Consider the following 50,827-nt stretch of genomic DNA (forward strand, 5'->3'; position numbering starts at 1 on the left):
GAGCCGCTGGTCGTTGACCACCGGCTACTCACAGAACTACGGGGTGAGCTCGCCAAGAACGTATCAGCCTGGTCGGCACGCTCCGGCATGCCCCACGGTGTGGTGCACACCGAGCTGAGGAAGGCCTGCGGCGGTCCGGCCGTGGCACAGGCCAACGAGGATCAGCTCCAGCGGCGGCTGAAGAAGTTGCAGGACTGGTTCATCGGCCGGAAATAGCCGCCCGGTGCACTACCGCGAAGGGTGAGGGACCTGGGCGCGCGGCAGCGAAGGCCAGGTCCTACTCGACCAGTTCGACGCCGGCTTCTTCGAGTTCCTCGAGGGTGGTCTCGACGCCGTCGGGGTGGACCCCGCGGGTGTAGCGGACCAGGACCGAGGTGGTGTAGCCGGCCGCTACAGCGTCCAGGGCGGTTGCCTTGACGCAGAAGTCGGTGGCGAGGCCAACCACTGCCACCTCATCGACCTCCCGCTCACGGAGCCAGTCATCGAGTGTCACCGGGTCTTCTGTCGACCCCTCAGCCAGGGCGCCGAGCTTCTGCTCGCCGGTGGGAACCTCGTCTTCGGGGGCGAGGACGCCTTCAAAGCCCGAGTACGCCGCCTCGAACTGGCCTTTCCGGAAGACTGCTTCGACATTCTCGGTATCCAGGTCCGGGTGGAACCGTGATCCCTTGCTGTCGGCGACGCAGTGGACCGGCCAGGAGTGGAGGAAGTCAGGGGTCTGTGAAAAGTGGGCTCCAGGGTCGATGTGCCAGTCCTGGGTGGCGACAATGTGATCGAACTCCCCGCCCTGCTCGTCGATGAAGTCGCTGAGCAGGGAGGCGAGGTCGGCGCCGCCGTCGACGGCTAGCGACCCACCTTCACAGAAATCGTTCTGGACGTCGACAATGATCAGGGCGCGGGTCATGGTTCCTCCTCGTATTCGGTGGGGATGGCGGGTTCTCCGCGCTGCAGTCGCATGACCGAGCCCGGCAGTTCGGTCATGGACGACCGGTGGTGTTCGACGGCGCGGCGCACCGCATCGGCCCCGGTCCAGCCGGGCAGGATGTCGCCGTCGCTGACAAATTGCTGCAGCAGCGGCCGGTCGTTTCCGTCGTCGTGAGGCGAGCGGCCAATTCCCACCACCTCGGTTGTGGCGATGCCCGCGTCGTTGAGGCGGCGGAGTGCGTATTTGCGCCCGCCGCGCGAGGCCTTGTTCAGTGCTGACTTCGCTACTGAAACGAATTCGCCGTCGTCATCGGTCCGGCTCACCAGTTTGTAGACCAGGCCCGCGGTCGGGGCGCCCGAACCGGTGACCAGTGAGGTGCCGACGCCGTAGGAATCCACGGGAGCGGAGGCGAGGGAGCCAATCGCAAACTCGTCGAGATCCGAGGTGACCACAATCCGGGTGTTGTGGTTGCCCAGGTCATCGAGCAGCTGACGGACCCAGCGGGCCTGGGCCACGAGGTCGCCCGAATCCAGCCGCACCGCACCCAGCTCCGGTCCAGCCACCTCGACGGCGGTCCGGACGCCGCGTTCGACGTCGTACGTGTCCACCAGCAGCGATGTTCCGGCGCCCAGCGTGGCGACCTGGGCGGCGAAGGCATCCCGCTCCGTGTCGTGCAGCAGGGTGAAGGAGTGGGCTGCGGTGCCGACGGTCTTCACGCCGTACCTCCGACCGGCCTCGAGGTTGGAGGTGCTGGCGAAACCCCCAATGATGGCGGCCCGCGCAGCGGCCACCGCAGCCTCCTCCTGGGTGCGGCGCGACCCCATCTCGATGCAGGGACGGCTGCCGGCCGCCCCGGTCATCCGTGACGCGGCCGAGGCAATCGCGCAGTCGTGGTTGAGGATGGAGAGCACCAGGGTTTCCAGGATGCAGGCCTCGGCGAAGGTTCCCTCAACGATCAGGATGGGGGAGTGCGGGAAGTACGCCTCGCCCTCGGCATAACCCCAGACGTTCCCGCCGAAGCGGAAGTCGGCCAGCCAGTCAAGAGTGAGGGTGTCCACCACTCCGGCCGCTGACAGGTGGTCCAGCTGTTCAGTGCCGAAGCGAAAGTTTTCGAGGCTCTCCAGCAGGCGTCCCGTTCCGGCCACCACCCCATAGCGTCGGCCCTCCGGGAGGCGCCGTGCGAAAGCTTCGAAAACCGATTTCCGGTGCGCAGCCCCGGAATGCAGGGCGGCCTGAAGCATGGTCAGCTCGTAGTGGTCCGTATACAGGGCGGTGCTGGCCCGGGTGCTGACGACCGGGGCGGAGTTGGTGGGGCTCACAGTCACGACTCTAACCCGTTTGGGCGCCGACACAACCGGAATCCTGTCACCCGACCTGCGTTCTACAATGGTGCTATGACTGTTGGCACCGCTCCGGACACCGAACGGCTCGAGGAAACGGACACCGACCAGCTGACCGCTAGTGATATCCCGTGGGTAGTGATCGTCTGGAATGATCCGGTCAATCTCATGAGTTATGTCAGCTACGTGTTCCAGACCTATTTCGGGTACAGCGAAGCCAAGGCGAACAAGCTCATGATGGAAGTCCACGAGGCGGGTAAGTCGGTGGTCGCCGGTGGCAGCCGGGAAGAGGCCGAGCGGGACACGCTGGCCATGCATTCCTACGGACTCTGGGCGACGTTCCAGAAGTCCGACGCCCCCTGAGGCGAGCTACCCAGTAACTGTGCGTTAAGGAGAATTCTTGGCCAAGGCATTCAAGGCAACCCGTCGTGGGATCATCGGCACCCTGGATCCGGGGGAGCGGCAGCTGCTGCGCAAGCTGTTCGAGGACATCATCGAACTGCTGGAGCCCGCCGAGCCAGCCAATGCCGATCCGCTCGCCGCCATGGTCGGCGTGGATAGCACCGCGGTCACCCCCTCAGACAGCGCCGTGAGAAGGTTGCTGCCGGATGCGGTCCGGAACGACGACGGCGAGGCGCTGGAATTCCGCCGGCTGACCGAACGGTCCCTCCGCGAGGACAAGATCGGCACCCTGCGCGGCAGTGCCCTGCTGCTGGAGTCCAGCCCGCTGACCCTCACCGCCGAGCAGGCCCGGCTGATGGCCCGGGCGCTCAACGACGTCCGGCTGGTCCTCGCGGACCGGCTGAAGATCGAAACCGACGAGGACGCGGCCCGCCTTCACAACATTGACGACGTCGCCGACGCCGACGACGTCGAGACCTACCTGGCGCTGGTGTACAACTTTGCGAGCTGGCTTCAGGAGTCACTGGTCCAGGCCCTGTTTGGGCTGAAAGACAAGTGAACGAGGCCTGCTGCGCCGCTGTGGTCGAAGGCTGTGACTAATTCCACTGGCGTCGGGTTCGTCTAATCCCGGTGACAGGTCTTATGGTCGGTAGGTTATGACCTCCGTCCCGGGCGATTTTTCAGCAGTGAAGCGAACCGAGGCCCCGATCGGCATTTTCGATTCGGGCGTCGGTGGGCTGACAGTTGCGCGCGCCGTGATTGACCAGCTCCCGCGCGAGTCGATTCTCTACGTCGGCGACACCGCTCACGGCCCCTACGGCCCGTTGCCCATTGCCAAGGTTCGCGCCCACGCGCTGGGCGTAATGGATGAGCTGGTGGATTCAGGCGTCAAACTCCTGGTTATTGCCTGCAACTCCGCGTCAGCGGCCGTGCTCCGTGACGCCCGCGAACGCTACACCGCCCGCTACGGCATCCCGGTGATCGAGGTGATCCAGCCAGCGGTCCGGCGGGCCGTCGCTGCAACCCGGAGCGGGAGGATCGGGGTGATCGGCACCTCAGCCACGGTGGGCTCCCGCGCCTACGAGGACACCTTCGCCGCCGCTCCGCACCTGTCCATCACCTCAGCCGCCTGTCCCGAGTTCGTCGAATTTGTCGAAGCTGGGATCACCTCGGGTCCTGAACTCCTCTCGACCGCCCAGCGGTACCTGCAGCCGCTGAAGGAGGCGGGAGTGGACACGCTGGTGTTGGGGTGCACCCATTACCCCCTGCTGACCGGGGCGATCTCCTATGTGATGGGGGATGCGGTCACACTCGTCTCAAGCGCCGAGGAAACCGCGAAGGATGTCTATCGTGCGCTGATCTCCCACGACCTGGAGCGGGTGGGGGAGGCTCAGCCCAGGCACCACTTCGTCGCCACCGGCGACGCCCAGCGGTTCGGTGAGCTGGCCCGCCGGTTCCTGGGACCCGAGGTCCTCAGCGTAGAACACGTCGACCATGTGGCCGCCCAGTATCCCACCGGAAGTATGGCCAGGATCACCCCGGAAATGATCGCCACTGCGCGCGCCGATGCGAGGGGGAACTCCTAGCCATGAAGCTGACCATCGTGGGCTGTAGCGGGTCGTTTCCTGGCCCCCAATCGCCGGCGTCGTGCTACCTGGTGACCGCGACGGTGCCCGACGGCGACAGCACCCGGACCTGGCGGATCCTCCTCGATCTCGGCAACGGCGCCCTGGGCGCGCTGCAGCGTTACATGGACCTGCGCGATATTGATGCAGTGTTCCTCAGCCATCTGCACCCCGACCACTGCATGGATCTCTGCGGTCTGCACGTTGCGGTGCACTGGGATCCCAACGGCTGGCACCGGCCGCGGATCCCGGTGTGGGGCCCCGCGGGTACCGCCGACCGGATGGCGACCGCCTACGGGCTGGACCTCGACCCCGGCATGCATGAGGACTTCGACTTCCAGATCTGGAAATCCCGCGCCGCCGTCACCCTGGGGCCCTTCACCGTCACGCCGTACCCGGTGCTGCACCCGGTCGAGGAGGCGTATGCCCTGCGCGTCGAGGTCGCGGGCGACAATCCCGGCGACCCGCCCCGGGTGTTGACCTACTCCGGCGATACGGATGCCTGCGACGGCCTGATCGAGGCCGCCGCCGGGTCCAATGTTTTCCTGTGCGAGGCGGCGTTCCACGAGGGCCGCGACGACGCGATTGAGGGCGTCCACCTTACCGGCCGGCGGGCCGGGCAGGTGGCGGCAGCGGCGTCGTCGGACCGGTTGCTGCTCACCCACATCCCGGTGTGGAATGACGCCAACAGGACCATCGAGGAGGCCAGGACCAGCTACCGTGGGGATCTCGCCGTCGTGGTTGCTGGCGTTTCCTACGAGATCTGACGCCAAAAAAGTACCGCCCCCGCACACGAGTGGTTGCCCAACAGCGCACTTGCGGCTCGGCCACTTTTCCGCCGGCCCGTAGACTTAAGCCCATGACTCCAGCAGACACTTCCTCGCCCATCGCTGCCATCCTCCGGGCGGACGGCCGCACCCCGGACCAGCTCCGACCCATCAGCATCACCCGCGGCTGGTCCAACCAGGCCGAAGGGTCGGCACTCATCGAGTTCGGCAACACCCGTGTCCTCTGCACCGCATCACTGACCCAGGGCGTACCCCGCTGGCTCAAGGGCGAGGGCAAGGGCTGGGTCACGGCTGAGTACGCCATGCTTCCCCGCGCCACCAATACCCGATCGGACCGCGAATCGGTCAAGGGCAAAATTGGGGGCCGCACCCACGAGATTTCCCGTCTGATCGGGCGGTCTTTGCGCTCCATCATTGACACGAAGGCGCTGGGGGAGACCACCATTGTGCTGGACTGTGACGTACTCCAGGCCGACGGCGGCACCCGCACTGCAGCGATCACGGGCGCCTACGTGGCGTTGGCCGAAGCAATCCGCTACGCCAAGGAAAACAAGCTCATCGCCGCGTCGGCGCAGCCCCTCATCGACACGGTCGCCGCGGTCAGCGTCGGAATCATCGACGGCGTGCCCATGCTTGACCTGCCCTACGTCGAGGACGTCCGCGCGGAAACGGACATGAACGTGGTGGTCACTGGCAGCGGCAAGTTCGTGGAGGTCCAGGGCACCGCCGAGGGTGCACCGTTTGATCGTGACGAGCTCGACGCACTCCTTGACCTGGCCCTGCTCGGCACTTCCCAGCTGACCCAGATCCAGCTCGACATCCTTGGTGAGGGTGCCGGTGTCTGAGAACACCGGGAACGGTCGACCGGCTGTGGCAGCACCCAGGCTGGTGCTCGCCACCCGTAACGCGGGCAAGCTCCGGGAACTGCGTGAACTGCTGCGGGGCCAGGTTCCTGGTCTTGACGTTGATACGCAGGTTATTGACGCTGCGACAGCCGGCGCGCCCGACGTCGTCGAAAGCGGCACCACCTTCGAAGCCAATTCCCTCCTCAAGGCGCGGGCGGTGGCGGCGGCAACCGGGCTGGTGGCAGTTGCCGACGACTCGGGTCTCGCCGTCGACGTGCTCGGCGGTGCGCCGGGGATCTTTTCGGCACGGTGGGCAGGACGCCACGGTGATGATGAGGCCAACCTGCAGCTCCTCCTGGCCCAGCTCGCCGACATACCGGGGGCACAGCGCGGCGCATCATTCGTCTGCGCCGCCACGGTAGCCCTCCCGGATGGGACCGCCCAGGTGGCTCTGGGCGAGCTCAGGGGATCCCTCCTCAACGAGCCCCGGGGAGCCGGTGGATTTGGGTACGACCCCATTCTGCAGCCGGCAGGCCGTGAGGAGAGTTGTGCCGAGCTGTCGTCGGAGGAGAAGAATTCGATCAGCCACCGCGCGAGAGCCTTCAAGGCTTTGCTGCCCCACCTGATCGAAGCGTTGCGCTGAATCCCGCCTCCGCTCCCAGCAAAGCCCAGGCTCGTAGGGCAAAATTGGTCAGGATATGACTATTTCCTCGCAAACAGCACCGACCACCCCGACCGGCGGCGGGTCGGCGCTGGACAGCATTTCCGATTGGGCCGTTTCCATGATGGAAACCATCGGCGCGCCCGGCGCCGGTCTGGCGATCGCACTGGAAAACCTCTTTCCACCACTGCCCAGCGAAGTCATCCTGCCGCTGGCGGGCTTCACGGCAAGCCGGGGTAGCTTCACCCTGTTCGAAGCCATCTTCTGGACCACCGCAGGCTCACTGGTCGGTGCGCTGATCCTGTACCTGCTGGGCGCCTGGCTGGGACGCGACCGGATGCGAGCCATCGTGTCCCGGGTCCCACTGGTCGATCTGGAGGATGTGGACCGCGTAGAGGCCTGGTTCGACCGCCACGGCTACAAGGCAGTGTTCTTCGGCCGGATGATTCCGCTGTTTCGCAGTCTGGTCTCCATCCCGGCGGGCATCGAGCGGATGTCGATCTGGATATTCATTGCCCTCACCACCGCAGGAAGCCTCATCTGGAACTGCATCTTCGTGCTGGCCGGTTTCTACCTCGGGGAAAACTGGCACGTTGTCGAAGCCTATGCGGACGTGTTCCAGAAAATCGTGATCGCCGCCGTCGTCGTATTCCTTGGCTACTTTGTGGTCAGCCGGATCCTGAAGATTCGCCGCAATCGGGCTGAGCGGGACCCGGCCTGACACACGGCCTCCTGCCGATGGTGCAGCTGTGGCGAGTGTCCCCAATCGCCCGAGCGGCAGTGGCGGGTTCGAGGCGTGCTTCACCCGCCAACTGCGCAGGAGTTCCCGACGGCGTCGTGCCCACCACAGCCGTCCCAAAAAGCCTTGGCATCGCCCGCCCCCGGTTGTATGGTTAGTTACATCAGTAACTAACCAATTGACCAGCTGACTGGTCACCGGGGGGCCAGATGATCGATGACAGTAGGCCCATCTTCCTTCAGATAGCCGAAGAGATCGAAAACGAGATTGTCGAGGGAACCCTGGCCGAAGAGGCGCAGGTCCCATCAACGAACGAGTTTGCCGCTTTCCATCGCATCAACCCGGCGACCGCCGCCAAGGGCGTCAACCGACTCGTGGACGAGGGCATTCTCTACAAGCAACGGGGAATAGGAATGTTTGTTGCCACCGGTGCCCGCGCCGCGCTCCTGCAGCGCCGGCGGGACCAATTCTTTGACCAATACGTCCGCCCGCTGGCGGTAGAGGCTCGGAAGCTGGGAATCAGCCCCTCCGAACTGGCGGAAATGGTCCGCTCCAGCGAATCAGTTTCGGGGGGAACACCATGAGCAGCGTTATCGAAACACATGATCTGATCAAGACCTACCGCAACTCCACGGCGCTCGACGGGGTGAGCCTGTCGCTGCAGCCCGGGAAAATTTACGGCCTCCTCGGACGTAACGGGGCAGGCAAAACCACCCTGATGTCCATCCTCACCGCGCAGGGTTTCCAGACCTCCGGGACAGTCGCCGTCTTCGGTGAGAGTCCCTACGAGAATGAACGGGTGCTGAGCCGCATCTGCTTCATCCGTGAATCGCAAAAGTATCCAGATGCGTTCACGCCCAAGCATGCCTTCCGGTCGGCGGCGTTGTTTTTCACCAACTGGGACCAGGCACTTGCCAACCGATTGGTCGAGGATTTCCAGTTGCCCCTCAAGCGATCGATCAAGAAGCTCTCCCGCGGGCAACTCTCGGCCGTCGGCGTCATCATCGGTCTGGCATCCCGCGCCGAACTGACGTTCTTCGATGAGCCCTACCTTGGTCTGGACGCCGTGGCGAGGCAGCTGTTCTACGACCGGCTCGTCGAGGACTACGCGTTACACCCGCGGACCGTAGTGCTCTCCTCCCACCTGATCGATGAGGTGGCGAATCTCCTGGAACACGTGATTGTGATCGACAAAGGCCGCATCATCATGAACGACGACGCCGAGAGCATCAGGGGTTCGGCGTTCACGGTGGTCGGATCCGCAACCGTGGTGAAGGCTTTCCTTGCCGGCCGGGAAATTCTTCACACCGACAACTTCGCCTCACTGGCCTCGGTGACTGCCGTCGGCGTGCTCACGCCGACGGAGAAACGCGAGGCCGCAGAGCTGGGCCTGGAGCTCGCTCCGGTCTCACTGCAGCAGCTGGTGATCCGTCGAACCTTGGCAGCGACCAGCGGCGATCTGGACGCCGTGCACAACCACTCGCTGGAGGTATCACAATGAGTCGTGTAGTCAATGTCATGCGCATGCAGCTCAGCAACAGATGGACCTTTATCGGCATTCCGGCCGTAATCCTCGTGGCGTCCTTCGGGTTGAGCTGGGTCATCTGGTCCTTCATTCCCTATGAGGGAGCAAAATATTCGGGCGGTTCCCAGGCCATCATGTGGTACTTCCTGGCGCTGGGAATCCAGTCGCTCACCCTGACCTTCCCCTTTTCGCAGGGACTGAGCATCAGTCGCAAGTCCTTCTTCCTCGGGACCCTCGGCTTGTTCTCGATCATTGCGGCAGTGACAACGGCACTCTATTACGTGCTCGGCCTGATCGAGATAGCAACTGACGGGTGGGGACTCAACGGCAGATTCTTCGCGATTGACTGGATTGCCGAAGGATCCGGCCTGCCGATGATGGTCTTCTACTTCACGGCGATGATGGTGCTGTTCCTGGTTGGCTTCTGGGCCGCGACCATCTACAAACGGTGGCAGACCACGGGACTCCTGATCACCGGGATCGGGACTGCAGTCGTGCTGGTCGGCCTCGTCTTCTACCTCACCCGCCAGGAACTCTGGGGCCAGGTGGGCCAGTTCCTCAGCAGCCAGACCCAGCTGAGCGTCGCAGGCTGGCTCGCCGTCGTCGGCCTGGCGCTGGCGGGCGGGTCCTACCTCACCCTGCGACGGGCCGTGCCCTAGCTCAGCGTGGGGCGAACAGCTCACGTTGCAGGTCGATGCCTGGCTGGTGGAGCATAGCGTCGATGCCCAGCTCCTGCGCGGCAGCGACATTGACCTGGGCATCATCAACGAAGGTGACCTCATGTGGTTCGGCGCCAAGGTCCCGCAGCACGTGTTCGAAAATTTCCCGCTGCGGCTTCACCAGCTGGAGCACCGAACTGAAGTACATCTTCGTGAAGTACCCGGTCCAGGACGCCTGCTCAAACCTGGCCACCATCGGGGCAGGCATATTCGAGAGCAGCGCCAGCCGGGCACCCTGGCTGCTGAGTTCCTCGAGGACATCGAGGGTTTCCAGGTTGAAGTGGGACCACTGGTTGGCATCCAGCGTGTCGAGCAGGTCCGTCCGGCTCTCAGTGACGTCGCGTCCGGTGACCAGCGACCAGTATTCGACGCTGGTCTTGCGGCCAGCATCGAAGTCTAACCGGTGCTGCCAGTAGGGCGAGCCGGGGTCCATCAGCTGGACGCCAGCAGCATCCTCGAGGTTCAGCCAGTCCTCGGGTGTGGGCGCATTGGAGATCACCATGCCGTAATCGAACAGGTACCACTGTGTCTTTCCCATACCTCAGGGTAGGGGACTGTGGCAGGTATCTCCCGGCGCGCGGGTGAACGTTAGGTAAAATCCGTCGGTTCAACCCGTAGCGTTGACCCGGTGGGAATTGAGTTCACAGCAATCGATTTTGAGACAGCAAACGGGTTCCGTGGCTCGCCCTGCGCGGTTGGCTTGGCCAAGGTGCGGGACGGCAGGATCGTGGACGAGGCCCACTGGCTGATGCGCCCTCCCGCGGGGCACGACCATTTCGACTGGCGCAACGTACGGATCCACGGCATTTCCCCGGAGATGGTGGCGACCCAGCCACGGTTTGGGGACCTATTCCCGGAGATCGGTGCTTTTATTGGCGACGACGTCCTGGTGGCACATAACGCGGCCTTCGATCTGGGCGTCATCAGGTCGGGACAGGAAGTTTCCAACATCGCGGGCCCGGCCTACAACTACACCTGCACCGTGGTGCTCTCCCGGCGCAGTTATTCGCTGCCCTCGTACTCGCTGCCCTTCGTCGCCGAGGCGGCCGGAGTCCCGCTGGTCAACCACCATGATGCAGTTGAGGATGCCAGGGCGTGTGCCGGCATCATGATCGACATCGCCAGGATGAACGGTGCGGACTCGCTGGCAGAACTAGCCGCGCTGCAGCGGCTCCCACTCTCGATCCAGGATGCCTACGTACCGGGAATCAACCCTGTCTCGAAGGCGACGCGCGGTGCCCTGGCCCGTGGCCCGGTTGCTACCCGGACCGGCCCCTCCGGGTGGCCCGAGGAGGGCTTGAACCCGCCCGCGAATGGCGCAGCCGATCCGGCAAACCCGCTGTACGGCCAGACGGTGGTGTTCACCGGCACGCTCGGCATGCCCCGTCCGCAGGCCAAGGAACGGGCCGCGCGGCTCGGCGCCCAACCAGCGAGCACGGTCACCCAACGCACCACAGTATTGGTGGTGGGCGACGGATTTGAGGCCTCGGATCTGCGCAATGGACGCGTCACCGGCAAAGCCCGGCGTGTTCTCGACCTCCACGAGCGAGGCCAGCGGATCGAGGTCCTCTCGGAAGCCGAGTTCCTGCAGATGACTGAGGGCCGCTGGCCCGTCGACAGTCCCTGACCGGTCTACGGTCCCTGACCTGCTTACGGTTCCAGCCGCTCTACAGGGCCAGCTGGACCCCGGTGAGCTCCTCCGACGCGTCGATCAGCCGGGAAGCGGTGTTGCGCTCGCGGGCGTGCGGATGCGCCGGCACCGACGTCGGGTGACCCCGTAACTGGAACCAGCCGCTCGGCCCGCAGTAGGAGCCGTTGTCGACGCCCGGATCACCCACCGCCCGAACCAGGGGCCACGCCCCGGTGTCCTTGCCGTGCGAGACGGGTGCCAGCACGCGGCGCTGTGCAGCGGGTGGGGTGTCGTTCAAACCGATTCCGGGTCGGTGCGGGGTGAGCATGTCCAGGGCCAGACCCGGATGGGCCACGATGCTCTGTACCGGGCTCCCCAGCAGGTGAAGCCGGGCAGCGAGTTCGAAACCGAAGGTCATGACAGCCAGCTTCGACGTCGCGTAGGAGCGCGGATTGTTGTACTTCGCTGGCATCAGGTCGGCAGTGTTCAGCCGGACCCAGCGGTGGCTGATGCTGCCCAGATGAACCACCCGGCCGCGCGCAGCGGTGAGGGCAGGCAGCAGACCCGCCGTGAGGGCAAAATGCCCCAGGTGGTTGGTGCCGAACTGCAGCTCAAAACCATCCGCCGTGTGCTGGCGTCCGGCCGCGCCCACAACTCCGGCGTTCGCCAGGAGCGCATCGAGGGGACCCCGTGAGGAGAGCACTTCCACGGCCTGCCGTACCGAGTCGAGCCGGGCCAGATCGAGCTCCTGGTAGTGGACGTCTGCGTCGGGAACCCTGCGCCGGATCGCTGCAATGGCCGCCGTGACCTTCTGCTCATTGCGCGACGCCATCACCACGGTCGCCCCGGCCGCCGCCAGCTGCTCGCAGGCAAAGTAGCCGAGCCCGGCGTTCCCTCCGGTGACCACCACGGTGCGGCCGCTCAGATCCGACAGGTGAGCGGGACTCCAGTTATCCATGAGCCAAGACTAGGCACAGCAGGGGCCAGCCCAAGAATCGACCAGAACCGCCCCAGGGAAAGGCTCAGCCGGTCGAGGTGGTTTCCACCAACAGCTGAGCCATCGCGCTGACGGTTTCGGCACCCTCCAGCAAGGACACCCACGCGGCGGGCAGCCCCTGCACCCCGTAGAGCGCGCCGAGAATGTTGCCGGCGATCGACCCCGTCGTGTCGCTGTCACCGTCGTGATTGACAGCGAGGCATAACGCAGCGCGGAAGTGGTCCTCTACTCCCGCGGTCGTCTCGGTTGCCAGCACCGCATACACGGCAATCGCCAGGGCTTCGTCAGCTGTCCACCCACCGCCGAGGGCTGCCGTCATCAGCTCAGGCGAGACACCGCCGTCGTCGGCCAGTTCGACAGCGGTCTCAAGGAGGCGGACCAGCTCGGGTACCGCCGAAGCGGCTGCCCGGGAGACGGCGGCAGCCACCGCCTCAGCGAGAGGCTTGCCATCACGGGCGATTGAGTGGATCAGGACCGCGACCACGGCAGCGCCGTGCTGGGCCGTGGGGTGGCCGTGGGTCAGTGCGGCGGCGTTCATCGCCAGCCGATCGGCAACCTCGACAGGAATATGGGGCACCAGCCCAAACGGGGCGGAACGCATCACCGTGCCGGAGCCTTTGGCGTCAAGATTCAGTGGCCGCGCCTGGGTGCCCATCTCTCCGCTGCGGAGTGCGCTGAGGCACGCCGCGCCGGGCCGGCGGCGGTGCTGAAGGACTTCCTGGGCATCGATCCAGCGGGGCGGGGGAGCAGGCGCCGACGACGACGGCGTCTCGCCCTGCGTCGCCAGCCACCGCAGGTAGGCCAGCCACAGGCAGGCGGTCTCATCAGCCGCCACTCCATCATTGGCCCATTGGATGGCATCAACGAGTCCGTCGACCGTATACAACGTGAGCTGGGTATCGTCGGAAAACCGGAACGTGTCCGGCAAAGCGTCGGGGGAGGTCACACCGTGTGGACCGTAGGCTGTCCGGATGGATTGCAGGTCGAGTTCTTCGACGGCATAGCCGAGGGCATCGCCGAGGGCACCGCCCAGCAGGCAGCCATGAACACGGTCGGAATAAGTCGGGGCAACAGGCACCTCAACAGTCTAGTGTCGGGTATGGTGCTACTGCCCCGTCCACCGGCGTCGCCCGCTCACAGCGGGCATCCAGCAACAAGTGGAACGCTGGACGGGTTTGCCTGACCGGATCGTACGGTCCCGACAATAGAGTCGACCCCCATCTCGACTCTCCCATTCAGCTTGAAGGAATACGTTCACCATGACGCAGACATCTCTGCCCAGCCACGATCTGCACGCGGACCCGGAACACTCCGGGCGCGCTGCCGGGATCAAAGACTTTCCACTGGTGGCCCGGTCCCTCGCCGAAGCAGCAGGCTCGTTCCTGCTGGTCCTCGCGGGACTGGGCGTCACCATCCTGAACACCCAGACGGGTGTTCAGCCGACTCTCGCCTTCGGTCTGGCGCTGATCGGAGCGATGGTCGCGTTCGGCTATGTGTCGGGGGGTCACTTCAACCCGGCGGTCACGCTCGGCTCGGCAATCGCAGGTAAAACCTCGTGGGCCTCGGTACTGCCCTACATTGTGGCGCAGGTGGTCGGCGGGGTTGTCGCAGCAGTGTTTATCTGGTTGCTCCTGAGCGCCAACCAGCAGTTTGCCGGTAGCGTCCAGGCCCTGTTCGCCGTCTCGGCCAACGGTTACGCAGACAATTCGCCCACCCAGTTCGCCCTGAGCAGCGCTCTCCTCGCCGAGGTTGTCGGCACCGCGATCTTTGTCGCCGTCGTGCTGGGGGCTACCTCCCGCACCGCCACTGGTGCGCTGCGCAACGCCGGTGGGCCCTTCGCCATCGGGCTGGTCTACGCCGCGCTGCTGACCTTCCTGCTCCCCATCACCAACGGGTCGTTGAACCCAGCCCGGTCAACCGCCGCCGCCATCTTCTCCGAAGGCTGGGCCATCGAGCAGCTGTGGCTGTTCTGGGTAGCACCGGTGCTCGGCGCAGCGATCGTTGGACTGATCTACCGCAGCACCGAGCTGTTTGGTGGACGCAAGAGTGAAGCCGGGGTGGCTGGGGCGGCCGACGGATCCGTCGCCGCACCTGCCGACGACGACGCAGCCCCGGCAGTCACCGGGGTCAACGCCCCATCGCAGACCACCGGGGTGACGTCGGCTGACCGCTACCCGGCCGGCCATGCACGCACCGGTGACACGGCCGAGGATGGTCAGGTTGACCGTCCCGCCGGGACCGACGAGGCACGGAGGTTCTTCGACGGATCCGACGATCGCCGCGACGAAAAGTAGGCTAAAACCGGGCCAAAGTCCGCACCGCCGGGAACCCTCCGCAGGAATGTCAGTGGGGGCCGGTAGCTTGGAATCATGAGGCTACTGCACACATCCGATTGGCACCTGGGACGGTCGTTCCACGGTGTGGGTACCCTTCAGGCGCAACGGATTTTCATCGACCACCTCGAGAAATCTGTCCGCGAGCATGAAGTCGATGTGGTGCTGATCGCCGGCGACGTCTACGACCGTGCACTGCCCGGCGTCGACGTCGTCGGCCTCTTCGACGACGCGCTGGATCGTCTCACCGGGGCGGGAGCGCAGGTGGTGGTTTCCAGTGGAAACCACGACTCCGCCACCAGACTGGGATTCGGCGGTCGCATTCTGGAACGCGGCGGAGTGCACTTACGCACCCGGCTTGAGGACATTGCGCGGCCGGTCCTTTTCCCCCTTGACGACGACGGCGCCGAGCTGGCCGTCTATGGCCTGCCCTACCTCGAGCCGCGGCTGGTCGCAGGTGGGCTCGGAGCCGAGGCCCCGACACACACCAGCGTGACCAGGGCAGCCCTGGACCGGGTCCATTCGAACCTGGCGCATCGCCGGGCGGCCGGGACCGTCCGGTCCCTGGTCATGGCGCACACCTTCGCCAGCGGCGGTATCACCTCGGCCAGCGAACGCGATCTCAGCGTGGGTGGGGTTGGTGCCGTGCCCCTCGATCTCTTTGAATCCTTCGACTACACGGCCCTGGGGCACCTTCATGGCCAGCAGCAATTGGCACCCAATGTGCGGTACTCCGGTTCGCCCCTGCCCTATTCGTTCTCGGAAGCCAACCAGGCCAAGGGCGCCTGGCTGGTGGACATCAGCGCCGACGGGCTGGGTGAGGTCAGTGCAATTAACTGGCCAGGGTACCGCGAGCTGGCGGTCCTGACTGGGGAACTTGAGGACCTGCTGGCGGACCCGCGCCATGACTGGGCCGAGAACGCCTATTGCCACATCACCCTCACCGACGCTGACCGGCCCGCCCAGGCTATGGAGCGCCTGCGGAGCCGCTTCCCCACCACCCTGGTATTGAACTTCGAACCGGCCGGTGACCGGCAACGCGCAGCGCAGACCTACAGCCAGCGCATCGCCACGGCCACTGATGATGTGGAGGTGTGCTGTGGCTTCTTTGACCACGTCCGGTCCCGTCCAGCGAACGATGGCGAACGCGCTGTCATCACCTCCGCCCTTGAGACAGTCCGTTCGGCACAGGTCGAACGATGAGGATCCACCGCCTGGAACTTCAGGCGTTCGGCCCCTTCGCTGAACGCCAGCAGGTCGACTTCGACAGGTTGGGTGCCCACGGTCTGTTCCTCCTGAACGGCCCCACGGGCGCCGGAAAATCGAGCGTACTCGACGCGATTTGCTACGCGCTCTATGGATCGGTGCCCGGCGCCCGGCAGGGTGCAAAGCGGCTCCGCAGCGACCACGCACCCGAGTCGCTGGCCCCCGAGGTGACCTGCGAGTTCAGCGTGGGCGGTCGCCGGTTGGAAGTGATCCGCAATCCGCAATGGAATCGCCCGGCCAAGCGGGGCAAGGGGACCACCTCCGAGCCGGCCCGCACCCTGCTGAGGGAGCAGGTCGACGGCGAATGGGTCCAGAAATCCGCCCGAAACGATGAAGCCGGCGACGAGATCCAGACCCTTCTCGGCATGAATCGTGAGCAGTTCACCCGGGTGGTGATGCTGCCACAGGGCGAGTTCGCCGCTTTCCTTCGCTCCGATGCGAAATCCCGCCGGGAACTGCTGCAGCGGCTCTTCTCCACCGACCGTTTCGAACAGGTGGAGCAAGTCCTCGCTGAACGAGCCAGGGCGCTCGGCGGCCGGGTCGCCGACGCCGAAGCCGGGTTGACCCACATCTTCCGTCGGGCCCTGGATGAGGTGGAGCGCCATGCCCTCATAGGGGGAGAGGCGGACCCCGCCCCCGATTCCGCCCCTGGGTCCGACGCGGCTCCGGAAACCCAGGAAGCCGGACCGGAAACCATCAGCGGCTTGCAGGTGCGTCTCGCCGGTGCGCTGGAAGGTGCAACCCAGACTTCGACCAAGGATTCGCAGGAGCTTGCTGCATTCCGACAGGCACACCAGGAGACGTCGGCCCTCCACGCGCGCCAGGGTGCACTGGCGAAGTTCAGGGCTGACGAGGCCGCGCATCTGGCCCAGCGTGAGGATGCGGAAGCGTTTCAGGCTGCAGTGGAACGGGATCGGAAGGCCCGCATCCTTGAGGGTGGCCTCCGCTCATTGGATCAGGCAGAGCGGACGCTCAGCCACGCCACCGCCGGGGCGAAGGTCGCAACGCTCCGGATCGCCGAATCCGAGGTGGCCGGATCCCTGGTGCCCGGCCTCAATCCAGACGACGTCATTTCCGTCATCACCGCCGCCGACGGCGTCGACGTGAGCCCTGACGGCGTCGATGTGAGCCCTGCCGGCGTCGACGGCGCGGGGTCCAGCCTTGACGAGACGATCGGCGTGCTCGATGCTGCCTGCACCAGTGCCACCTCAGACCTCGGGGTGCTGCGCTCGGCACTGCCGGAGGAACAGCGTCTGCAGTCGCTGGAGCACAGGCTCGCCAAGGCGGCGGCCGAGCAGGAACGGATTGAGGCAGCCCTTGCGGACTGCTCGGGTGCCCAGGAGGAGGTCCGTGCCGAGGCCGCCGATGCCCGTGCGGAGCGTAGCGAGCTTGAGCGTCAGGTCAACCAGGAATCGACGCTGGGGGAGCGGGTGGCAGAGGGCAAGCGGCTCCTGACCACGATCGCGGCCCTCGGGACCGCGCGGGACAGGGTCCTGGGCGAGGAGGAGAAGTACACGGCAGCCGAACGGCGCTTCCTTGAGCTCAAGGGTCACTGGCTGGATACCCTCCGGCAACGCCTGGAACAGGCTGCAGCCGAGTTGGCTGACCGACTCACCGACGATAGTGACTGCCCGGTCTGCGGCAGCCGGTCCCATCCCCGGCCGGCCTCGGCCGATCTGGACACCCTGGTCACCCACGACCAGGAAGAGGCTGCACACCGGAAGCAGGACGCCGCCGAGCAGGAGCTGGACCGGATCCGACGAGTGCGGGACGAGGCAGTCCTGGAGGCCGCCAGGTTGGAGGCGCAGGGTGGTGGCAGGGATGCTGCCGACGTGCAGGAGGACCTCACGCGGGACACTGGCCTGCTGGCGGAAGCCGTCGCAGCACGACAGGCATTGGAGCGCGTCACGGCCCGGCTGGTCGAGTTGACCAAACGCGAAGAAAGCCTCACTGCCACCTACAACGGGTTGACAACTTCCCTTGCTGAACTGCGGTCACTGATTGCCGGGCTGGAGGAACAGCGAGGGGAAGTGACGGGGCGGCTGGTCACGCTCCGCGATGGGTATGACACCCTGGCCGAACGGATTACTCAGCTGTCGGCGGGACACGAAGCTATTACCACCTGTCGGGACGCCCTGCAGGGCCTGATCCGTGCCCGCGACGGCCACGATCAGGCGTTTGGCTCGCTGGCCGAGGGACTGTCGAACTCGTCATTCGACGACCCGGATGAGGTGCGCGCGGCCCTGCTGCCGTCGGCTGAGCTGCAGCGCGCCGAGCAGTTCCTCAGCGGCTATCAGCGCACCACGCACCGGCTGGAAGCTGACCAGGGCCTGCCGGAGATTGCCGGGGCACTTCAGGACGAGGCAGCCGGTCTGCCGGCAGTGACCCGCGAAGTGCTTGAAGCAGCGGCAGCGGCGGAGAGTGAATCGGCTGCACGCGCCGCGAAAAGTGAGGTCAAACGTCGGATGATCGAGGAGTCGGCCGCACAGCTTGAACGCTATGCAGCCGAAATGGGCCGCCAGGAGAAGCTGGTGCTGCCGCTGCGGACCGAGTATGAACTCGTGAAATCGTTGGCCGACACCGCGGCCGGAGGCGGAGACAACTCGTACAAGATGAGTCTTGGCACCTACGTGCTGGCTGCACGCCTGGAGCAGGTAGCGGATGCAGCGACTGAACGGCTGCTGGCCATGTCTGATGGGCGCTATGCTCTCGTGCACAGTGATGCGCTATCGGGCAACAAGAAGTCGGGCCTGGGACTCAACGTCATCGACGGCTGGACCGGAAATACGAGGGACACGGCAACCCTCTCAGGCGGCGAATCCTTCATGGCGGCCCTGGCGCTCGCCCTCGGCCTGGCCGACGTCGTTCAGGCCGAGTCAGGGGGAATCGAGATCGAGACACTGTTCGTTGATGAGGGCTTCGGTAGTCTCGATGACCAATCCCTGGAACAGGTCATGGACGCTCTGGAAGGGCTTCGGGACGGCGGCCGCATGGTGGGGCTGGTCAGCCACGTCGCCGAACTCAAGCAGCGCATCACCGCCCAGCTTCAGGTGATCAAGGGACGAAACGGATCCACCCTGCGGATTGTCGACCAGTTACCGGTCGACCAACTGCCCATCGACCAACTGCCCATCGACGATCAGCCCACCGGTCCGCATCAGACGGATGGGCTGCAGACGGTGTAAATTGAGGGTTGTCACCGGGTTGGGCGCATCGGGAGGGGGGACGATGCGCAATCAGCTGTATCCGGAAAGACCCTCACCATGACACTACCCGCAGTATCCGCTAGCCGGCTGGGACGCTATGGCCGGCTCCCGGCCCTCGCCGGATCTTCTTTCCTCACCATCGGCTTCTTCGCCCGGCTGCCCCTGGCCATGTTGACTGTCGGGGCCCTGACCCTGGTTACGGCGGCCAGCGGGTCGGTAGCAACCGGAGGGTTTGCCGCCGGAGCGGTCGGCGTCGGTTCGGCGCTGGGAGCCCCTATTCTCGGGTACCTTGCCGACCGCACCGGGCAACGGCCAGTGCTGCTCGTCTCGGCGGTCCTGAACACTATGGCGATTGCCCTGGTGGTCACAGCCAGTTACTCAGTGCCTAACTTTTCGGCGGCCTCCACCGCACTCATTCTCGGGGCAGCCTTCGGCATGGGATTGACCTGCCCGCAGATCGGGCCACTGGCCCGGGTGCGGTGGATCGCCCTGACCCGCGGAACCCAACAGGGTGATCTGGACACGGCGCTGTCCTACGAGAGCACCGCGGATGAACTGACCTTCGTCCTGGGGCCAGCACTTGTGGGCCTGTTGGCGAGTGTGATTGCCCCCTGGCTGCCGCTGGCCCTCGCCGCCGTGCTGACCATCGTCATGGTGAGCGCGTTCGCAATTCACCCCACGGTCCAGGCCGTGGTGCCGCTAAGCCGGCGTCCTCACCCTGCCCGGGAGGGGGAGCCCAGCACCCGCCGGAGGGAGCCCGGCAGCCGACGGTTCTGGTTGCTGGTTCCGCTCCCGGTGCTTGGCATGGTTGCAATGGGTACCTTCTTCGGCTCAACGCAGACGGCCCTGATCGCGTTCGCCGGCGAGTTCGGGGCTGCGACGTCGGCGGGTCTGCTGTACGCCGTGATGGGTCTGAGCTCAGCGGCGGCGGCGCTGTCGGTGGCGTACTGGTCAGCCAGATTCTCGGCGTCGTTTCGCTGGATCATCTCCGCTGGCGGGATGAGCCTGCTCAGCCTGTTCCTCTTCATCCCGCAGGAGGTCCCGCTGATGCTGCTGGTGCTGTTCGTCCTGGGTATCCCGGTGGGACCCACGATGGTCACGATTTTCAGTATCGGCTCCCTGGTGGCCCCGAAGGAACTGATGGGAACGGTCATGACCCTGCTGGCCAGCGGAATTGTCGCTGGGACGGCGATCGGGGCCGCAGTGGCCGGGACCCTGGCGGAAGCGAACGGCTTCAGTTCTGCCTTCGTGGTTCCGGTAGCTGCGGCTGGTGCGCTGCTGGTGCTGGGAGTCGTTTCATTGACGGTGCCCCGGCAGCATCAATCCGACTAGCCCGCTGCACCCCATACCCCAATACCCGCACCCAGCACCCCGCACCTCCCCATCGAGTCAACAGATATGACGGGTTTCCGGCCCCGAACCTGTTATTTCTGCTGACTCGATCCGGGTGGGGGCGGCCTCAGCGCAACTGTTGTTCGATGGTCCGCGCGCAGTCCGCGAGTTGAGCACCAAGCTCCGCCGGAGTGTGCTGGCTGCGGATGTAGACCAGCGCTACGGCTGCCGGTAGTTGACCGGGGATGCGGACCGGTACGGCTACCGAGGAGACGCCCTCAATCACCTCATCGTGGCTCACCGCGTAGCCGGTGCGCTGCGCGGTGCGCGCGGCTTCCCGGTACTGCTGGCCAGGGGCAAAACGAGCCCAGTCCTGTTCAGTCATTGCCGATTGGATGGCAATTCCCGGCGCTCCGGCGCTCACCGAGTGGCGGGTGCCAGGGCGCTGGGCAACGGTGGCACCGGTGTGCCGGGGCTCTACCGTGACCAGCGTGACGCAGTCATGTTGGTTCAGGACGGCAACGAAGGCGGTCATGCCCAGGCTATTGGCCAAATGGGTCAGTTCGGGGAGCGCCGCCGACTGCAGATCGCCCGCGACGCCGCGGGCCAGCGCGGCGAGGCCGGGGCCCGCCTGCACCCGACCCGCAGCATCCCTCACCACCAGCGAGTGGTCTTCAAGGGTCCGCAGGATGCGGTAGGCGATGGAGCGGTGCACCCCAAGCTGCGTGGACAGCTCGGCGATGGACAGGGGGGTGCGCGCTTCGGCCAGGATTTCCAGGGCACGGATGCCCCGAGAGAGGGTCTGGGAATGTGACGACGGTGCCACCGTAGCGCTGGTCTGCACACTGTCCATGGCGTCCTCTCGGGTGGGCGGCTGTTGTCTTCGTCACTTCCGCCAATATTTCACTATCAGAATGAATTGTTCAACTATAGAACAGCTAGGCAGCGGCGCACCCGCACGTCGGCGCTCCCTGAACGTGCCGCGGGCCCACCACTTCAGGGGAAGCCTCGGCCGGTTCGCGACCGGCGTCGCGATCGTCACCTTCGACGGCGCCACCAAGCGTCATGGGATCACCGTCAATTCCTTTACCTCGGTGTCAATGGATCCGCCGCTGGTGCTGGTGAGTATCGCCCGCAGCACCACGGCCCACGACGAGTTGGCTGGCAGACCGTTCACCGTCAACATCCTCGGCGCCGAGCAGCGCCAACTGGCCCTGCACTTCGCCGGGCGACCCGTTGATGAGCCGCTCTGGGTCGAGGGGGAAGGTGCGCCACGTCTGGGGAACGTCCTGGCCTACTTTGAGTGCACTCCGTGGGCAGCGTACGACGGCGGCGACCACACCCTGTACCTCGGCGAGGTGCAGGATTTCAACTACCGCAAGGGCGATGCCCTGGCGTACGCCAACAGTAGCTTCACGACCATCCCGGAAGACCAGCTGGGGATGGAAGACCTACTCTGACCGGGTCCACCAAAACCCCAGGCAGCTGAACCGCACGACTTCCTCGAGGACTGAAGAACAATGGGCATCCGATCCGGCACGCAGTACCTGGACACATTGAATTCCATGCGACCGCACGTGGTCATCGATGGTCAGGTGGTCAGCGAAAACATCGCCGATCACCCTGCGTTCAGGAATGTGGCGCGGTCCTACGCCAGGCTATTCGATCTGCAGCACGATCCCGAGTATGCGGACCGGCTGACGTACCCATCGCCGTCGAGCGGTGACCGGGTCAACGCCTCCTTCCTCGTGCCGCGCACGGTCGCGGACCTGGAACGGCGTCGTGCGGCGACGGCCTGTTGGGCCGAATATTCGCAGGGTTTCCTGGGCCGCACCGGGGATTACATGAATGGGTGCCTGACCGCGCTGAGCGCGGCCGAACACTGGTTTGCCCAGGCGGACCCCATGTTCGGCGAGAACATTCGCCGGTACTACGAGTTCTGCCGGGAGAATGATCTCCTCACCACCCACACGCTGATTCCGCCGCAGGTCAATCGGTCGGTGTCGGGATCGGAGCAGCTGGGTGGTCACCTGTCGGCCCGCATCACCGAGGAACGCGACGACGGAATCATTATCAACGGTGCCCGCATGCTCGCTACCAACGCCCCCATCGCCGATGAACTGCTTGTCTTCCCGTCCACCCTGTTGCGCGGAACCCCCGAGGATGCGCCGTATTCCTTCGCGTTCGCGCTCCCCAACGACGCTGAGGGTCTGAGGTACCTGTGCCGGACCCCCCTCCACAATGGTGGGTCGATCCACGACGAGCCGCTGGCTTCGCGGTTCGAGGAAATGGACGCCGTCGTCATATTCGACAATGTGTTCGTGCCGAACGAGCGCATCTTCATGCTCGGGCACCCCGACCTCTGCAACGGCTTCTACTCCGAAACCGGCGCCGGGGCGCTGATGACCCACCAGGTGGTCACGCGGACCATCGCCAAGAGCGAGTTCTTCCTCGGCCTGGCAGCGGAGTTGTCGGAGTCCATCGGTATCGGCGGATTCCAGCACATCCAGGAGGATCTCGCCGAGCTCATCCAGACGGTCGAAATCGGCAAAGCCCTGCTGCGGGCGTCCGAGGTCGATGCCACACTGAACGACGACGGCGTGATGTTGCCGAAGTGGGCCACACTCAACGCGGCACGCAACTGGTATCCGAAGGTGGCCCAGCGCTTCCCCCAGATTATCCGCAAATTATCCGCCAGCGGCCTGATGGCGCTCCCGGGCGAGGCCGATCTGGCCAGTGCGGCGCTGCCGGATATCGAACGGTATCTCCAGACCAAAACGCTCACCGGACCCGAACGGGTGCGGCTATTCAAGCTGGCCCATGACGCGTCAATCTCCGGTTTCTCGGGTCGTCAGGCCCTGTATGAGTATTTCTTCTTCGGCGACCCGGTTCGGATGGCCGGGGCACTGGTCAAAAGCTATGACACTGCCCCTGTCCAGGCGCGGGTGCGCGAGTTCCTGGCTCGTACCGACTAGGCGCGCCGCCGCATTTCGACAGGCTTCCCGGCAGGTCTTCCGGCAAGTCGTCGCCGGGGAGCGTGCATTAGGCCATCCCGGGGTAGTATGATCAGCGTCACAAACCGAACGTTCTGTCAGTAAATAGTCCGTCCCACCCTGGAGTACACAATGACGTCTTCTTCCACCAGCGTTGGCCAGCCCAAACAACGCGTGACCCGCGAGGAACGCAAGGTTCTGGCGGGGACCCTGGTCGGCACCACCATCGAGTGGTACGACTTTTTCATTTTCGCCCAGCTGACCGCGACAGTCCTGGCCGGGCTCTTCCTGACACCCCTGTCGGATTCGAACCCCGGCCTGGCCCAGATCCTGTCGTTCGCCCTGATCGGCATCAGCTTCCTCTTCCGTCCGCTCGGCGCGATCGTCGCGGGTCACCTCGGTGACCGGATTGGCCGCAAGGCCGTGCTGGTGATGACCCTGCTCCTGATGGGTGGGGCGACCGCTCTGATCGGCCTCCTGCCGACCTACGCGCAGATCGGCATCTGGGCACCCATCCTGCTGATCCTGTTCCGCATCATCCAGGGCTTCTCCGCCGGCGGTGAATGGGGCGGTGCAGCACTCATGGCCGTGGAGCACGCACCCGTACACCGGCGCGGACTCTTCGGGGCCTACCCGCAGATCGGTGTCCCCATCGGGATGATCCTCGCGACCAGCCTCCTGTTGCTGCTGCGGACGGTTCTGACCGAAGATGAGTTCCTGGCCTGGGGCTGGCGGATTCCGTTCCTGCTGTCGGTGGTCCTGATCGTGGTGGGATACCTGATCCGCCGCTCGGTCGCCGAGAGCCCAGTGTTCAAGGAGATGGCGCAGCGCAAGGCGGAAAGCAAGGCGCCGCTTCGTGAACTGTTCCGGAACCACACCAAGAACGTGCTCCTGTCGGCTGCCATCTTCATCGGTAACAACGCCGCCGGGTACCTCCTGATTGCCTTCTTCATCTCGTATGCCACTGGGCGCCTGGAACTTCCCATCCAGGAGGTGCTGCTGGCAACAGTGCTGGCCTCCTTCGGCTGGCTGATTTTCACCATGGTGGGAGGCTGGCTCTCCGACAAGATTGGCCGGGTCCGGACCTTCCAGATCGGCTATGCCTGGGTCTTCGTCTGGATGATCCCGATGTTCATGCTGATCGACACCGGCGACATCGTGCTCTACGGGGTGGCCCTGTTCGTCCTGACCATTGGGCTGGGTCTGTCCTACGGCCCCATGTCGGCCATGTACGCCGAAATGTTCCCCGCCCAGGTGCGGTACTCGGGCATCTCGATCGGCTACGCCCTCGGCGCAATCCTCGGCGGAGCGTTCGCTGCCACAGTGGCGCAGGCGCTCCTTGAGGCGTACGAATGGTCGGGTTCCGTGGCGATCTACATCATGGTGCTGTGTGTGATTTCCTTCATCGGCGTCAGCCTGGTCAAGGAGACCAAGGGCGCACCGCTGGGCGTGTCTCACCACTAGCGCGTCATACTGCATCAACGGGGCCGGAAGCGGNCCGGCCCCGTCCGTTGTGCAGCAGTGTTAACCTAGGTCCATGCCAGAGATGCCTGAGGTGCAGGGACTCGTTGATTTCCTTCGGCGGAAACTCATCCCCGAGGACGGTCCGCCCGCCGTCGTCGCCGGTCTTGAGGTGGCGTCCTTTTCGGTGCTGAAGACGGCCAAGGTACCCGTGCAGTCCCTGGCTGGGCTGCAGGTTCAATCAGTTGACCGGCGTGGCAAATTCCTGGTGCTGGAGATCGGCGGGCTATTCCTGGTGATGCATCTGGCCCGCGCCGGGTGGCTCAGATGGTCCGACAGTCTCAGCACGGCACGCCTGAAGCCGGGCAAGGGGCTAATCGCGCTGCGGGTCCGGTTCGCGGACGCTGGCACCGAACCTGGACCCGGGGGTGAGCCGGGCTTCGACCTGACCGAGGCTGGGACCCGCAAGTCGCTGGCCGCCTACGTGGTCGAGAGCCCTGAGGAGGTTCCCGGGATCGCCAGGCTGGGACCGGATGCGCTTGAGTTGGACCTGGCGGGATTCAAGCCCCTGCTACACGCCCACGCTGGCCAGATCAAGGGGCTGCTGAGGGATCAGTCAAAGATCGCGGGAATTGGCAACGCCTACAGCGATGAAATCCTGCACGCGGCACGGCTCTCGCCGTTTGCCCTGGCCAACAAGCTCGACGACGACGCCGTCGCCACCCTCCACACCACCATGCGCCACCTGCTGAGGACAGCGATCGAGGCTGCGTCCGGGCGGCCCGCCAAGGAACTCAAGGACACCAAACGGCAGTCACTGCGCGTACATGCCCGCACGGGCGAGGCGTGCCCGGTCTGCGGTGACACGGTGCGCGAAGTCTCCTTCGCGGATTCCTCGCTGCAGTACTGTCCCACCTGCCAGACCGGCGGCAAACCGCTGGCCGACCGGCGTACGTCGAAGTTCCTGAAGTAGCCGGCGCACCTGGCCGGTGCCGTGCGTCTAGCGTTCTGACCGGCCGGGCCTGAACCGTCGGTAACTGTAGACGATCAGGCCCAACGCAATGATGCCTGAGCCGATCATGGTGCCACCGGTGACCCAGCCGCCCGGCAGCCACCACCGGTCTTCCAGCGGCCACCAGCCGGGGACATCGGGTTGTAACCCCCAGATCACTCCCGTGGCCATGAGCGTCAGCGCGCTCAGCACACTGAGCACAATGCGGGGCCAGGTCAGCATGCCCAGCTCGGCCGCCTGCATGGCCCGCGCCATCACCGGATGCAAGAGCCGTTCCGCCCAGGGATAGCGGAAGGACAGCACTGCCAGTCCGGAAGCGACCAATAGCAGGCCCGGGCCGGGGAGGACCAACCCGGCAATACCAAGCACCACCAGTGTCCACCCGCCCACTTCAATGGCGACTCGCCGTATCCAGGGGTGCACGCGGTCCGCCTTCATCATTTGATTAGCTTGCCATATTCGGTTCGGCGCCCGCGCCCAGGAGCGAGCCCTGAGCCATTCGATGAGTCAGCGCCACCGGGACTCGCTAGGATGACAGGACGAGTTGAACAGCAACCAGAAGGAGCGCCATGACTGAGCAGCCTGAGCCGGAAAATGCGAACGCCGACGAGAAGTCGAAAGGCCCCGATGGCACTATCCCGGAGTCCGAGGAGGGGGTAGGAGCAGGAGTCACTGAAGAGGCCTCGAGCTTTGAGCCCGAGGAACCCTCGGACGAAGACAACTAGCTCCCCGAACCACTTTTCCAGGTACTGAGCGCCGCTGAGCGGGCCGCGACGCATGGCACGATGCGCGGCGCCAGTACCTGGGTCCGGTGCGCTCGAGTGCGGGGGAGTGGGGGTGCTAGCCAAGGGTGGGTGCGTGGGCCGGCGGTGCCGGAATGTAGACGTTGCCGGTGGTTATCCCGCCGGTGATCGCCCCCGGCGACTCAGTGGCGGACTCGTCCGTGTGGGCCTGCCCGGCGGGCCTGGCCACCAGGAGGTCGTCGTCGGCCGCGGCGTACTCACGCAAGGCCAGGGCAACCTCGTGGGCATCCGGGCGCTGCTGGGGGCCGCGTGCCGTCATGCTGGTCAGGAGCGGGGCCCAGAAGGGTCCCAGATCGGCGGGAACCTCAGGATCGCGCAGGAGCCGGGCGACGGCCGCTTCGACGACGGCGCCGGGGAAGGCCTTTTTGCCGGTAAGGCATTCGAGCAGCACCAGGCCGAGAGAGTAAATGTCGGATTTGTAGTCGACAGCCGTTCCGTGCGCCTGCTCGGGGCTGAGATAGTTGGCGGTGCCGATGGTGGCGCCGGTGGCGGTCGCCGCCGAGGCGTCAACCATCCGCGCAATGCCGAAGTCGGTCAGCTTCGAGTACAGTCGGGTGTCCTGCTCGTCGGAACGGTACAGCAGGATGTTTGCGGGCTTGACGTCCCGATGGATGACGCCCTGGGAATGGACGTAGGCCAGCGCATCGGCCAGGTCGGCACCGAGCTGGGCCACCGCTAGGGGTTCGAGGCGTTCGGTCTTCAGGAGTTTCCTCAGATCCAGCCCATCGACGAGTTCCATGACCAGAAAACTGGTGGTCCGGCCCGACTCGTCCTGCTGCAGCCCCGCATCGTGGAGGGTAACAAGGCCCGGATGGTTCAGCGTGGCGAGCAGTAGTGTTTCGGTGTGCTGCCGGCGGTAGTCGTCGTCGTCGGAGGTACTGGGGTTGAACACCTTGACCGCGACGTCGCGGCCCAGGTTCTGATCAATCGCGCGGTACACAGCCGCCGCGCCGCCCGTGCCGAGGAGCTCGGCGGTTCGATACCGCTGCGCTAGCAGTTGGTTCACGGGGTCCTCACCGTACGAGAGATTGACAGGGATCAGCTCGTATTACTAAGTCCGCTGACTATGCCACGCTATCGTACTTTGGCGAGAGTAGTGACGCGCCGCACGGAGCCAGCGAAAAGCGCGGTGAGCTAACCGTTGAGGAACTCAATCGCAGCCGTTTTGAAGGCCCTCGACGTCACCGCATTGGTGTGGGTTCGGCCCGGGAGCCAGACAGTCTCCGCGCGCTGACTCAACGCGGCCAGCTCGGGCATGGTGGTTGCCCGGTCGTCCTTGTCGCCGGCGACCAGCAGCAACGGCATGTGCGGCACTGCCTCGGCAGCGTTGAACGGCTCGCCCTTGATCGCCTCCACCATGGTCAGCAGCGCGAAGACGTCGTGGGATGGCACCAGCCGGGCCATCCGTAACAGGCCGGCGGTCGAGGCGTCGTCGATGGGGGTGCCGTCGGTCAGGTGCTGCTGGGCGGCGGGAAGGTCAAAATCAGCCAGGGGGTCTGCGGTGCCCGGCCCCCCGAGGACCATCCGGTGCACCAGTTCAGGCTGGGTGGCGCCAAACTCCCAGGCAAGTCTCGATCCCAGCGAGTATCCGATAATGTCCACGCCGCTGGAAGGCTTGGACTCGTCGAGGGGAGTCACCTGGTAGTCCAGCAGGAGCTGCAACAGGTCGGCCCGGATCCGGCTTGGTGCGTACGCATCACGTTCCTCGGGGGAGGCGCTGCTCCCGTGGCCCGGCAGATCGACGGTAATCACCCGCCGACCGGCGTCGGTCAATGCCCTCACCCAGCCCGAATCATGCCAGTTCAACTTCGACGACGACGCAAATCCATGCAGCAACAGCACAGGGCGTGCGTCGGACCTTTGCGCAGGGCTGTGTTCCTCAACGGACAGGTGCGGGTCAATGCCCTCCACGAGGTGGTCCCGGTGGCGTCCCATATCGATCTCCCTCAGATTAGGCGTGTCAGTCGTCGTCGGACCCGAGACTCAGGCGCACCCGCCGCTTGGGCGCGCGTTCCTCGGGCACGGTGCCAACAATGCCGGCCGTGTTGTCGGGGACCTCAAACACAATCAGAGGGTCCCCCACTTTCACTACGTCTCCCGGCTCACCATGAACTCTAACCACTGTTCCCGCCTGCGGTGAGGGTAACTCCACGGCAGACTTGGTGGTTTCCACCTCAACCAGCGGCTGATTGCGTTCAACAGTGTCACCCACGGCGACCAGCCATTCCAGGACTGTAGCCTCGATCAGGCCCTCACCCAGGTCGGGTAGCGGAAAGGACAGTTCAGCCACGGCGATGCTCCAATACTCGTTGAATGCCGAACAGGATCCGGTCGATGTTCGGTACGTACTCGTCTTCCAGATCGCCGGAGGGATACGGGACATCAAACCCTGTCACCCGTTCCACCGGTGCCTTCAGAACATTGAAGCACTGCTCGGTCACCAATGCCGCGATTTCGGCGCCCAGTCCACTGGTGCGCGGCGCTTCGTGGACGACGACGGCACGCTTCGTCTTCAGCACTGACGCTGCAAGGCCTGCAGCGTCGATCGGCTTCAGCCAGCGCAGATCGAGGACTTCGACGTCGATCCCGTCTTCGGCCGCGAGCTCGGCTACCTGAAGGCAGCGTGACACCATCGCACCCCAGGCGATCAGGGTGACGTGCCGACCGCTGCGGGCGACGCGCGAGCCTTCGAGGGTGCCGCCGTCGGCGGTGTCGACCTGTCCCTTTTGCCAGTAGCGGGCCTTGGGCTCCATGAAGATCACCGGGTCGGGGCGCCGCACGGCATGCTTGAGCAGGTGGTAGGCCTGATGGGGGTCCGACGGCGACACCACCTTCAGCCCGGGCACGTGGGCGAAGAGGCTCTCAAGGCTTTCGCCGTGGTGTTCGGGCGCGCGGATCCCGCCGAAGGAGGGAACCCGCAGGGTGATCGGCATGGGGAGGGTGCCCCGGCTCCGGTAATTCATCCGGCCGATCTGGCACACAATCTGGTTGACGGCGGGGTAGGCAAACCCGTCGAACTGCACTTCAGGGATGGGGTGGAAACCCGCCATCGCCAGCCCCACCGACATGCCCAGGATGCCCGATTCGGCCAGGGGTGTGTCGAATACCCGGTCCGCACCGAACCGCTGCTGCAGCCCGTCGGTAATCCGGAACACGCCGCCGAGCTGGCCCACGTCTTCCCCGAAGATGAGGGTCTTGGGATTCTCATCCAGCGATTCTGCCAGCGCCCGATTCAGCGCCTGCTGCATGGAGAGGTGCTCGAGGGGCGACTCGGGATCGACTGTGACCGGAGCCGTGATCTCCGCCGTCTGCTCAGACATGCTCTGATTCCTCTCTCCATGTTGTCTCCTGCTGCTGCAGGGCGGGCGTGCTCTCCTGGAAGACGTAGGTGAACATGTCGGATCCGGGCCGCGGCTCGAGAGCCTCCAGACCCTCCCTGACCCGTTCGGTTTCGGCCTCGGCCTCGGCGAGGACGGCGCCGAAATAATCGGTCTCCGTTCCGTAGGCGGTACGCAACAGGTCCGCGCAACGCTGCACCGGATCGAGGCTGCGGGCTGTCTGCTCGTCGGCGAGGGAGCGGTAACGGCCCGGGTCATCGCTCGTGGAGTGTGGACCCAGGCGGTACGTGTTGGCTTCGATCAGCATGGGTCCGTTCCCGGCGCGGCAATGCTCAACCGCCTGCCGGGTCGCCGCAAGGACGGCGACGACGTCGTTGCCGTCCACGGTGAGGGACGGCATCCCATAACCGGCGGCGCGGGCCGCCACGGCGCCACCGGCAACCTGCGCGGCCGTGGGGACGGAGATCGCCCACCCGTTGTTCTGCACGAAGAAGACCACGGGGGCTTTCATCACCGCAGCGAAGTTCATTGCCTCATGGACATCGCCCTGGGAGCTGGCTCCGTCGCCGAAATAGGTGAGAGCGACGCCGCTGCCGGTACCGGGCTGACGCTCATGCCGGGCGAGGGTCTGACCGTGGGCCCACCCGACGGCGTGAAGAACCGATCCGGCGACTACCGCCTGGATGGGTGCAAGGTGAGTGGCAGCCGGATCGTAAAGCCCGCCATGCCAGGTGGCCTTGTGGGTGGCCATGTACTGCACCATGTCAACGTTCATGGCCCGGGCCACGCCCATCTCCCGGTAGGTGGGGAAAACGAAGTCCAGCGCAGTGTCGACGGCGAAGCCGCTGCCCACCTGGGCCGCCTCCTGACCCAGCAGGGGAGCGTAGCCGGGGATGATGCCCTGCCGCTGCCAGCGGACGGCCGCAATATCCAGCTGACGCACTGTTACCAGAAGCCGGTAGAGCCTCTTCAGTTCCTCCTCGGGAGGGGTGGGCGTGGAGTTCATTGCCATCCTTATGATCGAAGTCACTCTGCTCGAGCGACGCTACGTCCAAAATGCAGCCTCTGCAATCTGTGTGGTGAGAGCTGCGCAGTATGTCTCGAAATGCTGAGACATGTTGGCAATTGATATACAAAGTGTTCGATAGGCTGGGAAAATGACGGCACAAAAAAAGCGACAGGAGCACGTGCGCCGTCGAACCCACCCCTGCCGCTTGGTCGAATAGACCAACGTCTGTGACAGTAGTCACTATTTCGCCAAGACACAACACCGGCGCGTTTTTTGCTCCCGAAAGGTTATCCATGGTCATCGATCCCCTCGATTCACGAATCGCTGAGCTCTTCACCGATGATCCGCGGATGAGCGTACTTGAGGCGTCGAGGCAGCTCTCGGTTGCCCGCGCCACCATCCAGGCGAGGCTCGACCGCATGCAGCGCGACGGGGTGATCGCCGGCTGGGGGCCGAGGATTGAACCGCGCAGCCTGGGCTACCCGGTGGTGGCCTACTGTTCGCTGACCATTCACCAGGACTCCGGGCACGACGCCGTCGCCGTCGCGCTGGCGAAGATCCCGGAGATCCAGGAAGTGCACACCGTTTCGGGCGAGAGCGATCTGCTCGCCAAGGTGGCGGCCCGGTCCAACCCGGACCTGCAGCGGGTGATTGACGCCATCATCGCTACCCGGACGGTGGTGCGCTCATCGACCGTGATCGTGCTGAATACCCACTTCGAGGGTCGGACCCTGCCGCTGATGCGTGCTGCCGCCGAGCACGCCCCCACCAAGCCCCGCGCCTAAGTCGCCACCAGCCCCGCACCTAAGTCACCCCCACCAGCCCAGCACCTAAGTCACCCCACCCCCGGGTCGAGTCGCCAGAAATAACCGATTGTCGGGCCGTAACCCGTCATGTCTGTTGACTCGATCCCGGGTTGGGGCGGCTCCGTGCGGGGGGCGGGTTGGAGAACCGGGGATTTCCCGCTAAAATCAGTTAGAGTCAATCTGACATTAACTCATGGGTGAAGCACTAGGCGAGGGGATCCGATGTACGCAGACGCAGCAAACGTCTCCGAGCGGCAGTTGCAGCCACCCGCGCTGGCGATTTCAACGGTGATCTTCGCGCTCCGGCCGAGTGCGACGTCGGGCCGGCCCACCCTGTGGTTGCCGCTGGTCCGGCGGATCAGGCAGCCGCATCTCGGCAAGTGGGCGTTGCCGGGTGGCCCGCTAGCCCAGGTGGAGTCGCTCCAGGATGCCGCGTCGCGCAACCTGCGGGAGACTACCGGGTTGGTCCCCAATTATCTGGAGCAGCTTTACGCGTTTGGCGGTTTGGACCGGGCCGCCACTCAACGTCTGGTCTCTATCGTCTACTGGGCGTTGGTACAACCCGACGAGGCTGCCCTGACCCAGGAATCCGAGAATGTGAAATGGTTCCGCGCCGACAAGCTCGAGGATCTCGCCTTCGACCACAACTCCATCGTGGATTACGCCCTCTGGCGGCTGCGCAGCAAGGTGGAATACGGCTCAATCGCCTACCACTTTCTTGGCGAGACCTTCACCCTGGCGCAGGTCAGGGAAGTCTACGAGGCGGTCCTGGATCGGCACCTGGATCCCGCCAATTTCCGCCGTCAGCTTCGGGCCACCCCCGATATCACCCCCACCGATGACTACCTCCAGGGAGTGCGACACCGGCCGCCCCGGCTCTACCGCTATACGGGGTCCACGGGGACCCTCGGCGCCCAGGCCACGTCCGGCCAGGCCACACCAGCAGAGACCACCTCCACCAGCGCTTCCACCTCCACCAGCGCTTCCACCTCCACCAGCGCTTCCACCTCCACCATCGCCTCGACTGACTAGAGTTTCAGGAGTTTCCCATGACTAGTGTCACCACTGCGATCCAGCTTGTGACCCGCGAGCAGGCCCAGACCCAGCGAGTCACCACGTGCTCGCCCGCCCTCGCCAAAGACCCCTGGGCGATCGACCGGGAAATCCTGCCCACCTACGGCCCCGGCGCCTCGATGGCCGACCCGGCGCCGCTTTCCTCGCCGCGACAGGGGGAGCTGCCCGAGGAGTACCGGCTCGCCACCGACGAGGAGCTCGACGTCCGGATTCTCGCGGCCAAGGCGACCCTCGGGGACCGGGCGGTCATCCTGGGCCACTTCTACCAGCGCGACGAGGTGGTCAAATACGCCGACTTCATCGGCGATTCCTACCAGCTCGCCCGCGCCGCCACCGAGAAGACCCAGGCGGAAGCCATTATCTTCTGCGGCGTCCACTTCATGGCCGAAACCGCCGATATGCTCTCCCGGCCAGACCAGGCGGTGATCCTCCCCAACCTCGCGGCGGGCTGTTCAATGGCCGACATGGCCGACATCGATTCGGTGACCGACTGCTGGGAAGACCTTGCCGAGCTGTTCGGAACAGAGCCCGACGACGACGGCCGCGTCCCCGTTATCCCCGTCACCTATATGAATTCCTCGGCCGCGCTGAAGGGTTTCTGCGGTCGCAACGGCGGAATCGTGTGTACGTCCTCGAACGCCGCGGCCGTCCTCGAGTGGGCCTTTCAACGGGGCCAGCGGGTGCTGTTTTTCCCCGACCAGCACCTCGGCCGGAACACGGCCAAGGCGATGGGGGTACCGGTGGAGCAGATGCCGCTGTGGAATCCGCGGAAGCCGTTGGGAGGCAACGAGGAGGCTACGTTGCAGGACTCCCGGGTGATCCTGTGGCACGGTTTCTGCTCGGTGCACAAACGCTTCTCCGTGAACCAGATCGAAAAGGCCCGGGCGGACTTTCCGGGTGTCCGGGTAATTGTCCACCCGGAATGCCCCATGGAGGTGGTTGATGCTGCCGATGAGTCCGGCTCCACTGACTACATCCGCAAAGCGATCGAAGCCGCCGCACCTGGCACCACCTTCGCCGTCGGCACTGAAATCAACATGGTCAACCGGCTTGCCAGCCAGCACCCCGAACACACCATTTTCTGCCTCGACCCGGTGATCTGCCCTTGCTCCACCATGTACCGCATCCACCCGGGATACCTGGCGTGGGTCCTCGAAGCGCTGGTGGCCGGCACGGTGCTGAACCGGATTACCGTGGCTGAATCGGTCGCCTCACCATCCCGGGTAGCGCTGGAGCGCATGCTCGCCGTCCAGCCGCGACCGGTCCAGCCATGAACACCTCGCCGGCACACGTGCTCGTTGTGGGCAGCGGCATCGCCGGCCTGTACTCGGCGCTTCGCCTCCGGCAAGCCCTACCCGGCGCCGCGGTCACCCTGCTCACCAAAGGGAACCTGGCGGACAGCAACACCTGGCATGCCCAGGGCGGCATCGCCGCGGTACTCCCGGGCGGGAATGACCTGGTCTCCAGCCACGTGACAGACACACAGCTGGCCGGCAACGGCTGGTGCGTACCCGAAGCGGTGGAGGTCCTCTGCGCTGCGGCTGCGGACCACATTGGGGTGCTACTGGCGCTGGGCGCGCCCTTTGACCGCACGGCCAGCGGAGAACTGGCACTGGGGCGGGAAGCCGCGCACTCGGCGTCGCGCATCCTTCACGCCGGTGGCGACGCGACCGGTGCCGCCGTCGCGCAGGCGCTGATTGCCGCGGTCCGGAAGGATCCCGGCATCGCGGTGCTCGAACACGCGTTCCTCGCCGACCTGCGCACCGACGAGGCTGAAGCGCCCACGGTCACCGGTGCGTTGGTCCTGCGTGCCGGGGTGCTGACCACTGTCGACGCCGACGCCGTCATCCTTGCGACGGGTGGGGCCGGGCAGCTGTTCACGCACAATACGAATCCCCTGGTCGCCACCGGGGATGGGCTGGCTGCCGCCTGGCGGGCCGGCGCCGTCGTGAAGGATCTCGAGTTCCTCCAGTTCCACCCCACAGCCCTCGATGTCCCCGGCAACCTGTTGATCTCAGAGGCTGTCCGCGGGGAAGGCGCGATCCTGCTCGATGGGTCCGGGGCACGGTTCATGACCGCCTACCACCCGGCGGCGGAGCTGGCCCCACGGGATGTCGTTTCCCGAAGCATCGCCCTGCACCTCCGGGAGCGAGGCGAGGACCGGGTATACCTCGACGCCACCGGGCTCGGCGGAGCTGGCTTCCTTGCCGCCCGGTTCCCCTCCCTGCACCGGCAAACCACTGCCCACGGTTTTGACTGGTCTGCTGAGCCGTTGCCGGTCGTCCCCGCAGCCCACTACTGGATGGGGGGAATCCAGACCGATCTGTGGGGGAGGACCTCCCTACCCGGCCTCTACGCCGTCGGCGAGACCGCCTGCACCGGCGTCCACGGCGCCAACCGGTTGGCGTCCAACTCCCTGCTGGAAGGTCTCGTTTATGCCGGGCGGGCAGTCGACGCCCTCGCCACGCAAACAGCGGCCGACGACGGCGGCTGGCCCACGTTCCCGGCCATCGGGCTCGAGTTCCCCGAACCCGACCGGTCCGAGGTCTGCGAACGCCGCACCCTGCAGAGCTTGATGACCGATCACGCAGCAGTGACGCGCAGTGCAGCCGGCCTGCAGGTGGCCGCCAAACAGCTCGACCAATACTCCACCGCCGGGGACACCGTCGCGGAACGCGAAACCGCCAACCTGGTGGTCGCAGCACGGCTGCTCGTGCACGCTGCCGCTGCGCGCGAGGAGTCCCTCGGAGCCCACTACCGCACGGATTTCCCGGGCCCCCGCCCGGCGGAAAGCGCCCCGCACCTCACCTCCTATCGAAGGGCACGGTCATGAGCCAGCCGACCGGGCAGCCAGCACAGGCCGACGTCGACCGCATCGTTGCCGCGGCGCTCGCCGAAGATGCGCCCTGGGGCGACATCACGTCGGAGACCCTGATCCCGGCGTCGGCTAGAGCCGACGCAGCGATAGTTGCCCGCGAGGCGGGAATCTTTTGCGGTCAGCAGGTCATCGAGGCCGCGATGCGGCTAACCGACCAGCGCCTCACCGTGCGGTTTCCGGTGACGGATGGGGACGCGTTCGACGTCGGCACTGTGCTGGCCGTCCTGTCCGGTCCCGCCCGATCCCTGCTCACCGCCGAGCGGGTTGCCCTGAACCTGGCGCAGCGGCTCAGCGGGATCGCCACCCTGACCGCCCAGTTCGTGCGGGCAGTGGATGGCACGCCCGCCCGCATCGTCGATACCCGAAAAACCACCCCGGGCCTGCGGGTGCTGGAACGCTACGCGGTCCGCTGCGGCGGCGGGTTCAATCACCGCTTCAGCCTCTCGGACGCGGTGATGGCCAAAGACAACCACCTGGCCCTCCTGACCCGCGGGGGAACCACCGGGCTCACCGCGGCGCTTGCCGCAGCGAAGGCCCGGCTTCCCCACACGGTGCACTTCGAGGTCGAAGTGGACCGGATCGATCAGATCGAGCCGGTGCTGGCGGCAGGGGTGGACACGATCATGCTCGACAATTTCAGCCTGGCCCAGTTGTCTGAGGGAGTGCGGCTGGTGGCTGGGCGTGCCCTGGTTGAAGCCAGCGGAAGCGTGCGGCTGGACACCGTCGCAGCCATTGCCCGCACCGGGGTGGACATCATTTCCTCCGGCGCACTGACGCACAGCGTCCACTCACTCGATCTGGGGTTGGACCTTGAGCTGACCTCCGCCCAGCCAGCCGCCGCCGGGAGCGCCACGGAGGCCGCCCAGTGATTTATCTGGATGCCGCGGCCACTGCCCCGCCACGGCAGGAAGTGCTGCAGGCGATGTGGCCGCTGATGAGCACCAACTTCGGCAATCCCTCCAGCCACCATGCGCTGGGGGAAACGGCAGCGGCTGCCCTGAAAGCTGCACGGCAACAGGCCGCGACAGTGCTGGGGTGCCGCCCCTCCGAACTCACCTTCACCTCGGGTGGCACCGAAGCCAACAACCTGGCGCTGAAGGGCATTGCGCTTGCCGCCCCCCGCGACCGCCACCTCGTGACCAGCGCCGTCGAGCACCCCGCCGTGCTGGAAACCCTCGACTACCTGCACCGGTTTCATGGGTTCCGGATCACTGTTGTCCCGGTATCGGCCACCGGTCTCGTTGAGCCTGACTCGCTCCAGAAGGCACTGACACCGGGCACCACGCTGTGTTCGATCATGTACGCCAACAACGAGGTCGGGACGGTCCAGCCACTGCGGGTACTCGCTGGCCTCTGCGCGGCGGCATCGGTGCCCTTCCACACCGACGCAGTGCAGGCGGGCGCCTGGTTGCCACTGAGCGTCGCCGAGCTGGGGGTTGACGCGCTCACGCTGTCCGGGCACAAACTGGGCGCGCCCAAGGGGTCCGGTCTGCTCTACCTCAAAGGCCGGATCCCGGTGGAACCGCTCATCCATGGCGGCGGCCAGGAACGTGGACGGCGTTCCGGAACCGAGAACGTTGCCGCAGCGGTGGGGCTCGCCACGGCGCTCGCCCTCGCGCAGGACGAGCGGGATACCGCGGTCCCCGCGGCAAAAGCCCAGCGGGACTATCTCATCAACCACGTCCTGGACACCGTGCCCGGCGCCGTACTGACCGGAGACCGGGAGCAACGTCTCCCGAATCTCGCGTCGTTCTGCTTCCCGGGAACCAGCGGTGAATCGGTGTTGCTGGAGCTCGAGCGCCGCGGCGTGGTCTGCTCCAGCGGGTCGGCGTGCGCCGCGGGAAGCGACGAGCCGTCGGCTGTCCTGCTGGCGCTCGGAATCGACCGTACAACAGCCCAGACGGCGGTCCGGTTCTCGTGGACCGCAGCCACCACCGAACGCGACATGGCCCTGGCCTCCCGTGCCGTCACCGCGGCGGTCGCCTCGGTCAGGGCACTGGGCCGCCCTGCTTAACGGAATCCCCGCCCTGGCCGTCGGCATACTACTGTTGAATAGGTGACGTCCTCCCCGCCGCTCCCAGTGAAGCCCGCAGCCCCCACTCTCCGTTCCAGTTTCGCCCACGCAGTTCGTGGGGCCCTGATCGGCATTGTCGAGCTGGTGCCTGGCGTCTCCGGTGGGACTGTCGCCCTGGTGCTGGGTATTTTTGATCGCCTGATCACCTCGGCGAATCATCTGATCCGTGGTGTGGTCCGGCTCGTCTTCAAACGTGGCGGAAAGGGCTTCGCCCACCACCTGGGCGACGTCGAATGGTCCCTGGTGATTCCGCTGCTCATCGGCATGTTCTTCGCCCTTTTCGCTCTGTCCGGCCCGCTGCACGGCTTTGTAGAGGGCCAGCCGGTACTCTCGAATGCGCTCTTCCTCGGCATGGTCTCGGCCAGCCTGCTGGTCCCCATCTCAATGGCCAGGGAAGCCGGCCCGATCACTCGAAACACCCGGATCTTCGGCCCCGTGGTGGTTCTACTCGTCGCTGCAGCAGTTTTCTGGCTGCTCGGCATCCCTTCCATGCAGGTCGAAGACCCCGCCTGGTGGGTGCTGATCCTGAGCGGTGCCGCTGCGGTGTGCGCGCTGGCCCTCCCTGGACTCTCGGGCTCCTTCATCCTGTTGACCTTCGGCATGTACGAACCGACCCTCGAGGCGGTCAGCGAGCGGGACTTCGGCTACCTGGCCCTCTTCGCCAGCGGCGCGGTCCTGGGACTCGCCTCAATCGTCCAGCTGCTCGCATATCTCCTGCGGGTGCATCGGCGTGCGGTGCTGCTGGTCGCGACCGGCCTGATCCTGGGATCGCTGCGGGCACTCTGGCCCTGGCAGGACAACGGAACACTGCTCCAGCCCGACGGCGACTGGCTCGGCCCACTCCTGGCCGCCCTGGGCGGGGCAACAGTGGTCCTGCTCCTCTGGCTGCGGGAGCGGCGCGGCAACGCAGTGGCAGCTTCCTTGTAGGACCCTCACTCGGCCAGGACCCTCCTGCCCAGGCGCCCTACGCGTTCGGTGGTGACACGGTTTCCCGCACCAGGAATCCTGCTACGGCCTCCGGGTCCTCCACCTGCGCGAAGTGTCCCGTTCCCGGCAGCACGTGGGCACGGGCGCCGGGCAGCAATCGTGCCAGCTCCCGAATCTCCGCGGCAGGGGTGAAGACATCCCGCTCGCCCCGCAGCACCAGGTGGGTCCCCCCGGCCAGGGCCCAGTGGGAGAAGTCGTAGTGCTTCAACGCCCGGGCGGCGACGGCGAAGGCGGCAGGACGGGCATCGACGGCGAGCGCGTCGACAACCGGGCCGGTCAGGGCGGCAGGGTCGACGACGAAGGGCCGCAACACCAATCTGAGCAATCCGGTGCGTCGGGCAACCGCCACCACGCGTGGCGCCAGCACCCCGGTGAGCTGCAGAAACCGCATGATCGCCTTCATCCCGAGGAGTGGTCCCATCGTCAGGAGGTTCCGCCAGGGGCGACGGAACGCGCCGGAAGCGATCACCGAGGTGGGAGATAGGACGATCACCGCGAGGGTCCGGTCCGGTTCCAGCGCCGCGATCTCCAGTGCCGGAACAGCGCCCATCGAATGACCGAAAAGTCGCCATTGGCGGTAGCCCGCAAGGGTCAGGACCTCGACGACGGCCGCGGCCTGTGACTCGATCGTGAAAGTCCCGACGCCGGGGGAGTCGCCCCACCCGGGGAGGTCGATCACCACGGTGTCGACGCCGGTGGGAAAGTTGCGTGCTGCCTGCAACTCCCTGAACGTCTTCCAGGACCCCGCAGCGCCGTGCAGCAGGACCCAAGGCGGCGCTGCTACCCCGGCGATCCTCGAGATCCTGACCTGGACGGGCCCCAGTGCTGTGGGATACCGCATCGTGGAGACACATGCATCAGTGGAAACAGTCGCATCGGACAGATCAGGGGCCATAACAGTAATTCTCCACGGCGGCCGGTGTGGATGCCTCATGGTGGGGTGCTTCACTGATTAGACTCAGATCAGAGGCCCGGCAACCGACGATTAGGGGACGCATCAGATGAGTCGATCACGGGGACCAGCGCGGATTGCTGCGGCGGGCGTCCTGTTGCTAAGCGTGGCGCTGGCAGCGTCCGGGTGTACCGGCGTGGAAATCGGCGACCGGCCGGCGCAGTCAGCGACGCCGTCGTCGGACCCCAGCTCCGCAGCGCCGGCGACCACCCCACCGGCGCCGAAGCCAACGGTGGCAGACCGCCCGGCTCCCGACGACGACTGGCAGGTCTTCACCGACCCTCAGGCCCTGGTGAGCTTTGAGCTCCCACCGGACTGGACCGCCGAGCCGATCGAGGATCCCGGTGAAGGTTTCGAGCCGGAATCAGTTCACGTTGCCGTCGAGAATGCCGACGGGCGACCGGTGGCTGAACTGCACACGGGCATCACGCCCACGGACGAGGACTGCGCGCCCGACGACGCCAGCCCCTACACAGTGATCCTCAGCCAGCCCGTGGATCTGCCGTCGACCGCCGAGTCCGACCAGTCGATTGAGCCGCGGCTGGTGGTCCGGCTGATCGAGGGCTACCGGTTCTTCAGTTCCTTCGGTGTCACCGATGTGCTGGGCGGCGTGGACGGCGTAGCCTGCACGCTGTACAACACAGTGCAGGGCCCGGAGCACGTTGGACTGTATTCCTTCGGGGACGCGATCTCGCTGACAGCCCTGACCCCCGAGCAGGTGGGATCCCGGACCGCATCGTTTGAAACCATTGCCGACGCCGAGGAGTTCTTCGATGCCGAACAATTCACCCAGATTCGGCGCATGATCGCTTCCCTCGAGGTGGCGGAATAACCCGGTTTCTCTCTCAGGCAGCAGGAAGATCGGGGAAGGTGACGCCCGTCATCGCGGCGCTGACCTCCCACAGCCTTCCGGCGACCAGCGGGTCGAGCACCCGCGGTGCTGGTGCCACCAAGACGGCATTTCCCCTGGTTTCGCCTGGACCATCGGGGCCCGAGTAGTCCCCACCGCTCGCCGTCGGCGAGGTTGCTGCCCGCAGGATCGGCAGGGCACCAGCGATATCGGACTGCCCGAAGAGTTTGAAGAAACCGCCCAGCACGTCAAGTACCGGTGTGGTGCCCATGCCAGCCGTGAGGTTGGTATTGGACAGACCAGGGTGGGCGGCGACCGCGAGAAGCTGCTCTCCGTTGGCCCTGACACGCCGGTCGAGTTCCATGGTGAAGTACAGGTTGGCTAATTTGCTCTGGCTGTAGGCGGTCCACCGGCGGTACCTGGTGGAGGAATTGAGGTCGTCGAAGTTGATGGTGCCCCGCTTGTGCGCCAGGCTGGAGACCGAGACGACGCGGGGAGCTGACGCTTCGCGGAGCCGCGGCAGCAGGAGGCCGGTCAGGGCGTAATGGCCGAGATGGTTGATGCCGAGCTGTTGCTCGAACCCGTCCTCGGTGAGGATCCTCGGCGTGGCCATCACACCGGCGTTGTTGATCAGGAGGTCCAGCGGTGCGGTCCAACCGGCGGCGAAGCTCCGCACGGAAGCCAGCGACGAGAGATCGAGGATCCGCAGGTCAACAGTGGCTCCCGGGACCCGGGAGCTGACCGTCTTTAGGGCTTCAGTTCCCCGTGCCTCGTTCCGGCAGGCGAGCGTCACCGAGGCTCCCCGCCGGGCCAGGGCTATCGCCGTCTGCAAGCCCAGACCGCTGTTGGCTCCGGTGATCACGACGGCGCGACCCTCAAGGTCCTGGATCTGGTGCTGGTGAGTGGAATTCACTAAGGGGCCTTTCTTGTTCTAACGTGGTGGTAGCTTTCAGCATAGAGTCCGCACCGTGGGCCTACCGCGCCCGGCACCTCATACCCTCAATCAGGAGTACCCCCATGCAGCGATCAGTGACTGCCCGCATCATCGCGCGGACCCGTTCCGCTTCGTCACTCGTCTTTGCCCTGGCCCCGGTGCGAAACCCCGGGTACAGCAGTTTTGAAGAGAACCTGGTGGTACTGGTAGATGGCGCACCAGTGGTCCCAGGCGAGTTGGAAGATATCCACGGTGGGCGGCTTCATACCCTCAAAGTGGACGGCGAGGCGAACATTTCCCTTGAGTACAGCGCCACGGTCACGGGTACCGCATCCGCCGAAGCGGCGTCTGAAGCGGATCTCATCCGGTACGTTCGCCCGAGCCGCTACTGCGAATCGGACCGGCTCCTGCCGACGTCGTACGCTGAATTTGGCACCCTGGCAGGATCGGAACTGCTGAACGCGGTACGGGAGTGGGTAGGCAAGGAACTCGCCTACGTGTCGGGTTCGTCCCGCCCCACCGACGGCGCCGTGGAAACCCTGCTGGGGCGGCGTGGCGTGTGCCGGGACTACGCGCACCTCGTGATCTCCCTGTTGCGCGCCAAGGACGTTCCGGCCCGGCTCGCCGCGGTGTATGCGCCCGGACTGAGTCCGATGGACTTCCACGCTGTGGCTGAGGCCTGGGTGGACGGCGCCTGGCATGTCGTCGACGCCACCGGCCTGGCTCCCCGGGAGTCCCTGCTGCGGGTTGCTACCGGCCGTGACGCCTCGGATACGGCATTCCTCTCCACCGTGGGGGGCAGCCTGCAACTCGAGACGCTCGAGGTGACAGCCGTGGTGGATTCCCTGCCGGTCGATCAGCCGGGAGAGCTGATCCAGCTTCAGTAGTCGGCGCGCTCGGCGTCGTCGACGCCCTCGCGGATCCGGTGGGTGAGTTCCAGTAACTGTTCCAGCTCCCCGGTCTTCAGGATCGGGCCCAGCAGAGTGTGGATCACCCGGACGTGCGCGGCGCCAATCTCGCGTTGCAGCTCACGGCCAGCATCGGTCAGGGCCACCATCACGCCGCGCTGATCGTCCGGGGCTTGTTTCCGCTGGACCAGGCCCTTGACTTCGAGCCGCTCCACCATGCGGCTCAGGCTCGGCTGCGAGATCAGCAGGCTGCGGTTCAGCTCGTTGAGGCGGGTCCAGCCGGTGGGGCAGCGGGTGAGGTTGAACAGGACGTCGTATTCGCCAATGGCGAGTTTCTTGAACGACGGGTCGTTGCGTAGCCGACGCATCACCGCCACCTGCGCCCTGAAGAGGGATTCCCAGGCCTCGGCTGTCAGCCGGATTGCCGGTTCTGTTGTTTCGGGCACCCTTGTTTCGGGCCCAGCTGTTTCAGGCCCGGATTTTTCAGGCACGGTGAGTCCGGTCATCGTTTTGAGTCGGTGCTGGAAGGTCGGAGGTTCCGGAACGCGTTACCCACCGTAAAGATACCGCTCTGCATGATTCCTCCTCCAACTAGATGCATCTGCATCCACAATAGTTACAACCGGGCCGGCGGGCATTCTGTTCCCCGTGGGGCAGCCAGATCCTGGTCAGTGAGCCCGGGCACGTCGCCCGGAGACGGGCGCGTCGCGGCGGGCCTGCAACCGGGCCTGCAACCGGGCCTCCCGACGACCCTCAACCAGTCGGTACAACACCGGTACCAGGATCAGCGTGAGCGCTGTGGAGGAGACCAGACCGCCCACCACCACGATCGCCAGCGGCTGCGAGATGAACCCACCCTCGCCGGTGAAGCCGAGGGCCATCGGCGTCAGTGCGAAGATCGTTGCCAGCGCGGTCATCAGGATGGGGCGCAGTCGCTGCCGGGCACCCTGGATGATCGCCTCCTCGACGCTCATGCCCGGACTTCCGTCGTGCGGGCGCCGGTACTGATTGATGAGGTCAATAAGCACCACAGCGTTCGTCACCACGATGCCCACCAGCATCAACATGCCAACCAGGGACGGCAGCCCCAGCGGAATCTGGGTGATGACGAGGAGGGCAATGGCGCCGGTGGCGGCGAACGGCACCGAGACCAGGAGGATCAGCGGCTGGATCAGGGACTTGAAGGTGGCCACCATGATCACGTACACAATCGCCACGGCCGCCCACAGGGCGAGGAACAGCTGAGCGAAGGATTCGGCCTGCTCAGCGGATGCTCCACCCAGGGTTGCCGTGGTTCCTGCAGGGAGTTCGACACCCTCCAGACGTTCAGTCACCGAGGTGGTCAGCGCCCCCAGGTTCTGTCCGGACGGTGTGATGGAGACCTGGGCGGTCCGTTCCCCGTTGGCACTGGTGATGGTCAACGGCACCTGAACCTCAACCACCGATGCAACGGAGGTCAGCGGTACCGGGCCCTCGGGGGTCGGAAGATTGAGTTCCTCCAACTGGTCCAGGCTGGTCACCTCGGTGCCCTCCCCGATGAGTACCGGGTAGTCGGTGGTTTCCAGCCGTACCTGTCCGCCGGGGATCGGGCTGATGCTCCCACCGAGCAACCCCGCGATCTGCCCTTCGCTGAGCCCGGCGGCGACGGCGGCGGCCCGGTCAACGCTGATCTGCACCTGGGGTTGGGCTGCGGAGAGGTTACTGGTCACGTCGCGGGCGCCCTCGACGCCTTGCATGGCGTCGACGACGGCGTCATTGGCGGCCTGCAGCTCGTCCGGACCCGGTGCTGTGATGTTCACATCGATAGTGCTTGAGGTGCCAAGCCCACCCTGCTGGGTGGCGAGGGCGAAGGTCCCGACGCCGGTCAACGACTCCAGTTCCTGCCTCACCTCGTTCTGTAGTTGCTCCTGGTCAGCGTCCTCGGCGGTAATCACCGTGAAGGCGGCCACCGACGTTCCACCGGACAGTCGGGCGGCGAAACCACTGGACGCGTTACCCACCGTCACCTGGATCTCCTCCACCTCGGGAAAGCCAGCGAGCACTTCCTCGGCCTGCGCAGCGGCAGCAACAGTGGTGTCCAGGCTGGAACCCGGTTCGAGGGTCTGGTTGATGCTGAAACTGTTCTGCCCCGTGTTCCCCAGCAGATTGGTCTGGAGGAGGGGGATCATCGCGGCAGTGCCTGCGAGGACAAGGCCACCGGCCGTCAGGGTCCAGACCGGATGCCGCTGGGTTGCTCCGAGGAGCGGAAGATAGCCGCGCTGCAGCCAGGATTTTCGTTCGGCCTGATGCGCCTGCTCGCGGACCAGGTCCGGGTCTACATCGGATGCCGCGGCTGGCAGGAACCAGTACGCCAGCACGGGAACGATGGTGAGCGACACCGCCAGGGAAGCCAGCAGCGCGATCGTGGTGGTCAGGGCAAACGGCCTGAAGAGTTCACCCGCCAGGTCACCGACAAAGGCGATCGGTGCGAACACCGCGACGGTGATCAGCGTTGATGCGGTGATCGCGCTGGCCACTTCACGGACGGCGGTGAGAATGGCTTCGCGCTTGTCCTCGCCATAGCTGAGGTGCCGTTTGATGTTCTCGATGACCACAATCGAGTCGTCCACCACCCGCCCGATCGCGATGGTCAGGGCGCCCAGCGTGAGGATGTTCAACGAGTAGCCGGTGACCCACAGGCCGATGAACGTAATCAGCAGCGACAGGGGGATCGAGATTGCCGTCACCAGGGTGGACCGCACCGACAGCAGGAACACCAGAATGACCAGCACGGCAAAGCCGAGACCCAGGATGCCCTCCGTGGTCAGGTCACTGATAGAGCGTTCAATGAAGGGCGCCTGGTCAAAAATCACGGTGATCTCGGCGCCGTTGCCCAGCTCGGCTTCCAGCTGCGGCAGCAACTCTTCCACCAGGTTGGAGATCGCGACCGTATCCCCATCGGGGATTTTCGTCACGGTCAGGGCGAGGGTCTCAATACCGTTGGTGCGGGTCACCGACGTGGCGTCGTCGTCGGCCACTGCCACCTCGGCGACGGAGCCGAGCGTCGGCGGCGTCTCTCCGGCGTCGGGGGAGCCGCCCTCCGGCAGGAGGGGCAGTACGCGGATGTCCTCGAGCGAGGTGATGGGGCTCCCGGCCTGGATGGTGAGGGAACGGTCGCCGTCCTCGAGGGTCCCCACCGGGATGAGGTCGCCGTTGTTCTCCAGCGCCGCAGTGATATCGGCGACCGTGAGGTCGTTGGCGGCGAGTTCCTGCCGGTCGGGGAGGATCGAGATGTACTGCCCGGCCCCGCCGCTGACCTCGGCCGCGCGAACGCCCTCCAGCTGCTGCAGCCGCGGGACGGCCAGTCGGCTGAGGTCGCCGCTCAGCTCGCTCAGCGGCTGATCGGAAGAGACGGCCATGAATACGATTGGGAGGTCGGCGATACTCCCGGCCAAGGACTGCGGCGAGACGTCCTCGGGCAGGAGGGGCCGCACCGTCGAGATCGCGCGGTCCACCTGGCCGCGCGCGCGGTCGAGGTCGGTGCCGTAGGCGAACATCAGGTTGATGGTCGAGACCCCGGTACGGGACGTGGCCGACGACGACTCGAGCCCCTCCACGCCGCTAAGCGCGGTCTCCAGCGGTTCGCTCACCTGCTGGTCGAGGTATTCCGGTGAGGCGCCGGGGACCGACGACAGCACGGTGATCTGCGGAAACTCCAGTGACGGGATGAGCTCCTGTTTGAGGGAGCCCATCGTAATCACACCGAACACCGACGCCAGAATGGTGATCAGCGCAATCAGTGCACGGTTTCCCAGGGAAAGTTGAGCCAGACGGAACATGTGCCGCGCCTTCTACTTCTGCCGGCCGGGTCGACGGCTCTGGCGATGGTTACTGGAGTTTCAGCACCCGGTCGGTACGGGACAGGATGTCAGCGGCGAGCGAGGAGTTCTCATTGAGCTTCACACCGTAGCCGGGGATCATGTCTTTGAGCTTCGGCTCCCAACCCGGAAGCTGGGCTGGGAAACAGCGCTTCAGGATCTCGAGCATGATCGGAGCGGCGGTGGAAGCACCGGGGGAGGCCCCCAGCAGTGCTCCGACCGATCCGTCGGCTGCAGTGATGACCTCGGTGCCGAACTGCAGCACCCCGCCCTTGCCCGGAGCCTTCTTGATGATCTGGACGCGCTGCCCGGCGGTGATCAGGTCCCATTTGTCGCCGTCGGCGTCGGGGATGAATTCGTTGAGATAGGTGTTTTTCGCGTCCCGGTTCTTCAGCACCTCGGAGATCAGGTACTTGGTCAGCGGCACGTTGTCCTTGGCCACGGCCAGCATGGGCACCAGGTTCGACGGCCGGATGGACCCGGGCAGATCGAAGAACGAGCCACGCTTGAGGAACTTGGTGGAGAACCCGGCGTAGGGGCCGAACAATAGCGACCGTTCGCCGTTGACATACCGGGTGTCCAGGTGCGGCACCGACATGGGTGGTGCGCCGACCGACGCCTGGCCGTAGACCTTGGCGTTGTGCTGGTTGACGATGTCCGGGTCGCCGCACTTCAGGAACTGACCCGAGACGGGGAAGCCCGCGAATCCCTTGCCCTCGGGAATGCCGGTGCGTTGCAGCAGGTGCAGTGCCCCGCCGCCGGCCCCGATGAAGACGAAGCGCGCGTTGACGGTGCGGGCCTGTCCGGTAGCGCGGTTGCGGACCTTGACTTCCCAGCGGCCTTTCGAGCCGCGGGAGAGATCGGCGACGTCGTGGTTGTAGTTGAGGTCGACGCCGTTGGCTTCGAGGTAGCTGGTCAGGCCGCGGGTCAGGGACCCGAAGTCGACGTCGGTCCCGCCGGCCACGCGTGAGGCTGCCACCGGCTGGCCGGCGGTCCGGCCGCTCATCAGCAGCGGCGCCCAGTCGGCGATGGCCGAGGGGTCCTCGGCGTGCTCAATGGTTTCGAAGAGGGGCTGGCTCCGCAGGGCTTCGTAGCGCTTGCGCAGGTAGGCGGTGTTCTTTTCGCCCCAGACGAAGCTCATATGCGGCACGGGGTTGATGAATCCGGACGGATCACCCAGATGGCCGCTTTCCACCATGTGGGCCCAGAACTGGCGTGACACCTGGAACTGCTCGTTGATGGCGACGGCCTTGGCCGGGTCAACTGTCCCATCCGGGCCTGCCGGGGTGTAGTTCAGTTCGCAGAGTGCCGCGTGGCCGGTCCCGGCGTTGTTCCACGGGTCGGAGCTTTCCAGTCCGGCCCGGTCGAGGCGCTCGAATAGTGAGATGCTCCAGTCAGGCTGCAGCTGTTTGAGGAAGGCGCCAAGGGTGGCGCTCATGATTCCTCCACCGATCAGGACGACGTCGGTGTGTTCCGCGGGAATTTCCGCCTGGTTCTTAGCAGTCAACTTCATCTCCAGTGGCGAGGGCGCTTAGCTTTGAGCGTAGCGTCTGGTGGGTTCCTTGGGTAATTGGTCCGCCGTCGCGGCGGGGGTGGCAGGTCATCAGTCGCTCCCGGTGGCTTCCAGCTCGACATCGGTCAGGTCAACCAGGTTGAACACTTCGTTCATCACGGGGCTGACGGGGTAGTTTGCTACCCGCTCCGAGACTGCCAGGGCAGAGATGGGGAAGGCGAGGGGAACCGCTGGTAGCCGCCGGGCCAGCTGGTCGCTGATGTCCTGGTAGGCGGCCACCCGGTCGTCACCATTGGGAAGGGTGCGGGCCCGGTCAATTTTGCTAAAGAGCTGGTTGTCTTCGAAGGCAAACTCGACGGTGGTTGCGCCAAACAACTGGCCGATAAAGTTGTCGGGGTCCTGGTAGGTTCCGCTCCAGCCGAGGAGGTGGAACGCGCGCTCGTCGTCGTTCTGTAAGGCCTCAAGGTAACCGTCGGCCCAGGCGGTGGGCACCGGGTCAATGGTGAAACCGGCCTCTTCGAGCTGCGTTTGGAGGACAGCGAACACCCCCTCAGGTGCCGGCAGATAGGGGCGTGAGACGTCGGTCGGGTAGTGGAAGGGCAGAGGTTCGCCGTCGTACCCGGATTCCGCCAGCAACTCCTGGGCCAGTTCGACGTCGTAGTCGTAGCGGGTGATCTCGTCATTGGTGACTGCGAGCTTGGGCGGGACAAACTGATCGGCGGGCGCCGTGCCGTTCAGGAACTGCCCATCGATCATGGCCTGTTTGTCGATGGCGTGGGCTACGGCCTGGCGGAACAGCAGACTGTCCACACCGGGGAAGTCCTGGTTCATCCCGAGATACAGGATGGAATAGGGGTCGCGCTGGAGCAGCTGTTGGCCTTCCCTGACCAGGGCGCCGGCGTTGTCGACTGTAACGAAGTCGTAGGCGTCGATCTGTCCGGTGTTGAGTGCTTCCAGCCGATCATCGGGGAGGGGGAGGGTGGTGAACACGACGGTGCCGATCTCGCCCCGGGCCCCCCAGTAATTCTCATACGAGGACAACCGCACTTCCCCCGGTTCCCAACTTTCGAAGGTGTAGGGTCCGGTGCCGACAGGGCTGAGCGCGTACTGCGACACCGCTATGTCGTTGACCTCCTCGGTCAGCTCATCGGCGGCGAGTTCCTCAAGCGCCCGGGGTGAGGACATCGCGAAGGAGGGCATCGCCAGGGCGGGGATGAACCCTGTCAGGCGGCTATTGAGCCGGATCAACACCTCGAACTCGCCCAGGGGCTGGCAGGAGGAGTAGACGGATAGCTCGGGGGAGTCAGAGTAGGCATTGAAGACCGAGCCGAAGGCGACGGTTCCGTCCGAGGGACGCGTCTCCGGGGGGAGCGTGTACCAGCGGTCGAAGTTCGCGCAGACTGCCTGGGCGTTGAACGGCACACCATCGTGGAATTCGACGTCCTCGCGGAGGGTGAATGCGTAGGCCCGGCCGTCCTCCCGCTCATCCCAGGAGGCAGCGAGCTGCGGGACGGGCTCGGAGGTGAGCGGATCGATGCCCACCAGGCCCTCGAGAATCTGCCGGGTGATTCGGTATGACTCGGTGTCGGCCACCAGGGCCGGGTCCAGCCCGATCGGATCAGCGGCGGTGCCGAACGTGAAGACCGCTTCGGGGGCTTGGGCGGGATTGGTTTGGGAGGGTGCAGGAGTCGACGACGCCGTCGTCGTCGGCAAGGGCGTTGCCCCGGTGCAGCCAGCAACCGTCAGGCAGAGGGACACCGCAACGGCACTCTGCGCCACACGGGCCCAACCGGAGTGCCTGGCAGCAGCGGTCATTGCCATTGTCTCCTCAGCCGTACCCGCACACGGCGGAAATTGTTTAGGTTTCCCAGTCTAAATGATGATCCCAGTGGTGTTCGGACAGGCGCCAGCGGTCATCCCCCAGCAAACCCCGGATACGAGGAAAGGCTGGGATACTGAGCACCGTAAGGTGTTCAGTATCCCAGCCTGTGTCGCCCTGTTTCGAGTTAGAGGATTCGAAGCAGGGAGTCAATTACTCGCTAGGAGGCATCAGAACGGTGTCGACCATGTACACGGTTGCGTTCTGGGTCATTACGCCACCGCAGACTACTGCTGAAGCGTCGTCGCCGACAGTGATTTCGTCGCCCATGCCTTCAACGGTCAGCTCTGCGCCGTTGACGGTGGTGTGGGTTCCGGCGACCTCATCCGGGGACAGCTGGCCGGGGACTACGTGGTAGGTCAGGATGCCGGTGAGGAGGTCAGCATCGGTCTGGAGAGCCGCGATGGTCTCTTCGTCGATCTTCGCGAAGGCGTCATCGGTTGGTGCGAAGACGGTGAACTCGTCGCCGTTCAGGGTGTCAACGAGGTCGACATCTGGGTTCAGTTCGCCGGTGACGGCTGCGGTCAGCGTGGTGAGGATCGGGTTGTTCGACGCAGCTGTTGCTACTGGATCCAGGGCCATGCCGGCAACTGAGCCGTCGCCGTCTGGAACCTGCTCGGCGTAGCCGGCGCAACCTGGGCCAACCAGGTTTGCGGCTGGGTCCATGTCTTCGCCCATTTCCTCTTCCATTGCCGACTCAGTTGCTTCGGGAGCGGCTTCGGTAGTGGTCATTTCCTCGCTGGTCATTTCCCCGGTGGACTCAGTTGCGGTGTCGCCGCCACCGCATGCTGCGAGGCCGAACATGGCCACTGCAGCAACACCGAGGATGGAGAGCTTACGGCTCTTGATGTTTCCCATTGGATTTTCTCCTTCATTGGTGTGACCGGGCGTACTCTGCCGATCAGCTAACTAACTTGTCGAACACATCGTGTCGATGTCTCATAGGTACTTCGGTCGTGTTCGGAGCGAGGATGGGTGGCGATTCCTGAAATTTTCTACACCGGGTAAAGACCGCGCAAGGTCGGCGATTCCCGAGGCCCAATGTGACCCAGGTCCCACCGTGGGGCGGCCTGCCGGGGTGGGAAACTGTGTCGGCCCGGGCGGGGATGACGAATCTCGCGTCGAGCGGGTCACCCAGACAAAAGAAAACACCCCCAGCCGAAGCTGGG

At 65.4% G+C, this 50,827-nt stretch carries 48 protein-coding genes and 1 pseudogene; 30 read left to right on the forward strand and 19 right to left on the reverse strand.

Translation table 11 applies throughout. The annotated features are described in order from the left end of the window. A pseudogene (locus B384_RS17245) lies at positions 1–216 on the forward strand (ATP-dependent helicase); the annotation flags it as partial. A 61-nt stretch (positions 217–277) separates the two neighbouring features. Here B384_RS17245 and B384_RS0100570 read toward each other — a convergent pair. Next, positions 278–901, reverse strand: coding sequence for an isochorismatase family protein (locus B384_RS0100570; RefSeq protein WP_019481199.1), 624 nt, complete (start codon positions 899–901; stop codon positions 278–280). Then, on the reverse strand, positions 898–2,247 hold the full coding sequence (locus B384_RS0100575) for a nicotinate phosphoribosyltransferase (RefSeq protein WP_019481200.1): 1,350 nt from the start codon (positions 2,245–2,247) through the stop codon (positions 898–900). Before B384_RS0100575 ends, B384_RS0100570 begins: the two co-directional genes overlap by 4 nt. Before the next feature lie 69 nt (positions 2,248–2,316). Between B384_RS0100575 and clpS the strand changes: the two genes are divergently transcribed. From clpS to B384_RS0100625, 10 genes are all read left to right on the forward strand, one after another. Then, positions 2,317–2,625, forward strand: a complete 309-nt coding sequence (gene clpS / locus B384_RS20885; protein WP_019481201.1) for an ATP-dependent Clp protease adapter ClpS — start codon at positions 2,317–2,319, stop codon at positions 2,623–2,625. Positions 2,626–2,662: 37 nt separating this feature from the next. Then, a complete protein-coding gene (locus tag B384_RS0100585) occupies positions 2,663–3,223 on the forward strand; it encodes a DUF2017 domain-containing protein (protein WP_019481202.1) in 561 nt (186 codons plus the stop codon). Between the two features lie 97 nt (positions 3,224–3,320). Beyond that, positions 3,321–4,250 carry a glutamate racemase gene (gene murI / locus B384_RS0100590; protein WP_019481203.1) on the forward strand — a complete coding sequence of 310 codons (930 nt, stop codon included), beginning with the start codon at positions 3,321–3,323 and terminating at the stop codon, positions 4,248–4,250. Positions 4,251–4,252: 2 nt separating this feature from the next. Beyond that, positions 4,253–5,056, forward strand: coding sequence for an MBL fold metallo-hydrolase (locus B384_RS0100595; RefSeq protein ID WP_019481204.1), 804 nt, complete (start codon positions 4,253–4,255; stop codon positions 5,054–5,056). A 92-nt stretch (positions 5,057–5,148) separates the two neighbouring features. Beyond that, a complete protein-coding gene (rph, locus tag B384_RS0100600) occupies positions 5,149–5,922 on the forward strand; it encodes a ribonuclease PH (RefSeq protein ID WP_019481205.1) in 774 nt (257 codons plus the stop codon). Beyond that, entirely contained in the window at positions 5,915–6,565 is a 651-nt protein-coding gene (rdgB, locus tag B384_RS0100605; RefSeq protein ID WP_019481206.1) for an RdgB/HAM1 family non-canonical purine NTP pyrophosphatase, read from the forward strand. The genes rph and rdgB overlap by 8 nt, the downstream gene beginning before the upstream one ends. 55 nt (positions 6,566–6,620) lie before the next feature. After that, a complete protein-coding gene (locus B384_RS0100610; protein WP_019481207.1) occupies positions 6,621–7,304 on the forward strand; it encodes a DedA family protein in 684 nt (227 codons plus the stop codon). Between the two features lie 227 nt (positions 7,305–7,531). Further along, positions 7,532–7,906, forward strand: a complete 375-nt coding sequence (locus tag B384_RS0100615; RefSeq protein WP_019481208.1) for a GntR family transcriptional regulator — start codon at positions 7,532–7,534, stop codon at positions 7,904–7,906. Then, on the forward strand, positions 7,903–8,823 hold the full coding sequence (locus B384_RS0100620; protein WP_019481209.1) for an ABC transporter ATP-binding protein: 921 nt from the start codon (positions 7,903–7,905) through the stop codon (positions 8,821–8,823). Before B384_RS0100615 ends, B384_RS0100620 begins: the two co-directional genes overlap by 4 nt. Beyond that, entirely contained in the window at positions 8,820–9,506 is a 687-nt protein-coding gene (locus tag B384_RS0100625; RefSeq protein ID WP_026040859.1) for a hypothetical protein, read from the forward strand. The genes B384_RS0100620 and B384_RS0100625 overlap by 4 nt, the downstream gene beginning before the upstream one ends. 1 nt (position 9,507) lies before the next feature. Here B384_RS0100625 and B384_RS0100630 read toward each other — a convergent pair whose 3' ends face one another. Then, positions 9,508–10,104, reverse strand: a complete 597-nt coding sequence (locus B384_RS0100630; RefSeq protein WP_019481211.1) for an HAD family hydrolase — start codon at positions 10,102–10,104, stop codon at positions 9,508–9,510. A 90-nt stretch (positions 10,105–10,194) separates the two neighbouring features. Here B384_RS0100630 and B384_RS0100635 point away from each other — a divergent pair, with 90 nt between their 5' ends. After that, positions 10,195–11,193 (forward strand): exonuclease domain-containing protein, encoded by a 999-nt coding sequence (locus B384_RS0100635; protein ID WP_019481212.1) that lies wholly within the window; start codon positions 10,195–10,197, stop codon positions 11,191–11,193. A gap of 40 nt (positions 11,194–11,233) precedes the next feature. Here the strand turns inward: B384_RS0100635 and B384_RS0100640 are convergent, their stop codons facing one another. Together B384_RS0100640 and B384_RS0100645 are read right to left on the reverse strand one after the other, a co-directional pair. Next, on the reverse strand, positions 11,234–12,154 hold the full coding sequence (locus B384_RS0100640) for an SDR family NAD(P)-dependent oxidoreductase (RefSeq protein ID WP_026040860.1): 921 nt from the start codon (positions 12,152–12,154) through the stop codon (positions 11,234–11,236). Positions 12,155–12,218: 64 nt separating this feature from the next. Then, positions 12,219–13,271, reverse strand: coding sequence for an ADP-ribosylglycohydrolase family protein (locus B384_RS0100645; protein WP_019481214.1), 1,053 nt, complete (start codon positions 13,269–13,271; stop codon positions 12,219–12,221). Positions 13,272–13,452: 181 nt separating this feature from the next. Between B384_RS0100645 and B384_RS17250 the strand changes: the two genes are divergently transcribed. The 4 genes from B384_RS17250 (at position 13,453) to B384_RS0100665 (ending at position 20,330) form a co-directional block, all read left to right on the forward strand. After that, positions 13,453–14,487 carry an aquaporin gene (locus B384_RS17250; RefSeq protein ID WP_019481215.1) on the forward strand — a complete coding sequence of 345 codons (1,035 nt, stop codon included), beginning with the start codon at positions 13,453–13,455 and terminating at the stop codon, positions 14,485–14,487. Positions 14,488–14,562: 75 nt separating this feature from the next. Next, entirely contained in the window at positions 14,563–15,729 is a 1,167-nt protein-coding gene (locus B384_RS0100655) for an exonuclease SbcCD subunit D (RefSeq protein ID WP_019481216.1), read from the forward strand. Then, positions 15,726–18,977: an AAA family ATPase gene (locus B384_RS17255; protein WP_019481217.1), complete on the forward strand. Its 3,252-nt coding sequence runs from the start codon at positions 15,726–15,728 to the stop codon at positions 18,975–18,977. Before B384_RS0100655 ends, B384_RS17255 begins: the two co-directional genes overlap by 4 nt. A gap of 78 nt (positions 18,978–19,055) precedes the next feature. Further along, positions 19,056–20,330 (forward strand): MFS transporter, encoded by a 1,275-nt coding sequence (locus B384_RS0100665; protein ID WP_019481218.1) that lies wholly within the window; start codon positions 19,056–19,058, stop codon positions 20,328–20,330. A 127-nt stretch (positions 20,331–20,457) separates the two neighbouring features. On the opposite strand, the gene B384_RS0100670 is transcribed toward B384_RS0100665, so the two are convergent. Further along, positions 20,458–21,183, reverse strand: coding sequence for an IclR family transcriptional regulator (locus B384_RS0100670; RefSeq protein ID WP_019481219.1), 726 nt, complete (start codon positions 21,181–21,183; stop codon positions 20,458–20,460). A gap of 61 nt (positions 21,184–21,244) precedes the next feature. On the opposite strand from B384_RS0100670, the gene B384_RS0100675 reads away from it, so the two are divergent. The 4 genes from B384_RS0100675 to B384_RS0100690 all read left to right on the forward strand — a co-directional run bounded on the left by B384_RS0100675 (position 21,245) and on the right by B384_RS0100690 (position 25,757). After that, positions 21,245–21,790: a flavin reductase family protein gene (locus B384_RS0100675; RefSeq protein WP_026040862.1), complete on the forward strand. Its 546-nt coding sequence runs from the start codon at positions 21,245–21,247 to the stop codon at positions 21,788–21,790. Between the two features lie 60 nt (positions 21,791–21,850). Continuing rightward, a complete protein-coding gene (gene hpaB / locus B384_RS0100680) occupies positions 21,851–23,305 on the forward strand; it encodes a 4-hydroxyphenylacetate 3-monooxygenase, oxygenase component (RefSeq protein ID WP_019481221.1) in 1,455 nt (484 codons plus the stop codon). Between the two features lie 150 nt (positions 23,306–23,455). Then, the gene (locus B384_RS0100685; protein ID WP_019481222.1) at positions 23,456–24,787 is read left to right on the forward strand and encodes an MFS transporter; all 1,332 of its coding nucleotides are present in this window, start codon (positions 23,456–23,458) and stop codon (positions 24,785–24,787) included. A gap of 73 nt (positions 24,788–24,860) precedes the next feature. Continuing rightward, entirely contained in the window at positions 24,861–25,757 is an 897-nt protein-coding gene (locus B384_RS0100690; RefSeq protein ID WP_026040863.1) for a DNA-formamidopyrimidine glycosylase family protein, read from the forward strand. Positions 25,758–25,784: 27 nt separating this feature from the next. Here the strand turns inward: B384_RS0100690 and B384_RS0100695 are convergent, their stop codons facing one another. Next, positions 25,785–26,237 (reverse strand): PGPGW domain-containing protein, encoded by a 453-nt coding sequence (locus B384_RS0100695; RefSeq protein WP_019481224.1) that lies wholly within the window; start codon positions 26,235–26,237, stop codon positions 25,785–25,787. Between the two features lie 128 nt (positions 26,238–26,365). Here B384_RS0100695 and B384_RS20720 point away from each other — a divergent pair, with 128 nt between their 5' ends. Then, positions 26,366–26,521, forward strand: coding sequence for a hypothetical protein (locus B384_RS20720; RefSeq protein ID WP_019481225.1), 156 nt, complete (start codon positions 26,366–26,368; stop codon positions 26,519–26,521). Between the two features lie 115 nt (positions 26,522–26,636). Here B384_RS20720 and B384_RS0100705 read toward each other — a convergent pair whose 3' ends face one another. From B384_RS0100705 to B384_RS0100725, 5 genes are all read right to left on the reverse strand, one after another. Beyond that, on the reverse strand, positions 26,637–27,605 hold the full coding sequence (locus B384_RS0100705; protein WP_019481226.1) for a serine/threonine-protein kinase: 969 nt from the start codon (positions 27,603–27,605) through the stop codon (positions 26,637–26,639). 128 nt (positions 27,606–27,733) lie between these two features. Continuing rightward, positions 27,734–28,534 carry an alpha/beta fold hydrolase gene (locus B384_RS0100710; protein WP_019481227.1) on the reverse strand — a complete coding sequence of 267 codons (801 nt, stop codon included), beginning with the start codon at positions 28,532–28,534 and terminating at the stop codon, positions 27,734–27,736. 25 nt (positions 28,535–28,559) lie between these two features. Continuing rightward, positions 28,560–28,889 (reverse strand): biotin/lipoyl-containing protein, encoded by a 330-nt coding sequence (locus B384_RS0100715; protein ID WP_019481228.1) that lies wholly within the window; start codon positions 28,887–28,889, stop codon positions 28,560–28,562. Continuing rightward, complete coding sequence (locus B384_RS0100720) at positions 28,882–29,919, reverse strand: alpha-ketoacid dehydrogenase subunit beta (protein ID WP_019481229.1); 1,038 nt, start codon at positions 29,917–29,919, stop codon at positions 28,882–28,884. Before B384_RS0100720 ends, B384_RS0100715 begins: the two co-directional genes overlap by 8 nt. Continuing rightward, positions 29,912–30,943, reverse strand: a complete 1,032-nt coding sequence (locus B384_RS0100725; protein ID WP_019481230.1) for a thiamine pyrophosphate-dependent enzyme — start codon at positions 30,941–30,943, stop codon at positions 29,912–29,914. Before B384_RS0100725 ends, B384_RS0100720 begins: the two co-directional genes overlap by 8 nt. 296 nt (positions 30,944–31,239) lie before the next feature. On the opposite strand from B384_RS0100725, the gene B384_RS0100730 reads away from it, so the two are divergent. From B384_RS0100730 to B384_RS17270, 7 genes are all read left to right on the forward strand, one after another. Further along, positions 31,240–31,731 carry an Lrp/AsnC family transcriptional regulator gene (locus B384_RS0100730; RefSeq protein ID WP_019481231.1) on the forward strand — a complete coding sequence of 164 codons (492 nt, stop codon included), beginning with the start codon at positions 31,240–31,242 and terminating at the stop codon, positions 31,729–31,731. A gap of 243 nt (positions 31,732–31,974) precedes the next feature. Next, entirely contained in the window at positions 31,975–32,784 is an 810-nt protein-coding gene (locus B384_RS17260; protein ID WP_019481232.1) for an NUDIX hydrolase, read from the forward strand. Between the two features lie 17 nt (positions 32,785–32,801). Continuing rightward, complete coding sequence (gene nadA, locus B384_RS0100740) at positions 32,802–34,100, forward strand: quinolinate synthase NadA (protein ID WP_019481233.1); 1,299 nt, start codon at positions 32,802–32,804, stop codon at positions 34,098–34,100. Continuing rightward, positions 34,097–35,659, forward strand: a complete 1,563-nt coding sequence (gene nadB / locus B384_RS0100745) for an L-aspartate oxidase (protein WP_019481234.1) — start codon at positions 34,097–34,099, stop codon at positions 35,657–35,659. Before nadA ends, nadB begins: the two co-directional genes overlap by 4 nt. After that, positions 35,656–36,573, forward strand: a complete 918-nt coding sequence (gene nadC, locus B384_RS17265) for a carboxylating nicotinate-nucleotide diphosphorylase (RefSeq protein WP_019481235.1) — start codon at positions 35,656–35,658, stop codon at positions 36,571–36,573. The genes nadB and nadC overlap by 4 nt, the downstream gene beginning before the upstream one ends. Beyond that, positions 36,570–37,718: a cysteine desulfurase family protein gene (locus tag B384_RS0100755; RefSeq protein ID WP_019481236.1), complete on the forward strand. Its 1,149-nt coding sequence runs from the start codon at positions 36,570–36,572 to the stop codon at positions 37,716–37,718. Before nadC ends, B384_RS0100755 begins: the two co-directional genes overlap by 4 nt. Positions 37,719–37,760: 42 nt before the next feature. Next, positions 37,761–38,705 carry a DUF368 domain-containing protein gene (locus tag B384_RS17270; RefSeq protein WP_237715192.1) on the forward strand — a complete coding sequence of 315 codons (945 nt, stop codon included), beginning with the start codon at positions 37,761–37,763 and terminating at the stop codon, positions 38,703–38,705. 37 nt (positions 38,706–38,742) lie between these two features. Here B384_RS17270 and B384_RS0100765 read toward each other — a convergent pair whose 3' ends face one another. After that, positions 38,743–39,660 carry an alpha/beta fold hydrolase gene (locus B384_RS0100765; protein ID WP_019481238.1) on the reverse strand — a complete coding sequence of 306 codons (918 nt, stop codon included), beginning with the start codon at positions 39,658–39,660 and terminating at the stop codon, positions 38,743–38,745. 106 nt (positions 39,661–39,766) lie between these two features. Here B384_RS0100765 and B384_RS17275 point away from each other — a divergent pair, with 106 nt between their 5' ends. Beyond that, on the forward strand, positions 39,767–40,549 hold the full coding sequence (locus B384_RS17275; protein ID WP_019481239.1) for a hypothetical protein: 783 nt from the start codon (positions 39,767–39,769) through the stop codon (positions 40,547–40,549). A 13-nt stretch (positions 40,550–40,562) separates the two neighbouring features. Here the strand turns inward: B384_RS17275 and B384_RS0100775 are convergent, their stop codons facing one another. Continuing rightward, complete coding sequence (locus tag B384_RS0100775) at positions 40,563–41,480, reverse strand: oxidoreductase (RefSeq protein WP_019481240.1); 918 nt, start codon at positions 41,478–41,480, stop codon at positions 40,563–40,565. A gap of 104 nt (positions 41,481–41,584) precedes the next feature. Between B384_RS0100775 and B384_RS0100780 the strand changes: the two genes are divergently transcribed. After that, the gene (locus B384_RS0100780) at positions 41,585–42,388 is read left to right on the forward strand and encodes a transglutaminase-like domain-containing protein (RefSeq protein ID WP_019481241.1); all 804 of its coding nucleotides are present in this window, start codon (positions 41,585–41,587) and stop codon (positions 42,386–42,388) included. Here B384_RS0100780 and B384_RS0100785 read toward each other — a convergent pair. From B384_RS0100785 to B384_RS0100805, 5 genes are all read right to left on the reverse strand, one after another. Then, positions 42,382–42,915, reverse strand: a complete 534-nt coding sequence (locus tag B384_RS0100785; RefSeq protein WP_019481242.1) for a MarR family winged helix-turn-helix transcriptional regulator — start codon at positions 42,913–42,915, stop codon at positions 42,382–42,384. The two genes, B384_RS0100780 and B384_RS0100785, sit on opposite strands and share 7 nt — an antisense overlap. A 162-nt stretch (positions 42,916–43,077) precedes the next feature. Beyond that, positions 43,078–46,227 carry an efflux RND transporter permease subunit gene (locus B384_RS0100790; protein WP_019481243.1) on the reverse strand — a complete coding sequence of 1,050 codons (3,150 nt, stop codon included), beginning with the start codon at positions 46,225–46,227 and terminating at the stop codon, positions 43,078–43,080. 49 nt (positions 46,228–46,276) lie between these two features. Then, entirely contained in the window at positions 46,277–47,779 is a 1,503-nt protein-coding gene (locus B384_RS0100795) for a malate:quinone oxidoreductase (protein WP_024476201.1), read from the reverse strand. Positions 47,780–47,869: 90 nt separating this feature from the next. Continuing rightward, complete coding sequence (locus tag B384_RS0100800; RefSeq protein ID WP_237715193.1) at positions 47,870–49,600, reverse strand: ABC transporter substrate-binding protein; 1,731 nt, start codon at positions 49,598–49,600, stop codon at positions 47,870–47,872. Positions 49,601–49,811: 211 nt separating this feature from the next. Beyond that, complete coding sequence (locus tag B384_RS0100805) at positions 49,812–50,516, reverse strand: fasciclin domain-containing protein (protein WP_019481246.1); 705 nt, start codon at positions 50,514–50,516, stop codon at positions 49,812–49,814. Positions 50,517–50,827 lie beyond the last annotated feature (311 nt).

Source organism: Arthrobacter sp. TB 23, from assembly GCF_000294595.1.
Classification (GTDB): Bacteria; Actinomycetota; Actinomycetes; order Actinomycetales; family Micrococcaceae; genus Arthrobacter_D.

What these genes read in the sequence shown, in the direction of transcription:
- B384_RS0100570 (WP_019481199.1), bottom strand. Translation starts at nt 901, where the DNA reads ATGACCCGCGCCCTGATCATTGTCGACGTCCAGAACGATTTCTGTGAA.
- clpS (WP_019481201.1), top strand. Translation starts at nt 2,317, where the DNA reads ATGACTGTTGGCACCGCTCCGGACACCGAACGGCTCGAGGAAACGGAC.
- murI (WP_019481203.1), top strand. Translation starts at nt 3,321, where the DNA reads ATGACCTCCGTCCCGGGCGATTTTTCAGCAGTGAAGCGAACCGAGGCC.
- B384_RS0100595 (WP_019481204.1), top strand. Translation starts at nt 4,253, where the DNA reads ATGAAGCTGACCATCGTGGGCTGTAGCGGGTCGTTTCCTGGCCCCCAA.
- rph (WP_019481205.1), top strand. Translation starts at nt 5,149, where the DNA reads ATGACTCCAGCAGACACTTCCTCGCCCATCGCTGCCATCCTCCGGGCG.
- B384_RS0100610 (WP_019481207.1), top strand. Translation starts at nt 6,621, where the DNA reads ATGACTATTTCCTCGCAAACAGCACCGACCACCCCGACCGGCGGCGGG.
- B384_RS0100615 (WP_019481208.1), top strand. Translation starts at nt 7,532, where the DNA reads ATGATCGATGACAGTAGGCCCATCTTCCTTCAGATAGCCGAAGAGATC.
- B384_RS0100620 (WP_019481209.1), top strand. Translation starts at nt 7,903, where the DNA reads ATGAGCAGCGTTATCGAAACACATGATCTGATCAAGACCTACCGCAAC.
- B384_RS0100625 (WP_026040859.1), top strand. Translation starts at nt 8,820, where the DNA reads ATGAGTCGTGTAGTCAATGTCATGCGCATGCAGCTCAGCAACAGATGG.
- B384_RS0100630 (WP_019481211.1), bottom strand. Translation starts at nt 10,104, where the DNA reads ATGGGAAAGACACAGTGGTACCTGTTCGATTACGGCATGGTGATCTCC.
- B384_RS0100640 (WP_026040860.1), bottom strand. Translation starts at nt 12,154, where the DNA reads ATGGATAACTGGAGTCCCGCTCACCTGTCGGATCTGAGCGGCCGCACC.
- B384_RS17250 (WP_019481215.1), top strand. Translation starts at nt 13,453, where the DNA reads ATGACGCAGACATCTCTGCCCAGCCACGATCTGCACGCGGACCCGGAA.
- B384_RS0100655 (WP_019481216.1), top strand. Translation starts at nt 14,563, where the DNA reads ATGAGGCTACTGCACACATCCGATTGGCACCTGGGACGGTCGTTCCAC.
- B384_RS17255 (WP_019481217.1), top strand. Translation starts at nt 15,726, where the DNA reads ATGAGGATCCACCGCCTGGAACTTCAGGCGTTCGGCCCCTTCGCTGAA.
- B384_RS0100665 (WP_019481218.1), top strand. Translation starts at nt 19,056, where the DNA reads ATGACACTACCCGCAGTATCCGCTAGCCGGCTGGGACGCTATGGCCGG.
- B384_RS0100670 (WP_019481219.1), bottom strand. Translation starts at nt 21,183, where the DNA reads ATGGACAGTGTGCAGACCAGCGCTACGGTGGCACCGTCGTCACATTCC.
- B384_RS0100675 (WP_026040862.1), top strand. Translation starts at nt 21,245, where the DNA reads ATGAATTGTTCAACTATAGAACAGCTAGGCAGCGGCGCACCCGCACGT.
- hpaB (WP_019481221.1), top strand. Translation starts at nt 21,851, where the DNA reads ATGGGCATCCGATCCGGCACGCAGTACCTGGACACATTGAATTCCATG.
- B384_RS0100685 (WP_019481222.1), top strand. Translation starts at nt 23,456, where the DNA reads ATGACGTCTTCTTCCACCAGCGTTGGCCAGCCCAAACAACGCGTGACC.
- B384_RS0100690 (WP_026040863.1), top strand. Translation starts at nt 24,861, where the DNA reads ATGCCAGAGATGCCTGAGGTGCAGGGACTCGTTGATTTCCTTCGGCGG.
- B384_RS0100695 (WP_019481224.1), bottom strand. Translation starts at nt 26,237, where the DNA reads ATGATGAAGGCGGACCGCGTGCACCCCTGGATACGGCGAGTCGCCATT.
- B384_RS20720 (WP_019481225.1), top strand. Translation starts at nt 26,366, where the DNA reads ATGACTGAGCAGCCTGAGCCGGAAAATGCGAACGCCGACGAGAAGTCG.
- B384_RS0100710 (WP_019481227.1), bottom strand. Translation starts at nt 28,534, where the DNA reads ATGGGACGCCACCGGGACCACCTCGTGGAGGGCATTGACCCGCACCTG.
- B384_RS0100720 (WP_019481229.1), bottom strand. Translation starts at nt 29,919, where the DNA reads ATGTCTGAGCAGACGGCGGAGATCACGGCTCCGGTCACAGTCGATCCC.
- B384_RS0100725 (WP_019481230.1), bottom strand. Translation starts at nt 30,943, where the DNA reads ATGAACTCCACGCCCACCCCTCCCGAGGAGGAACTGAAGAGGCTCTAC.
- B384_RS0100730 (WP_019481231.1), top strand. Translation starts at nt 31,240, where the DNA reads ATGGTCATCGATCCCCTCGATTCACGAATCGCTGAGCTCTTCACCGAT.
- B384_RS17260 (WP_019481232.1), top strand. Translation starts at nt 31,975, where the DNA reads ATGTACGCAGACGCAGCAAACGTCTCCGAGCGGCAGTTGCAGCCACCC.
- nadA (WP_019481233.1), top strand. Translation starts at nt 32,802, where the DNA reads ATGACTAGTGTCACCACTGCGATCCAGCTTGTGACCCGCGAGCAGGCC.
- nadB (WP_019481234.1), top strand. Translation starts at nt 34,097, where the DNA reads ATGAACACCTCGCCGGCACACGTGCTCGTTGTGGGCAGCGGCATCGCC.
- nadC (WP_019481235.1), top strand. Translation starts at nt 35,656, where the DNA reads ATGAGCCAGCCGACCGGGCAGCCAGCACAGGCCGACGTCGACCGCATC.
- B384_RS0100765 (WP_019481238.1), bottom strand. Translation starts at nt 39,660, where the DNA reads ATGGCCCCTGATCTGTCCGATGCGACTGTTTCCACTGATGCATGTGTC.
- B384_RS17275 (WP_019481239.1), top strand. Translation starts at nt 39,767, where the DNA reads ATGAGTCGATCACGGGGACCAGCGCGGATTGCTGCGGCGGGCGTCCTG.
- B384_RS0100780 (WP_019481241.1), top strand. Translation starts at nt 41,585, where the DNA reads ATGCAGCGATCAGTGACTGCCCGCATCATCGCGCGGACCCGTTCCGCT.
- B384_RS0100785 (WP_019481242.1), bottom strand. Translation starts at nt 42,915, where the DNA reads ATGACCGGACTCACCGTGCCTGAAAAATCCGGGCCTGAAACAGCTGGG.
- B384_RS0100790 (WP_019481243.1), bottom strand. Translation starts at nt 46,227, where the DNA reads ATGTTCCGTCTGGCTCAACTTTCCCTGGGAAACCGTGCACTGATTGCG.
- B384_RS0100795 (WP_024476201.1), bottom strand. Translation starts at nt 47,779, where the DNA reads ATGAAGTTGACTGCTAAGAACCAGGCGGAAATTCCCGCGGAACACACC.
- B384_RS0100800 (WP_237715193.1), bottom strand. Translation starts at nt 49,600, where the DNA reads ATGGCAATGACCGCTGCTGCCAGGCACTCCGGTTGGGCCCGTGTGGCG.
- B384_RS0100805 (WP_019481246.1), bottom strand. Translation starts at nt 50,516, where the DNA reads ATGGGAAACATCAAGAGCCGTAAGCTCTCCATCCTCGGTGTTGCTGCA.